Genomic DNA, 55,353 nt, shown 5'->3' with positions numbered 1-55,353 from the left:
TGCAGGCCGTCGATGTGGGGCATCATGATGTCCAGCACCACGATGTCGTAGCCGTTCTCGTCGATGCGCCGCAGCGCCTCCCACGGGTCGAGGACGGACTCCACTTCGTAGGGATCGCCCGCCAGGATGCGGGTGCAACTGCGCAGGACGATGTCCTCGTCGTCGACGATCAGGATGCGTGCTTTCATGCGGTGGTCTCCGGCGTGCCGTGCGGCTCGCGCACGGGCAGGGCGGCCGGCAGGAGGATGCGGAAGGTGCTGCCGGCGCCGACCGCGCTCTCTACCTCGATCTGGCCGCCGTGGGCCTTGACGATGCCGTAGCTCACGGACAGGCCCAGGCCGGTGCCCTTGCCGACTTCCTTGGACGTGTAGAAGGGGTCGAAGATGCGCTGCAGGTCGGCTTTCGCGATGCCGCAGCCGGTGTCCGCGATGGCGATCTCCGCCACCGGCTCCGGCGCGGAGCGCAGCGGCAGGCGGCGCGCGGGGTGCAGGCGGGTGCGCACCGTGATGCGGCCCGGCCCGTCGATGGCCTGCTGCGCGTTCACCAGCATGTTCATCAGCACCTGCTTGATCAGGTCGGCGTCGGCGTGCACGGGCGGCAGCGCGGGGTCGGGCTCCAGCACGATGTCCACCTGCTGCAGCGCCGCCGAGCGCTCGACGAAGCGCACCGTTTCCTGTGCGAGCTCATTGAGGTTCACCACCGTCTTCTCCGGCGGCTTCTCGCGCGCGAAGTCCAGCAGCCGCCGGATGATGCTCGCGCAGCGGCGCGTTTCCCGGATCACGAGGTCCAGGTCCTCGGCGTCCTGGCTGCCCGCGGGCGCGTTCTGGCGCATCAGCGAGGTGAAGGTGAGCACGCCGGTCAGGGGATTGTTCAGTTCGTGCGCGATGCCCGCCGCGAGCTGGCCGATGGAGGCCAGCTTTTCGCCGCGCGCCACCTCGGCTTCGGCCAGGCGCAGTTCCCCGGTGCGTTCCCTGACCTTTTCCTCCAGCGTGTCCACCCAGTCCTGCAGTTCCCGGTGCGACTTGCTCACGGCCGCCATCATCACGTTGGTCGAAGCGGCAAGCCGGCCGAACTCGTCGGCGCCGCGCACCGGGATCGGCTCGTCGAAATGGCCGCTGGCGATGCGCCCGGCGCCGCGTGCGAGGTCGCGCAGCGGCTGGTAGATCAGGCGGCGCAGCAGCCAGCCGGCGCCGATCGCGACCAGCAGCACGAAGCCGACCGAGAACGCGATCATCTTCACCACGTGGTCGGCCATCGTGCGGTTGAATTCCGCGAGCGAGTAGGTGATGTCGACGATGCCCAGCACCGACTGGCTGGCCGGGTGCTGGTGGCAGGAGGCACCCGAGCAGGACGGCTCGTTGCGGATCACCTCCATGTTCCCGAGCAGCTGCTGGCGCTCCGGCGTGTCGAAGATGCGCCACTTGACCGCATGGGGCGCGTCGCCCAGCACCTTCTTCGTGCCCTGGTGGCACTGCGAGCAGTGCTCGGCGTCACGGTCGATGTGCCGGCCGACCTCGCCCGCGACGTTGGAGTGCGCGATGGTGCCGTTCTTGCGCAGCACGCGCACGCTGCGGATGCCCTCCTGCTTGCCGATGTCCTCGATGATCTTGTCGACGATCTCGGGTTCGTCCAGCAGCATCGCATAGCGGGTGCTGCGCTCGATGACCTGCGACAGCTGCGACATGTGGGTGACCATGGTGCGCAGCTGCTCGCTGCGCTCCTGCCGCACCAGCAGCACGATCAGCAGCACCATCGCCGCGCCGAGCACGAGGGTGAGGTACAGGCTGACCTTGAACTGTAGGCTTTTCGGCGACATGCCGCTGGATGGTGGGCCGGCCGGACGCGGAAAGGGCCGGCACGCCGAGTGTGCGCCGCGGGCAGGGGAGGGCTATTGATGGCACGCAAGGAGCCTGCCCGCGTGCCTGCGTGCCCTGTTGCCGGCGGGCGACAGGGCGGAAGGCGGATCAGGCCGCGGCCGCGACCGGCACGATGCGCAGCGTGCGGGCGCGCAGCTGGCCGCAGCCGCCTTCGACGTCCTGCCCGGCCGACTGGCGCAGCTTGGTGAGGATGCCGCGCCGGTGCAGCGTGCGGGCGATCTCCGCCGCGCGCTCCCAGCTCGGACGACGGAAAGCGATGCCGTCGACGCGGTTGAAGGGGATCATGTTCAGCACGCCGTAGCGGCCGGCCAGCAGGCGCACGATGCCATCGAGTTCGTCCTCGCCGTCGTTCACGCCTTCCAGCAGCGTCCACTGGTACTGGATCGGGTAGCCGGTGGCGCGCGCATACGCATCGGCCGCTTCGACCAGCGCCTCGGGCGTCATGCGCGGTGCGCGCGGCAGCAGCGTCTCGCGCAGGTCCGCCTTCGTGGTGTGCAGCGACAGCGCCAGCGCAGGCTTGACGCGTTCGCGCGGCAGCCGCTCGAACACCCGCGGGTCGCCCACGGTGGAGAACACCAGGTTCTTGTGGCCGATGTTGCCGGCCGTCCCGAGCAGGTCGATCGCCTCCAGCACCGCATCGAGGTTGTGCGCCGGCTCGCCCATGCCCATGAAGACCACCTTCTTCACCGGCCGGCGAGCGCGGGCGAGGGCGACCTGCGCCACCATCTCGGCGCTTCCGAGCTGGCGCACCAGGCCGCCGCGGCCCGTCATGCAGAACTGGCAGCCCACGGCGCAGCCGACCTGCGAGGAGATGCAGAGCCCGTCGCGCGGCAGCAGCACGCTTTCGACGGTCTGGCCGTCGGCCAGTTGCACCAGCAGGCGCTCCGAGCCGTCGCTGCCGGGATGGACCGAGACGATGCGGGCCAGCGCCGCGAGTTCGGCCTCGATCGCCGGCAGTTCGGCCCGCAGCGAGGCCGGCAGGAAGTCCTCGATGCGGCGCTTGCCGCTGTCCATCGCCAGCGCGTTGCTCCACAGGCGCAGGATGCGGCGTTCGTGCGTGGGGCCGGCGCCGGCGGCACGCAGGCGCTGCACGAGGGTCTCGATCCGGGTCATGGCGCCGATTGTGCCCAAGCGCGCCGCCAGGGGGCACTCGACACCGTTCGACATTTCGACTAAAGTCGAATCATGGAAGAAAAGGCCGCCGTCGCCGCCCTCGCTGCCCTGGCGCAGCCGCTTCGCCTGCGGGTCTTCCGGGCCCTGGTCGGCGTCGGGCCGCAGGGCCTGAATCCGAGCGAGCTGGCGCAGATGCTGGGCGTTGCGTCGTCCACGCTGTCGTTCCACCTGAAGGAACTCGTGCACGCGGGCATGGTGAGCCAGGAGCGCGACGGGCGCAACCTGGTCTACCGCGCCTCCCTGGAACGCATGTCCGAACTCATGGACTACCTGGCGGCGCATTGCTGCCTGGGCGCGGGCTGCGAGCAACTCACGGTTCCCGGCTGCACCCACTGCTGAAACGAAGGAGTCCCCATGAAGCGCTTCCACGTCCACCTGCACGTCGACGACCTCCAGCAAAGCCTGGCCTTCTACACGAAGCTGTTCGCAGCCGAACCCACGCGCAGCGAGAGCGATTACGCCAAGTGGATGCTGCAGGACCCGCCGGTGAATTTCGCGATCTCCACGCGCGGCCACGCCGCCGGCATCGATCACCTGGGCATCCAGGCCGACAACGCGGAGGAACTGTCGGAACTGAAGGCCCGGGCCCAGGCGGCCGATCTCGCACTGCAGGACGAGGGCGAGACCAGCTGCTGCTATGCCCGCAGCGACAAGCACTGGATCACGGACCCGCAAGGCATCGCGTGGGAGCATTTCCACACGCTCGCCACCATTCCGGTGTTCAACGAACAGGAGCAGGGCGCCGCCGCCTGCTGCACTCCGCGTGCGCCTGCCGGCCAGCCGCCGGGCGTGCCGGAGAAGTCCTCCTGCTGCTAGGGCGGGCACCGGATGCAGTGCGCAACGGCGAGCGCCCCGGCGCCGGCGGCGCCCATGAGCGTCTTCGAGCGCTATCTCACGGTCTGGGTGTTCCTGTGCATCGTGTCGGGCATCGGGCTGGGCCAGGTGGCGCCCGGCGTGTTCCAGGCCGTGGGGCGCATGGAACTGGCGCGGGTGAACCTGCCGGTGGGGCTGCTGATCTGGGTGATGATCGTTCCGATGCTCGTGAAGGTGGACTTCGGCGCGCTGCACCAGGTGCGCACGCACTGGCGCGGCATCGGCGTGACCCTGTTCGTGAACTGGGCGGTCAAGCCGTTCTCGATGGCGCTCCTGGCCTGGATCTTCGTGCGGCACGTGTTCGCGCCCTGGCTGCCGGCCGGCCAGGCGGACAGCTACATCGCGGGGCTGATCCTGCTGGCCGCCGCGCCGTGCACGGCGATGGTCTTCGTCTGGAGCCGCCTGACCAACGGCCATCCGCTCTTCACGCTGTCGCAGGTGGCGCTGAACGACACGATCATGGTCTTCGCCTTCGCGCCCATCGTCGCCTTGCTGCTGGGCCTGTCGGCCATCGTGGTCCCGTGGGACACCTTGATCGCCTCGGTGCTGCTGTACATCCTGATCCCGGTCGCGCTCGCGCAATGGTGGCGACGCGCGCTGCTGCGGCGCGGCCCGCAGGCCTTCGAGGCCGCACTGGCCCGGATGGGGCCGTGGTCGATCGCCGCGCTGCTCGCCACGCTGGTGCTGCTGTTCGCCTTCCAGGGCCGCGCGATCCTGGAGCAACCGCTGGTGATCACCATGCTGGCGGTGCCGATCCTGATCCAGGTGTTCTTCAATGCGGCACTCGCCTACGGGCTGAACCGCGCCGTCGGCGAGTCCCACAGCGTGGCCTGCCCCTCGGCCCTGATCGGGGCCAGCAACTTCTTCGAACTGGCCGTCGCGGCCGCGATCAGCCTGTTCGGATTCGCCTCGGGCGCCGCGCTAGCGACGGTGGTCGGCGTCCTGATCGAAGTCCCGGTGATGCTGCTGGTGGTGCGGGTCGTCAATCGCAGCAAGCCCTGGTACGAGGCGAGGGCAAGGCTGCGCCCGGCGTGACCTGGCGCAGGGCCAGCGCCTCCGCGCGCTGGCATGATCGCGGCCGGAACGAAGTCGTTGGGGAACGGGATTGGTTTTCTGGAACACGCACCGGCAGCGCCGGCTGCTCGCCCTTGCCGTGGCGGCTTTCGCCTGCCTGCCGGCCGCTGCAGGCCCGCGCGTGCTGGCCATCGACGGCACGAGCGCAGGGCTGCAGGCCGCACCCCAGCGGCGCGGCGAAATCGAGCAGATGCTCCAGGCCTGGAAGCTGGCCTGGGAACTGGGCGAAGCCGACACCTACCTGCGTTTCTACGCGCCCGATTTCCGCGGCGATGCGCGCTCGCGCGCCGACTGGGAACGAACGCGCCGTGCGCGCCTGGCCCGGCGCCGGATTTCGGTGGAGCTGGAGTCGCTGCGCATCCGCCTGCTGGGCGACTCCGAAGCGGAGGTTTCCTTCACCCAGCGCTATGCGGCGGGCGGGCACCGGGACACCGGCGCCAAGCGCTTGCGGCTGCAGCGCATCGGTGGAGCGTGGCGCATCACGGGGGAGACTTGGGCCCAGGGGAGCTGAGCCGGGGAGCGGACGCCCGGGAACGGGGGGTGGTGGATACCTTGGCTGACGCTTCTACGTGCCTTTGATTTTACATAATACGCATCGTATCAACTACCACGGCGGTTACAGCGCGCCCCCGGCAGCGCCGATTCCCTGTAAAAAACATCCTGCCGCGGAGTGGCTCCGCGAACGCCATCTGGGAGATTCCATGCATTTGATCACGCGACTTTCGGTCCTTGCGGCCGTCGTACTGGCCGGCTGCGCCTCACAGGACCCCTTGTACAAGGGCGTGGCGGCGGGCACGGGCAAACACCTGGTCTACCGCGACACCTCGGGCAACGTGATCCGCCAGTTCGACTATCCGGACGATGCCATCTGCCGGCGCGTCGAAACCCTCGCCGGCCGCGCCGCCCGTTGCCAGGACGCCCCCGCCAGCGGCTTCCAGGCGCAGGCCACGCTGCGCTACAACCCGCCGGGCATGCTGGTCCAGGGCCACTACGCGGACATGGCGCGCTGCCGGGCCGACACCGGCACGATGTCCGCCGGCGTCGAACTGATCAACGGCTGCACCGCGCAATAGCGCCCGTCAGCACTTGAACTTCCCGCGGCAAGTGGCTGTCACCACTTGCCTTTCGGGTACTTCGCGCGGATCGCCGCAGCGATCATCTCGGCCGAATCGCGCCGGTTGCCCTGCTGCGCGAACTCGATGGCCGACAGGCCCAGCTCGTTGCGCAACCGCGGGTCGGCCCCCGATTCCAGCAGCAGCTTCACGGCCGCCGGCGTGCCGTACTTGGCCGCCATCATCAGCGGGGTCGACTTGTTCGGCGACTCGGCATCGATGTACGCGTGCTCGTCCAGCAGGATCTGGATGATCTCCACGTGGCCGCCCGTGGCGGCATAGTGCAGCGGCGCCCAGCCGGTCTTGTTCACATGCGCGTCGCGGGCGATCAGCTTGCGCACGATCTCCGTCTGGCCCTTGAGCGCCGCCAGCATCAGCGGGCTTTCGTCCTTCGGGCTGCGCCATTCCACCCGGGTCTTCGGCCAGGCGATCAGCGCGTCGGCCGCCTTCAGCGAGCCTTCCTTGACGGCGATGAACAGGCCGTGCGTCCGGGCGGGATCGAGCGCGTTGGCATCGAAACCGCGCTGGAGCAGCTCGGTGATCCGCCGCCCGTCGTCCTGCCGGACGGCCTGGAAGAAGTCTTCGTAGGAGCCGGCGTGCGCCAGGGAAAGCGAAAGCAGAGCAAGGAGATGGAAGACGAACTTCGAGAAGATTCTCATGATTCTGCAGGCCGGAAGAGGGTCTCGAAATTGCGGCTGGTGAGCTCGGCCACCCGCTCCACGGACAGCCCGCGCACCTCGGCCACCTGCTTCGCGACGAAGGGCACGTAGGAGGGGTTGTTGGTCTTGCCGCGGTACGGCACCGGGGCGAGGTAGGGGCTGTCGGTCTCGATCAGCAGCCGGTCTTCGGGCACGAAGCGCGCGACTTCGCGCAGGTCGGCCGCGTTCTTGAAGGTGATGATCCCCGAAAAGGAGATGTGGAAACCCAGGTCCAGCGCCGCCCGGGCCACTTCGGCCGTCTCGGTGAAGCAGTGGAACACGCCGCCCACCGCCGCCGCGGAGCCGTCCTCGCCCTCTTCCTTCAGGATCGCGATCGTGTCGGCCGAGGAGGCGCGGGTGTGGATGATCAGCGGCTTGCCGCACCGGTGCGCGGCGCGGATGTGGGTGCGAAAGCGCTCCCGCTGCCATTCCAGGTCGGCGATGCTGCGGCCGCCCTTGCGCTCTTCCATCTGGTAGTAGTCCAGGCCGGTTTCGCCGATGCCCACCACCCTCGGGCGGGCGGCCAGCTCCAGCAGCTTGTCCACCGTGGGCTCGGCGATGCCTTCGTTGTCCGGATGCACGCCGGCGGAGGCCCAGAAGTTGTCGTAGCGCATCGCCAGCGCGTGCACGTCCTCGAACTCCTCCAGGGTCGTGCAGATGCAAAGGGCGCGGTCGACCTTCGCTTGCGCCATGGCCTGGCGGATCTGGGGCAGCTGGGCGGCGAGCTCCGGGAAGCTCAGGTGGCAGTGGGAATCGACGAACATGGCAAAAGCAGGCGCGCCGCGCGGCCTCGCGACCCGCGGCGCTGAAAAAGTGATTCTAGGCGCCCCGGCGCCGCGCGCTCAGATGGTCTGCGTCGGCCGCTCGGAGGCCAGGTGCCCGCCCAGGATCTCCTCGATCTTGACCTTCAGCAGCTTGGACTTGTCGTCGGAGGGAAAACGCACGCCCACGCCCTGGGTGCGGTTGGCCGCCGCGCGGGCCGGCGTGACCCAGGCGACCTTGCCGGCCACCGGGTAGCGCTGCGGGTCGTCCGGCAGCGAGAGCAGCACGTAGACGTCGTCGCCCAGCTTGTATTCGCGGGTGGTCGGAATGAACACGCCGCCGTCGGAGAACAGCGGGATGTAGGCGGCATACAGGGCCGCCTTTTCCTTGATGGCGAGCTGGATGACGCTCGGGCGGGGCGTGGTGGGGGCGGTACTCATGAGGGGCTCCTCGAGTGTAGGGCCGCCCGTGCCTGGCTCACAAGGTCCTCGAGCATCAGTCCCGCGTTGAAGGGGTGGTCGACCGTGCGAGAAGTCGCAGCCAGGGCGCGCCACCACCCGGTCAGTGCCTGCACCGAAGCCGCGGGCGGCAGGTCCGCGGCCTCGAAGAAGCGCGGCGCCGCCCCCGAGCGCACGGCCAGCAGGTCGTGGCACAGCTTCTGCAAGGCCTCGACCAGGTCGCCCGGGCCCCAGTCGCCGATCACCGGGTTGTCGCCGCGGACCAACGCCTTGGGCCACTGCGACCAGGCCCGGGCGTCCAGGCCGGCCTGGTGCAGGCGCAGCGCGTCTTCCGGGCGGCCGCCGGCGGCGCGCAGCAGCACCGGGGCCGCCGGCGCGGGAACGCCCTGCTCCGCCAGCCACGCGGTCGCCTCGTCCGGGCCCGGCCAGGCCAGGCCGTGGCCCAGGCAGCGGCTGCGGATCGTGGGCAGCAGCAGGTGCGCGGCCTCGGTGGCGAGCACGAAGCGCACGTCGCCGGGCGGCTCCTCCAGCGTCTTGAGCAGCGCGTTGGCGGTGACCGCGTTCATGCGGTCCGCGGGGTACACCATCACCACCTTGCCGCGGCCGCGGCCGCTGGTGCGCTGGGCGAATTCGACCGCGTCGCGCATCGCCTCGACCCGGATCTCGCGGCTCGGCTTGCGCTTCTTGTCGTCGATCTCGGCCTGCGCCTTCTCCGCCAGCGGCCATTCGCGGGCCAGCATCTCGGTTTCCGGCATCAGCACGGCGAGGTCCGTGTGGCTGCGCACCTGCACCTGGTGGCAGCTGTGGCACTGGCCGCAGGCGCCGTCCGGCGTCGGCCGGTCGCACAGCCAGGCGGCAGCGAGTTCCAGCGCCAGCTTGTACTGTCCAAGTCCGGACGGGCCCTGCAGCAGCCAGGCGTGGCCCCGCTGGGCGAGCAAATGGCGCAGCTGCGCGCGGATCCAGGGTGCGGTCATGCCAGCACCCCCCTGGCCTTCAGGCCCTCTTCGACGTCGCGCCACACGGCTTCGCGCGGCTGGTCGGCGTCCACGCGCAGGAAGCGATGGGGATCGGCCGCGGCGCGGGCCGCATAGCCGGCGGCGACGCGGGCGAAGAATTCCTGCGGCTGCGCTTCGAACTTGTCCGGCACCCGCGCGCCGGCGAGGCGCTGCGCCGCGACGGCCGGGGCGAGGTCGAACCAGATCGTGAGGTGCGGCTGCCGCAGCGTCGGCGCCTGCACCGCGGGCACCGACTGCACCCAGCGCTCGAGGCCGGCCAGCACGTCGAGGTCGAAGCCGCGGCCGGCGCCCTGGTAGGCGAAGGTGGCGTCGGTGAAGCGGTCGCACAGCACGGCATCGCCGCGCGCCAGCGCCGGCTCGATCACCTGCAGCAGGTGGTCGCGCCGGGCCGCGAACATCAGCAGCGCCTCGGTCAGCGGATCCATGGGCTCGTTCAGCGCCAGCGCGCGCAGCTTCTCGGCCAGCGGCGTTCCGCCCGGCTCGCGCGTCGTCACCACGGTGCGGCCGCGCGCGCGCAGGGCGGCGGCCAGCGCGTCGATGTGCGTGGACTTGCCGGCGCCGTCGATGCCCTCGAAGCTGATGAAGAGGCCGCCGGTCATCGCCCGCGCTGGTAGGTGTTGACGGCGCGGTTGTGCTCGTCGAGCGAGGCGCTGAAATGGCTGCTGCCGTCGCCCCTGGCCACGAAGTACAGGAAGTTGCCCGGCGCCGGCTGCACGGCGGCCAGCAGCGAGGCCTTGCCGGGCATCGCGATCGGCGTCGGCGGCAGGCCGGGGCGCAGGTAAGTGTTGTAGGGCCCGTCGGTCTGCAGGTCGACCTTGCGCAGGTTGCCGTTGAACTTCTCGCCCAGGCCGTAGATCACGGTCGGGTCGGTCTGCAGCGGCATGCCGATCTTCAGCCGGTTCTGGAACACGGCGGAGATCAGCGTGCGGTCCGCCGCCTTGCCGGTTTCCTTCTCCACGATGCTGGCCAGGATCAGCGCCTCCTCGGGCGTCTTGACGACGGCTTGCGGCGCGCGCTGCGCCCAGGCCTGCGCCAGCCGCTTGTCCATCGCGCGCAGCGCACGCTGGTACACCTTGACGTCGCTGGAACCCTTGGAATACGTGTAGGTGTCGGGGAAGAAGCGGCCCTCCGGATGCACGCCGGGGCGGCCCAGCAGCTTCATCAGGTCGGCGTCGGAGAGCTTCGCCGTGTCGGGCCGGAGCTGGTCGGCCTTGGCCAGTGCGGCGCGCAGCTGGCGCCAGTTCCAGCCTTCGACCACGGTCACGGCGCGCAGCGACTCCTCGCCGCGCGCCAGCTTGTCCAGCAGCCGCTGCGGCGTGATGCCGCGCTCCAGCTCGTAGCTGCCGGCCTTGATCCGCTGGCCCTCGCCCGAGACGCGGAACCAGGCATACAGCAGGCGCGGGTCGACATCGACGCCGGCGTCGCGCACGGCCTGCGCCACGCCGCGCGGCAGGGTGCCCGGCTCGATGGACAGATCGAGGGACGGCGCCGGCAGGCGCAGCGGCCGGTGGATCCACCACCAGCCCGCCCCGGCGGCGGCGGCCCCGGCCAGCAGCGCCAGCACGAACAGCAGTTTGATGAAGCGGCGCATCCTTACCCGGCGTCAGGAATCAGCGGGCCATGATAATTGACCCATGTCCCATCCCCTGAACGGCGTCGCCCCCCTGCCACACCTGGGCGTGATCCGCGCCCATGGCGCCGAGGCGGCGAGCTTCCTGCACAGCCAGCTGACCCAGGATTTCACCCTGCTCGGGCCCACCGAGGCGCGGCTGGCCGCCCTCTGCACGGCCAAGGGCCGGATGCTGGCGAGCTTCATCGCCGTGCGCCGCGCGGCGGACGACATCCTGCTCGTTTGCAGCCGCGACGTGCTGCCCGCGACCCTCAAGCGCCTGTCCATGTTCGTGCTGCGCGCGAAGGTCAAGCTCTCCGACGCGAGCGGCGAGCAGGCGCTCTACGGCCTGCTCGGTGAAGCGGCGGCGGCGGCCGATGCGCCCTGGAGCGTGCGCGAGGCTGAGGGCGGCTGGCGCGTGCAGCTGTATCCCGCCGACGGCCAGCCGCGCGCGCTGTGGGTCGGCCCTGCCGGTGCGCCGCCGCCTGCGGGCCCGGAGCTCGATCCGGCGGTGTGGCAGTGGGCCGAGGTCCGCAGCGGCGTCGCCACGATCACGCAGCCGATCGTCGAAGCCTTCGTGCCGCAGATGCTCAATTACGAATCGGTGGGCGGCGTGAACTTCAAGAAGGGCTGCTACCCCGGCCAGGAAGTGGTGGCGCGCAGCCAGTTCCGCGGCACGCTCAAGCGCCGCGCCTTCGTCGCCCACAGCGAGGCCGAACTCGCGGCCGGCCAGGAGGTGTTCCGCGCCGCCGAGCCCGAGCAGCCCGCGGGCATCGTCGCCGAGGCGGCGCGCTCGCCAGCGGGGGGCTGGGACGCGATCGTGTCGCTGCAACTCGCCGCAGTCGAAGCCGGCGACCTGCATGCGGCCAGCGCCGACGGCCCTGCCCTGCAACTGCTGCCCCTGCCCTACCGCCTGCTCGAAGACGTCTGAGGCCCTGAAGCGGCCAGCTGCGGGCGCAGGGCCGGCGGCACCTCCTGCTCCAGCGCCGCGCGCTCCTGCGGCGTGGCGGCCGCGGCGAGCCCGGCGCGGAAGGACGGCAGCGCGCGCTCCGGCTGCTTCATGTCGAGGGCGATCAGGCCCTGCTGCACCAGGCCGCGCGCGCGGCTGTCGGGCCAGCGCTGCATGCGTTCCTCCAGCAGCCGCTGCGCGAGGGCGAAGTCCTGGCCGCGCCAGGCCAGCAGGAAATACGTGTTGAGCAGGTCGTAGTCGACGATGCCTTCGTCGTAGGCCGCCTTCGCCAGCGCCAGGGCGTGTTGCTCGTCGCCGTGGCGCGCCGCCAGGATCACTTCCAGCGAGCGCACCGCAGGCGCACGCGGCTGCAGCCGCTTGGCGCGCTCCAGCCAGGCCTGCGCCCGGTCGCCGCGGCCCATGCTGGCGTAGCCGCGGGCGACGTTGGTGATGATGGCGACCACGTAGGGTCGCGAGGAGAGCACGCTCTCCCAGATCCAGGTGGCGTCGCGCCAGTCGCCCCAGCGGGCCAGTTCGTCCGCCACCATGGGCGTGATCTTGCGGTAGTGCGGGTTGAGCGCGATGCCCTCGCGCGCCAGTTGCAGCACCTCCTGGCGCTGGCCGGCCAGCGCCGGATCGTTCGGGTTGCCGGTGGCGGTCAGCGACAGCGCCAGCTTCGCGGCGCGCACCAGCTTCTGCTCGCTCTGGGCGGCCTGCTGCGCGATCATGAAGGCCAGCACCAGGCACACGCCGGTCAGTCCCAGCGCGACGTGCGCGATCCGCGGCGACCAGCGCAGCGGCTGCGCGAGCCGGCGGCGCACGGGGCCCATGCGAGCGTCCGAGGCCGCCAGCGCGCCCAGGCAGGTCGCGAACAGCGCACCGGTGGCGGCCAGCCGCCAGGGGAAGCCGATGCTGCTCACCAGCATCAGGGCGAACAGGCTGGCGAGCACGGTGGCACGCCACGGCTGGTCCGCCTCGGCCTCGCGGCCCGCCGGCGCCCAGGTGCGCCAGGCCGCCAGCAGCAGGTAGGCCACCAGCAGCAGCAGGAAGATCCAGCCGACCACGCCGTACTCGGCGACGAGCTGCAGGAATTCGTTGTGGACGTAGTAGTCGGTCTCGAGCTGCGAGCCTTCGGCCTGGTAGCGCGGGATCTCGTTCTCCCACGCGCCGGCGCCCAGCCCCGCGAGCGGGTGTGCGGCGATCGCCGCCGCCGTTGCCTTCCACATCACGAAGCGCAGGTTCAGCGAGCCGTCGCTGGGCCCGATCTGCTGCGCGCGGTGCACGGCCCGCTCGAAGGGTGTCGTGCCGAAGTCTTCCTTGAGGATGCCGGGACTGGACGTCGGCAGCACGCCGAGCAGCAGCACCGTCGCCGCGACGACGGCCAGCGCGCCGGCCTGCAGCCCGCGCGGCCAGCCGGCGCAGGCCAGCCGCCTGCCGCAACGCCACGCCACCAGCGGCAGCACGCCCAGCACCAGCACCGCCAGCGTGATCAGGGCCGAGCGCGTCCCCGTCATCAGGATCCCGGTGACCAGCAGGCCGACGCTCAGCGCCAGCAGCAGCACCGGCGCATTGCGGCGGGCGCGCGCCAGCAGCAGCACCCCGAAAGGCAGCGCGCTCACCGCGTACTCCGCATAGAAGTTGCGGTTGATGAAGGTGGAGGACGGCCGCGGCCCCTGCGGGAACAGCTCCAGCCCGCCCCAGAACTGCGCCATCGCCCAGCCCGTGGCGACCAGCGCGCCGGCGTGGAAGGCCCAGGCGATGATCGGCAGGCGTTCGCGCGAGAAGGTGTTGAGCCCGAGCCAGGCGATCGCCGCGAAGAGGAACCAGCGGATCGCCTCCACCCCGGCCAGGAAGGTATGCGACCACGCCATGCTGCCCAGCGCATACGCCATCAGCAGCAGCGGCAGCCAGAGCAGCGCGTGCCAGCGCAGCGGCTGGCGGCGCTCGTGCTGCGCCAGCAGGAACAGCAGCACCGCCACCAGCGCGCCGAAGGACACGACGATCGACTTGAGCGTGTCCTGCAGCATTTCCTCGTGCGGCACGCCCACCGCCGGGGCAAGGAACAGCGCGATCGCCAGCACGCCGGCGGCCCGGCCGTCGTTCAAGGGCTCGGGCGCGAGGTCCGTCGCCGGTGGCGCCGTGCGCGGGACGCCTTCACGGGGAAGATCCGCCGCCGGCCGGTCGGCGGGCCGCGCCGCCGGCCCGGAACGGCGTTTGCGGGCCACGGGCTCAGCGCGCCAGCGGCAAGGCGCTGGTCATGGTCAGGTGCGGGATGCCGGCTTCCTCGTAGGGCTCGCCCCGCCCTTCGAAGCCGAGGCGGACGTAGAAGTCCTGCGCCGTGCGCTGGGCGTGCAGTTCGATGGCGCGATCTCCGCGCTCGTGGGCTGCGCCGGCCAGCGAGCGCAGCAGCTGTTCGCCCAAGCCGCCGCCGCGCAGCGCCTGGTGCACGGCCATGCGGCCGATCCTGGCCACGCCTTCGGTGGCGGGCAGCAGGCGGCCCGTGGCGACGGCCTGGCCGAGGCGGTTGTAGGCGACGGCATGCAGCGCGCCCGCATCGGCCTCGTCCCATTCCAGTTCGGCGGGGATGCGCTGCTCCCGCACGAACACCTCGGTGCGGATGCGGCCGGCGTCCTCGCCCAGCTCGGCCCAGGTGCCGGTGCGCACCCGGATCATGGGCTCGCCCGCTTCGTAGCCGGTGAGCATCTCGCGCAGCGGCGGCGGCACCGGGCGCGAGGTCTGCGTGGCCGGATCGGCGAACACGTAGACCAGCTCGCAGGTGATCAGCAGTTCCTCGCCGCGGAAGATCGCGCCGGTGAACAGCATGGAGGAAGTGCCGATGCGGCTGCACTTCAGGCCGACATCGAGCCGGTCGTCCATGCGCGCCGACGCGTGGAATTCGACCGTGCCCTTCTTCAGGTAGATATCGCCCTGCAGCAGGTGCATGGCCTCCCCGTAGGGCATCGCCAGCGCACGCCAGTAGTCGGCCACGGCGGTGTCGAAGTACATCAGGTAGTGGGCATTGAAGACGATCTTCTGCATGTCCACTTCGGCCCAGCGCACGCGCAGCCGGTGAAAGAAACGGAAGTCTTCCCTGTTCATGGTGTCAGTGCACGTTGGAGGGCGGCGGCTGCGTCGGCGTGCGCCTGCCGGGCTTCGGGCAGCGCGCGGCCCATCTTGATGAATTCGTGGGTGACGCCGCGGTAGATCTCCAGGTCCACGGCCACCCCGGCTGCCCGCAGTTTATCCGCGTAGGCGATCGCGTCGTCCACCAGCGGATCGCACTCGGCCAGGCCGAACCAGGCCGGCGCGACGCCCTCCACGTCGGGCGTGTTCAGCGGCGCGAAGCGCCAGTCCTCGCGCTCGGCATCGGCGATGTACTGGCCGAAGAAGTATTCGATGTGGGCCTGTTCCAGGATCAGGCCCTGGTGGTAGCGCGCGTGCGACGCCGACGCCTGGCGGGCAGCGCAGCCCGGGTAGAACAGGAGTTGCAGGCGCACGGGGATGCCGGCGTCGCGCGCCAGCGTGGCGCAGACGGTGGCGAGCGTGCCGCCGGCGCTGTCGCCGCCCACTGCGAGCCGGTGCGGGTCGAGTCCCAGCGCCGCACCGTTCGCCGCCAGCCATTGCGTCGCGTCCCAGGCGTCGTCCACGGCCGTGGGGAAGCGGTGTTCGGGCGCGAGCCGGTAGCCCAGCGAGACCACCGCGCAACCGGAGCGCTGCGCGAGGATGCGGCACAGCGTGTCGTGCGAGGCCACGCTGCCGATCGTGAAGCCGCCGCCGTGGAAGTACAGCAGCACCGGCAGCACCTGCACGGACGGGGCGTAGAGCCGCGCCGGCAGTGCCTCGCCGTCGCGGCCCGGGATGCGCAGGTCCTGCACCCTTGGAAGTTGCGGCGTGGCCGGCTCCAGCACGTGGGCCGCCTTCTCGTAGGCGGCGCGCGCCTCCTGCGGTGCAAGGCGGTAGAGCGGCACGTGGCGCGAGCGGGCCATGCCCTGCAGCACGGAGCGCATGGCGGGGCCCAGTTCGGGAAACTGCGGAAGGAAAGTCACTCGGGGGACGGGGGTCGCGGCGTTACAGTCGGTCCTCCCATCGTAAGCGAGCGCAGCGGCCATGGCCTTCATCTACTACGTCACCCAGATCCAGTTCGAGTTCGGCGCGATCCGGCTGCTGAAATCCGAGTGCGAGCGCGTGGGCATCACCCGCCCGCTGGTGGTCACCGATGCCGGGGTGCGCGCCGCGGGCGTGCTGCAGAAGGCGCTGGATGCGCTGGGCGGCCTGCCGCATGCCGTGTTCGACGGCACGCCGTCGAATCCCACCGAAGCGGCGGTGCGCGCAGCGGCGGAAATCTACCGCGCCCAGGGCTGCGACGGCCTGGTCGCCGTCGGCGGCGGCTCGGCGATCGACTGCGCCAAGGGCGTGGCGATCCTGGCCACGCACGACGGCCCGCTGACCCGCTACGCCACCATCGAAGGCGGCTCGCCGCGCATCACCGAGCGGGTCGCGCCGCTGATCGCGGTGCCCACCACCAGCGGCACCGGCAGCGAGGTCGCGCGCGGCGCGATCGTGATCGTCGACGACCACCGCAAGCTCGGCTTCCATTCCTGGCACCTGGTGCCCAAGACGGCCATCTGCGATCCCGAACTCACCCTGGGACTGCCGCCGAAGCTGACCGCGGCCACCGGCATGGACGCGATCGCGCACTGCATGGAGACCTTCATGTCCTCGGCCTTCAATCCGCCGGCCGATGGGATCGCGCTGGACGGCCTGGAGCGCGGCTGGGCCCACATCGAGCGCGCCACGCGCGACGGCAGCGACCGCGAAGCGCGGCTGAACCTCATGAGCGCGTCGATGCAGGGGGCCATGGCCTTCCAGAAGGGGCTGGGTTGCGTGCATTCGCTGAGCCACAGCCTGGGCGGCGTCGATCCGCGGCTGCATCACGGCACGCTCAACGCCATGTTCCTGCCGGCCGTGGTGCGCTTCAACGCGCAGTCGCCGGCGGTGCAGAAGGACCGTCGGCTGGACCGCATGGCGCATGCCATGGGCCTGCGCTCCGGCGCCGACATCCCGGAGGCGATCCGCGCCATGAACGCGCGCCTGGACCTGCCGTCGGGACTGGCCGCCATGGGAGTGCAGCGCGAATCGTTCGACAAGATCATCGACGGCGCGATGGCGGACCACTGCCACAAGACGAACCCGCGCGAGGCAAGCCGGGAGGAGTATCGGGAGATGCTGGAAGCGTCGATGTAGCGCCGGCCATCAAGCGGACACCAGAACGCAAAAGCCGCAAAGGTCCCGCAAAAGCCGCGAAAGAAGAGAAGTTTGAATGGGCTGTTCTTTTGCGGATTCTGCGTAGCTTTTGCGGCTTTTGCGTTCTGGTTGTCCGTCTTCGGCGGCCTACAGCGCCTCCACCCGCCCCGCCTCCGGCTTCTCCAGCCACTGCGCGAATTCCTCGGCCAGTTGCCGGCTCGCCTGCGCCGCCGCCGTCCAGTCGCGGATGCGCGCCTGCAGGTCCGTTCCATAGCGCGCGAAATCCGTGCGGTCCGGCAGCTTCCCATTCGGCAGCGACCGCACCCATTGTTCGTCCGGCGCCAGCACGATCATCCGGTCCAGGAAAGGCGTGACGCGGTGCCGCCACTTCAGACCCTTGTCCAGCCAGCCCGGCACCACCGCCTGCTGGAAATGCGGATAGAGCACCAGCCCCGGCCCGGGGCCGCCCTCGTATTTCAGGTGCAGGTGGTAGTCGGTGATGCCGCCATCCCAGTAGGCGCCGCGCGGCGCACCGGGGATGTCGTGCACGGCCTGCAGCAGGAACGGGATCGAACAGCTCGCCTGCAACGCGGGCTGGAAGTTGGCCTCGGTCAGCGCCACCTGCCGGGTCGGGAAATCGCCGGTGCCGAAGGGCAGCGGCGACGCCGCACCGTGCTCCGGCGCCGAAAACACCACGCGCTCCAGCCAGGCGCCCATGGCGCGGCGGTGCACCGCGTTGGCGAGGAAGGCGCCGAGGTAGCCGAGCGGCGTCGCGATGCGGTGCTCGCGCCGCAGCACGTGGCGACCGCGCGCCGTCACGATGTGCAGCCGGAAACGCGGATGCTCCAGCACCTCGCGGATGCGCCCGCCGTAGAACGCCTCCAGCCCCTCGCCGAAGCGCTGCGACACGTGGGCGGCGCTCGGCGTGCGCCGCCCCGGCGGCAGGTCGTAGTCCTGGGCGATGTAGTCGCGCTCCAGCCGCTCGAAGGCGCGCACCGGTTCGTGCAGGCAGGCGGTGGCCATGCGCCAGGCGCCGATCGAGGCGCCGACGAGATGGATGGTGTGATCGGTCGCCGGCAGCCACTGGCCGAAGAGGAAGCGGTCCAGCGGCCCGAGGATCAATCCCTTCGGTCCGCCGGCGGCAGCGGGCACGACGCCGACGTCGCGGGCGGCCAGCCCGTGCTGCGCGATGTGGCGGCGCGCGGCCGGCCCCGCGTAGATGCGCAAGGCTTGCATCGCGGCGATTCTAGGAGCCGAACGCGACCAGCAGCGCCACGCCCGCGGCCAGCAGGTAGCCGCAGGTCCACGCCGTGACGCCCCAGGAGGGGCCCTGGCGCGCCGGCGTGCCGTGGCCTTGCGCGAGCAGGCGCAGGCCCTCGCTCGAATCGAAGCCGGGCGCCAGCGGCCAGCCGCCCTGCCCGTCCGGCACCGTGACGTCGACGTCGACTTCCCGGGACCCGGCGGGTGCAGCGTCCGCCGCCGGTGCCACCCCCGAAGGGTGCGCCCGGTTCCATGCGGCCCGGCACTGCGCCAGGTCGCCGGCCATCTCGCCCGCGTCCTGGTAGCGCGAGCGCGGGTTCTTCTGCATGGCCCGCGTGATCACCAGCTCGATCGAGGCCGGCAGGTCCGGCCGCAGCTGCGAAGGCGGCACGGCCGCGCCATGCATGATCGCCGCCAGCAGCTGCCCGAAATTGCTGCCCTGGAACGCGGGCTGGCCGGTCACCATCTCGTACAGCAGCGAACCGAGCGAGAAGATGTCGCTGCGCTGGTCCACCATGTGGCCGGCCACCTGCTCGGGCGACATGTACTTGGGCGAGCCGATCATGGTGCCCGTGGCGGTGCGCAGTTCGGAGCTCTTCATGCGCGCGATGCCGAAGTCCATGATCTTGGCGCGTCCGCCCGGCAGCACCATGATGTTGCCCGGCTTCACGTCGCGGTGGACCACGCCGCGCTCGTGCGCCGCGGCCAGGCCGAGCGCCACCTGGCCGGCGATGTCCAGCGCGCCATCCAGGGGCAGCGGCCCGCCCTCCATCAGCTCGCGCAGTTCCACGCCCTGCAGCCGCTCCATGGCGATGTAGAGCCAGTTGCCTTCGCGGCCGAAGTCGTAGAGGGTGATCGTGTTGGGATGGCTCACCCCGCCGGCGGCCTTGGCCTCCTGGCGGAAGCGCGCTTCGAGCTCGCGGCTTTCCTTCGCGTCGTCCGGCAGCAGCAGCGTCTTGATCGCGACCTGGCGCTGCAGCGCCTCGTCGTCGGCCAGGTACACCACGCCCATGGCACCGCGCCCCAGCTCGCGCAGGATGCGATAGCGGCCCAGGTGGGTGAACGGCAGCGAAGGGGTCACGGCATTCACCAGAACTTGAAGCGCTCGAAGGGGCCCGGCTCCTGCTTGGGCCTCGCCTTCGGCGGTGCCTGGCGGCGCGGCGCCGGCGGCGGCGGGAAGGTGTGCCGCACCGGCAGTTCCTGCCCCGGCTCCAGCTGCACCTGCAGGTGCAGCGGCTTCGCGCGCGCGTTGCGCACCTCGATCGTGTGCGGCCCCGGCGGCACGGACACGCGCGCGAGCGGCGGGCTGGTGCCCTGCGACACGCCGTCGACGAAGACCTCGCCCGAGGGGCGGATCGCCAGCAGGATGAGCGCCGGCCGGTGCGCGGCTTCGTAGCGCTGCCGGCCCTCGCGGCCGACCCAGCCCGCTCCCAGCAGCGCCGCCATGCCGCTGGCGGCCAGGAGCGTGCGGCGCTGGCCGCGGCTGCGGGCGCGCGCCGGATCGTCCCGGAACAGCGGAGCGCCGCCCGGCCCGGCCACATCGGTCACCGTTGCCAGGTCTTCGGCCAGGTGCGAGGCTTCTTGCGCCAGCGCCGCGCGGAAGGCGCCGGAGACCAGCGTGCGCGGACCCGCGAGCCCGGCCGCCACGGCTGCGGCCGTGAGGCCTTCGCCGCCGACGCGCGCCTCATCGCCGAGCACGCGCAGGGGGCCATGGTGCAAGGCGATCGCCACGTCCTTGGCCTGCGGGTGGGCGGCGGCGCGCCGTGCGGCCGCGAGGGCGGCGGACGGCAGCACCGGCCCGACGATGGCGAAACCCTCGGCCGCCTGCAGCACCACGCGGCGCTTCCCGTCCCAGGACTGCGCTGCGGCCTGGAGCACGGCGCGCAGCGCGGCGTCGTTCGCAGGCAGCGTGGTTCCCGCAGCGGCGCGCGGCCGCAGGAACAGGATGCAGCCCGCGACCGGTTGCGCGTCCTGCCTCATGGCACCGCCCTCGCCGAGCGCATGCGCGCCATTCTGCGCGCCCGCCGTGGCGCGGCCGGGCGCCAGCGCGAGGCGGGGAGCGGTTGTCGTCACGCGCCTACTTGCGCAGCCCCTGCAGCTTGGCGAAGGCGCCCTGCATGGCCGAGCCGATGGCCGGATTGTTGGGTGCCCGCTGCCCGCGCGCCGCCCCCTCGAAGCGGTTGTCGCGCGGCCGGTCGCGGCCGCCCACCGGCGCGCCGAGCTTCATGGTGAGGCTGATGCGCTTGCGCGCGGCGTCCACTTCCAGCACCTTGACCTTGACGATGTCGCCGGTCTTGACCACCTCGCGCGCGTCCTGCACGAACTTGTGCGACAGCTGGCTGACGTGGACCAGGCCGTCCTGGTGCACGCCGAGGTCGACGAAGGCGCCGAAGGCCGCCACGTTGCTCACGGTGCCTTCCAGCTCCATGCCGGGCTGCAGGTCGGCGATGTCGTCCACGCCGTCGTTGAAGCGGGCGACCTTGAAGTCCGGACGCGGATCGCGGCCCGGCTTCTCCAGCTCGCCGAGGATGTCCTTGACGGTGATCACGCCGAACTTCTCGTTGGCGAACAGTTCCGGCTTGAGGGTCTTGAGCATCTCGGCGCGGCCCATCAGCTCCTGCACCGGCTTGTTCACGGTGGCCAGGATCTTCTCGACCACCGGGTACGTTTCCGGGTGCACGCCGGTCATGTCGAGCGGGTTGTCGCCGCCGCGGATGCGCAGGAAGCCCGCGCTCTGCTCGAAGGTCTTGGGCCCCAGGCCGCTGACCTGCAGGAGCTGCTGGCGGCTCCTGAAGGCACCGTTCGATTCGCGCCATTGCACCACCGCGCGCGCCACCGAGGGCGACAGGCCGGAGACGCGCGACAGCAGCGGCGCGCTGGCGGTGTTGAGGTCCACGCCGACCTTGTTCACGCAGTCTTCCACCACCGCTTCCAGGGTGCGGGCCAGCTCGCTCTGGTTCACGTCGTGCTGGTACTGGCCGACGCCGATCGACTTCGGGTCGATCTTCACCAGTTCCGCCAGCGGGTCCTGCAGTCGGCGCGCGATGCTGGCGGCGCCGCGCAGGCTCACGTCGACGTCGGGCATCTCCTTCGAGGCGTATTCGCTCGCCGAATACACCGAGGCGCCGGCTTCGCTCACCACGATGCGCTGCATCTCGCCTTCGACGCGCTTCATCAGGTCGGCGGCGAGCTTGTCGGTCTCGCGGCTGGCGGTGCCGTTGCCGATGGCGATCAGGTTGACGCCGTGCTTGCGGCACAACTGGGTGAGGGTGTGCAGCGCGCCTTCCCAGTCGCGGCGCGGTTCGTGCGGGTAGACGGTGGCGGTGTCCACCAGCTTGCCGGTGGCATCGACCACGGCCACCTTCACGCCGGTGCGGATGCCGGGGTCCAGGCCCATCACCACGCGCGGGCCCGCCGGCGCGGCCAGCAGCAGGTCGCGCAGGTTCTCGGCGAACACCTTGATGGCGACCTTCTCGGCCTCCTCGCGCAGGCGCGCGAACAGGTCGCGCTCGGTGGACAGCGACAGCTTGACGCGCCACGTCCAGGTCACGCACTTGCGCAGCAGGTCGTCGGCCGCGCGCTTCGCGTGGCTCCATCCCAGGTGCAGCGCGATCTTGCCTTCCGCGATGGAGGGCTGGCCGGGCTCGGGCTCCACTGGCAGCACCAGCTTGACGTCGAGGATCTCCTGCGCGCGGCCGCGGAACACGGCCAGCGCGCGGTGCGAGGGCACCCGGCCGATCGGCTCGTCGTAGTCGAAGTAGTCGCGGAACTTGGCGACGTCGGGGTGGTTCTCGTCCTTGCCGGCCGCAAGCTTCGATTTCAGCAGGCCCTCGGTCCACAGCCACTGCCGTAGCGATTGCACCAGCACCGCGTCCTCGGCCCAGCGCTCCGAGAGGATGTCGCGCACGCCGTCGAGCACGGCGGGAACGGTCGTGAAATCCTCCCCGCCTTCGCCTTTTTCCTTCTTCACGAAACCGGCGGCTTCGGTCGCGGGGTCGCGCGCCGGATCGGCCCACAGCAGGTCCGCCAGCGGCTCCAGGCCGGCTTCGCGGGCGATCTGGCCCTTGGTGCGGCGCCGCGGCTTGTAGGGCAGGTACAGGTCCTCCAGCTCCTGCTTGGTCGGCGCGGCCTCGAGGGCGGCGCGCAGCTCGGGGGTGAGCTTGCCCTGCTCCTCGATGCTCTTGAGCACCGCTTCGCGCCGGTCCTCCAGCTCCCGCAGGTAGGACAGGCGGGCTTCGAGTTCGCGCAGGTGGGTGTCGTCCAGGCCGCCCGTCGCTTCCTTGCGGTAGCGGGCGATGAACGGGACGCTGGCCCCGCCATCCAGCAGGTCGACGGCCGCGCGGACCTGGCTTTCCTGGACACGGAGTTCGGCAGCGATCTGCCGGAGGATTTTTTGCATCGTGTTACTACTGCGGAGCACCGGAGAGCGCGCGAGTTTGCCACACGGGCCGTACATCGAAATAGGTGTCTGGCTGACACGTGTGGCGTGGTACTGCAGAGAGACTTGACAGGAACCCCCAAGGAGAATCCATGCGCTCGCGCCTGATCCTGCTCGTCGTGGCGATCCTGCTGGTCGCCGCCTTCGCCGCCCTCAACTGGTCCGAGGTGATGCGCGTCTCGCCGCTGCTGTTCGGCCCCGTGGTCGCCGATGCGCCGCTGGGCGCCATCCTGCTGGGCCTGCTGGCCCTGGCGGTCGTCGCTTTCGTCCTGTCCGCCGGCGCCATCCGCACCAGCGCGCTGCTCGAATCGCGCCATCACTACAAGGAACTGGAAGCGCAGCGCGCGCTGGCCGACAAGGCCGAGGCCTCGCGCTTCACGGAGCTGCGGGCCTACCTGGAGGAAAACCTGCGCGAGCTGCGGGAGCGCGAGACGATGCGCACGAGCGAACTGCAGCGCGAACTGCGCACGCATTCGGAAACGACGAACCGCATGCTGGCGGCGCGCCTCAACGAGCTGGAGCACCGCTTCGACTCCCGCTTCGAGCGCGCCGGCTGGGGCAACGGCCCCGCCACCGTCGTGCCGCCGGTCACGCGCAGCGAAGCGGCGCAGGCGGTGCGTGAAGGCGAGCACGCGAGCGCCGAGGAAGCGCGACTGGCGCAGATGCGCGAGGAAGAGCGCATGCGCGAGGAGAGGATGCGCGAGCAGCGGGAGCTGCGGAACGAGGAACGGCGGGAAGAGCGGCGCGAGGAGCGGCAGGCGCTGGACCGGCCGAACGAGCCGTCGGGGTGGCGGCGCTGGTTCTGAGCGACACGGAACACGAGAAACGTCATCCCCGCGGAGGCGGGGATCCAGGGGGAGCGGCCGCGGCCGCTCTTTCGCCTTTCCAACGCCCTGGATTCCCGCCTGCGCGGGAATGACGGGGAGCCCTGGATTCCCGCCTTCGCGGGAATGACGGAAGGGCCGCTTGATTCCCGCCTTCGCGGGCATGACGGGGAGCCTGCGCGGGAATGGCGGGATGTTCAGTCGAACAGCCCCGGCTCGCCGCCGAAGCGCGTGCCTTCGATCTCCAGCATCCGCAGCTTCGTGTTCGCGCCGCCTTCGGCCGAAAAGCCACCCGACTTGCCGCCTGCGGCCAGAACGCGGTGGCAGGGGATCACCGGTGCGAACGGGTTCTTGCCCAGCGCCTGGCCCACGGCGCGGGCGGCTCCGGGCTCGCCCAGGCGGCGCGCCACTTCGCCATAGGTGAGCACCTCGCCGGGTGGGATCGCGCGGGTGATCTCGTACACGCGACGATGGAACTCCGGCACGTCCTCCAGGTCCAGCGGCAGGTCCGCCAGGTCGTCCTTCGCGCCCGCGAGCAGCGCCTGCACGCGCACGATCGCCGCCTGCACGAAGCCCGGCGGATCGCCTTGCCGCACCTCCTGGCCGACGTAGCGCAGCAGCCGCCGGAGCGTGCCGGCAGGCGTCGCTTCCGGCAACTGCACTGCCGCCAGCGCGGACTCCGTCCAGGCGATGCCGCAGGGCCCGATGGCGGTGTCGAACAGGCAGCAGCCCTGCGCGCGCGCCATGGAAGTCCTCAGGTCGGCGCCACTGCCCGCAGCACGTAGCCCAGGCGCGGGAAGTGCACGTGCACGAGGCCGGCCCGCGCGTCCTCGCGGCGCAGGCTGTAGTGCGTGCGAGTGGCGGCAATGAGCTCACCCTCGGTCGACTCGCTGCCGAAGGACTCCGGCGTGATCGTGACGCGGCTTCCCAGGGCGACGCCGTGATCGTCCTGGAAGGCGCTGTCGATCAGCAGGTTGGATCCGGGCGGCTGCGGCTCCACGCCGGCGGCGATGGTGAGGGCGGCCTCCGGGCTGAGCTGCGTCATCGGACCGTGCCCGATCGCCTCCACCCGGTTCGCCCACTCGCCCACCGAGGGCGTCGCGTTCAGGACGTCGGCCAGCAACGGCACCTGGGTGCGCGTGTACCAGATGCCGTGGTAGGCGGCGAAGTCGGCGACGCAGGGCTCCATCCCGAACAGGAAGTCGTGCTCGTCGGCCATGTTCGCGATGCGGCGCAGGTAGGAGCGGTAGGCGCAGGTGGCGTCGCCGGGGCGCAGCCGCACCATGTTCACGGCCATCGCCCTGCGGTCGTCCGAGAAGGCCTTGGCAGCCTCGGGGGGCGCCTTGGCGAACACGTGCGCGGCGCCCCTGGGCTGCAGGTTGTAGCCCATGGCGGCCCAGAACAGCGTCGAGTCCGCCCACTGCGCGAAGATGCGGCAGACGCCTTTCAGGTGCGGCGGGTACAGCGTGGGCTCGGGCCGCACGTGTTCCAGCACGTCGCAGATCAGCGCCGTGTCGCAATAGATGTCGGCCCCGACCTGCAGCACCGGCGTGCGCCGGTAGCCGCCGGTCAGCGCGACCACCTCCGGCTTGGGCATCACCGCCGGGATGTGCACCGACTTCCACGGCAGCTTCTTGTAGCCCAGGACGAGCCGGATCTTCTCGGAGAACGGCGAGCTGGGATAGTGGTGCAGGATCAGGTCGTTCATGCGGTTCGTGGTTCGTCGTTGTTCATTGCGGCAGCGCGCGCTGCAGGATGACGTCGAAGCCCGTCCGCGCGGGCAGCGTGCCGAAGGCGTGGCCCCAGTCGCCGCCCAGGCGCGAGGCGCAGAAGGCGTCCACCACCGCCGCCGGGGCCGTCTGCGCGAGCAGCACCGCCTGCACGGCCAGCGCCACCTCCTGCGCCAGCCGGCGCGCCTCCACCTCGGTGGCCAGCAGCTCGATGCGCATGGGCAGGGTCGCGATCACATGGTCCAGCGCAGGGTGGACGCCCCGGGCCGGCGCCAGTTCGTGCGCCAGCGCCGCGGCCGCATCGCCGCCGCGCAGGGCGCGCAGCAGGTCCAGCGCCATGATGTTGCCGGCGCCCTCCCAGATCGAGTTGACCGGCATCTCGCGGTAGATGCGTGCCAGCACGCCTTCGCCGCCCTCCTCGACGTAGCCGTTGCCGCCCAGGCACTCCATGGCTTCCTGGGCGAAGGCGCTGCCGCGCTTGCAGATCCAGAACTTGGCGATCGGCGTGAGCAGGCGCGCGACGGCGGCTTCGTGCGTGTCGTCGCGGCGGTCGTAGCCGCGCGCCAGGCGCAGCGCCAGCGCGGTGGCCGCTTCGCTTTCCAGCGCCAGGTCGGCCAGCACGTTGCGCATCAGCGGCTGCTCGATCAGGCGCTTGCCGAAGGCCATGCGCTGCGCGGTGTGGTTCAGGGCCAGCGCCAGCGCCTGCCGCATCAGGCCGCTGGTGCCGAGGGCGCAGTCCAGGCGCGTCATGGTTCCCATCTGCAGGATCATGGGCACGCCGCGGCCCTCTTCGCCGACCAGCCACGCGCTCGCTTCCTGGAACTCGACTTCCGAACTGGCGTTCGCCTTGTTGCCCAGCTTGTCCTTCAGGCGCTGGATGCGCAGGCCGTTGCGGCTGCCGTCCGGCAGCACGCGCGGCAGGAACAGGCAGCTCAGGCCCGCCTCGGTGTTGGCCAGGACCAGGAAGGCATCGCACATCGGCGCCGAGAAGAACCACTTGTGGCCGGTGACGCGGAAGCGCGGGCCCCAGGCGTCGCTGCCGTCGGCCACGGCACGGGTGGTGTTGGAGCGCACGTCGGAGCCGCCCTGCTTCTCCGTCATGCCCATGCCCATGGTCACGCCGGCCTTCTGCGAGAACGGGACGAGCCGCGGGTCGTAGCTGCGGCTGGTGAGGCGGGGCGCCCAGTCCTTCGAGACCGCGGGGTTGCCGCGCAGGGCGGGCGTGACGGCGTAGGTCATCGAGATCGGGCACAGGATCGAAGGCTCGAGCTCGGTGAACAGCATGAAGCCCGCGGCGCGCAGCACGTGCGGGTTGGGGCCGGATGCGCCCCACGGTGCGCCGTGCAGCCCCGCCTGCACGGCCGCGGCCATCAGGGCGTGGTAGCTCGGATGGAATTCGACCTCGTCGATGCGGCGGCCGAAGCGGTCGTGCGTGTGCAGTTCGGGGGTGTGCACGTTGGCCAGCCGCGCGTGCGCCTGCATGGCGGCCGAACCGGCGAGCGCCCCGAGCTCGCGCAGCGGTGCGGGATCGAGGCCGGGCGCGTTGAAGCGCAGCGCATCCTGCAGCGGCCGGTTGGTCTCGAACAGGTTGGTGTCGACCAGCGGCTCGGGCTGGTTGAACACTTCATGCGTTGCAAAGTCTGGCATGGCCCCCCCCGTCGCGAGCGTGATCGCCGGAGTATCGCGCAAAGACGGGCGCGGACAGCCGGACGCAGAGGACGCAGAGGACGCAAAGGGTACGCAGAAGACGCAAAAAGGCAGACTGAATGGGATCTGGCCCCCCATTTCCGATGGATGTCCTTTTGCGTCCTTTGCGTACCCTTTGCGTCCTCTGCGTCCGGAAGTCCGTCTTCCTCACACCAGCTTCACCACCTGCTTGCCGAAGTTGCGCCCCTTCAGCATGCCCAGGAAAGCTTCGGGCGCGGACTCCAGCCCCTGCGCCACGCTCTCGCGCGGGCGGAACTTGCCCGAGCCGACCAGCGTGCCCAGCTCCTGCAGTGCCTGCGGCCACAGCTCCATGTGCTCGCTGACGATGAAGCCCTGCACCAGCAGACGGTTGGTCAGGATCAGTTGCGGGTAGGCCATCGGGATCGGCTTGCCGTCGTAGCCGGCGATCATGCCGCACAGGGCGACGCGGCCGAAGGCATTCATGCGCAGCATCACGGCATCCATCACCAGGCCGCCGACGTTCTCGAAGTAGCCGTCGATGCCGTCCGGACAGGCTTCCTTGAGCGCCCGCGCGAGCGAGGGCGCATCGGCGTGCTGCTTGTAGTCGACGCAGGCGTCGAAGCCCAGTTCCTTCTCGACGTAGCCGCACTTGTCCGGCCCGCCGGCGATGCCCACGGCGCGGCAACCGCGTTGCTTGGCCAGCACGCCCACCGCGCTGCCCACCGCGCCGCTGGCCGCACTGACGACCACCGTCTGGCCTTGCCTGGCCTGGATGATCTGCGTCAGCCCATACCAGGCCGTGACGCCGGGCATGCCGACCGCGCCGAGGTAATGCGACAACGGAACCTGCGCAGTATCCACCTTGCGCAGCCCGCCCTGCTCCGCGGAGACGACGGCATATTCCTGCCAGCCGCCCATGCCGACCACCTTGTCGCCCGGCTTGAATTTCGCGCTGCGGCTTTCCACCACCTCGCCCACGGTGCCGCCCTGCATCACCTGCCCGAGGGGCTGCGGCGCGGCATAGCTCTTGGCGTCGTTCATGCGCCCGCGCATGTACGGATCGAGGCTCAGGTAGTGGTGCCGCACCAGCACCTCGCCGTCCTTCAGCGGCGGCGTCTCGCTCGTCACGAGCTTGAAGTTGTCCGCGCGCGCCTCGCCTTGCGGGCGGCTCTCCAGGAAGATCTGCCGGTTCTGGGGCATGGGGGGTCTCCTCAGTCGGTGGAAATGGTGTTGCCCGGGGCAGTCGGCGCGGCGCGCTTGACGTACTTGAAGGTCCCGGTGGCGTGGGCGCAGGCCCGGCCTGCGGCATCGTAGACCGTTCCTTCGGTGAAGGCCATCGACTTGGTCCGGTGCATCAGCCGGCCCTTGGCCGTCAGCAGCCCCTGGCAGGGCTGCATGAAGGAGGTCTTCATCTCGATGGTGACGACGCCGGTCTCGAGGTCGACGCTGCGCGCGGCCGTCGCCAGCGTCACGTCCAGCAGCGTCATGATCGCGCCGCCGTGCGCCACCCGGAAGGAGTTCATGTGTTCGTGCTTCGGCTCGAACTGCAGGATGGATTCGCCGCCCTCCATCTTCAGCAGCTCGAAGCCGAGGTGCTCGACGAAGGGGATCTCGACGCCAAACAGCTTGGGACTCGGCACTTCGTTCAACCTCCCGCGATGCACGAGACACCGCCGTCGACGGCGAGCCACTGGCCGGTGATGTGCTTGCCGGCCGCGGAGGCGAACAGCAGGCACGCGCCCTTCAGGTCCTCGTCGTCGCCGAAGCGGTGCAGCGGCGCGTTCTTCAGCAGTTCGTCACCCATGGTGTCGAGCGTGTGCCTGGTCATCTTGCTCGGGAAGAAGCCGGGGCAGATCGCATTCACGTTGATGCCATAGCGGCCCCACTCGGCGGCCAGCGCCTGCGTGAAGGTGATCACGGCCCCCTTCGACGTGTTGTACGCGATCGTGTTGTGGCCCTCGGGATTGCCGCCCAGCCCCGCGATGGAAGCCACGTTGAGGATGCGGCCCTGTTGGCGCGGGATCATGCTGCGCTTGCCGATCTGCTGCGCCAGCAGGAAGTAGCCGCGGATGTTGAGGTTCATCACCTTGTCCCAGGCCTCCACCGGATGGTCCTCCGCCGGCGCGCCCCAGGCGGCACCGGCGTTGTTCACGAGGATGTCGACGTCGCCCATGCGCTCCAGCGTCTGGTCCGCGACGCGGCGGATGTCCTCCTCGCGGGCGCAGTCCGCGGCGATCCAGCGCGCGTCGATGTTGGCGGCCTGCAGGTGCGCGATCGCCTCCTCCAGTTCGCCTTCCTTGCGGGCGGTGAGCATGATGCGGGCCCCGGCCTCGCCCAGCGCCTGGGCCAGTTGCAGGCCCAGGCCGCGCGAGCCGCCGGTCACGAGGGCAGTCTTGCCCTGCAGGTCGAACAGCTGGAAAACGCTGCGTGTCATGGTGGTCCTCGGGTCTCTCGTAGAGGACGCATCATGCCCAAACTGGCGGGCGCCCGCCTGCCGCGCGAGGGACAGGACGCTGGCTGCAAGCCCGGCGGCCTGCCGCCCGCGGTGCTTACCGCCGCGGCCCCAGCAGCACCACGCCGCGCTCCTCGAACAGCCGCATGCGGCTGTCGTCGTAGGGCGGCAGGCGGTCGGCGCGCGTGAGGACCATGTCGCCGGGCAGCGGCTCGCGCTTGGGCGACACGCGCTGCAGGTAGACCGCGAAGCTGGGAAGGTGCAACTGCCACTGCGCCACGGTGCCCGGCCGCGAAGCAGCCACGGCGGCAGCGCGCCGCACGGGCCCCTGCAGGGCCTCGCCGAACCAGGGCAGCACCACGCCGGCGATGAACAGGGCCAGCGCCCCGCCGGCGCCGGCGAGCCGCAGCGGCGAGGGCGACTGCACCGGACGCCAGGCCAGCAGCAGGCCCAGCGCCAGCACGAACAGCGCGGCCGGCATCCAGCCCGGGGCCGGTGCCCCCGACAGCAGCGCGCGGTAGAAGGGATCGCGCACCGTCGGCGCGAAATGCAGCACCAGGAACGGCAGTGCCGTCACCAGCAAGGCGGTGGCGAACAGGCCCCCCGCGACGACCCGGCGCAGGCGCGGCGAGGCATCGGCCAGCGCGCGCGCCATCAGCAGCACCATCGGCGCGTGCCCGTACAGCACGTAATGCGGCAGCTTGGTCGACGCGAAGGAAAAGAACAGCACCACGAAGGCGCTCCACCCCAGCAGGTAGCGCCCGAGCGGATCGGCCCAGGTGGCGCGCCAGCGGGCCAGCACCGTGACCATCAGCGGCGTCCAGGGCAGCGCGAGGAGCGGCAGCACGACGAGGAAGTACAGCGGCGAGCCCGCATGGCCGCCGATGGTGCCGGTGAAGCGTTCGACGTTGTGCTTCAGCAGGAACCCTTCGACGAACAGCATGCCGTGCCGGTGCAGCGCATAGGCGTACCAGGGCACGGCGATCGCGAGCAGCAGCGCCCAGCCGGGCAGGTCCAGCAGCGCGCGCCGCAGCGGCGCCCAGCGCCGGCTGCCGGTGCACCACACGAGCACCGCGGCGCCCGGCACCAGGATGGCGATCGGGCCCTTCACCAGCAGGCCGAGCCCCACCCACGCGAAGGTGCGGCGCAGCGGCGCCTTGCGCTCCGATTCGATGAAGCGCCAGGCATCCAGCGTGGCCAGCACCAGCAGCAGGTTCAGCAGGCCGTCGGCCGTGCTGGCGCGGCCTATCATCTGGAAGCCGAGCGTCGTGACCGTCAGCATGCCGGCCAGCAGCCCCGTGCGCTCGCCCCAGCGCCGCGCCGCGAAGCCGGCCAGCGCCAGCGCCATCACCCAGCACGCGAGCGCCGAGGGCAGCCGCACCGAGAATTCGTTGAAGCCGAACAGCGTGGCCGCCGTGGCCTGCAGCCAATAGATCCCGATCGGCTTGTCGAAGCGGTTGTCGCCGTTGAGCGTGGTGTGGCCCCAGTCGCCGCTGGCGAGCATCTCGCGGGTGGCTTCGGAGAACGCGCCTTCGTCGACGTCGAACAGCGGCGTGCCTCCCAGCTGCCACAGCAGCGGCAGGGCCAGCACCAGCGCCCAGAGGATGCGACGCCAGGCCGGCACCGCTGACGCGCGTTCCCAGCCGGCGGCGATCGGCGCGGGATCAGCCATGCCAGCCGGCCTCGGCAGGGGCCTCGCCAGGGGTCTCGCTGCCCTCGCCCGCCCGCACGCGGTAGGGGCGCGCGCGGCCGACGTCGAAGTAGACGCGCATCAGCAGTTCGGCCAGCACGCCGGTGGTGAGCAGCTGCACGCCGCCCAGCACCAGGAAGAAGCCGAGCGACAGCATGGGCCGCGTGCCGATCTCGTGGCCGGTCAGCTTGAGCACGCCCATGTAGGCCAGCATGAGGGAGCCGACGAACAGCACCCCCAGGCCGATGCCGCCGAAGAAGTGGCCGGGTCGGGTACCGAAGCGCAGGAAGAAGTGGATCGCCAGCAGGTCGATCAGCACGCGGAAGGTGCGCGAGATGCCGTACTTGGAGCTGCCCGCGCGGCGCGCGTGGTGCCGCACCGGCTCCTCCGCCATGCGCGAGGGGCTGGTCACGGTGGCGAGCCAGGCGGGAATGAAGCGGTGCATCTCGCCATACAGGCGCACCTGCCGCAGCACGCTGCCGCGGAAGATCTTCAGGCTGCAACCCAGGTCCTGGAACTTCAGGCCGCTGACGCGCCGGATCAGGCGGTTGGCCAGCATCGAGGGGATCTTGCGCAGGAACATGCCGTCCTGGCGCTGGCGGCGCCAGCCAGCGACCATGTCCAGGTCCTCGGCGAGCAGGCGCGCCACCATGCGGGGGATGTCGGCGGGGTCGTTCTGCAGGTCGCCGTCGAGGGTGGCGACCACGTCGCCGCGCGAGGCGTCGATGCCGGCCTGCATGGCGGCGGTCTGGCGGAAGTTGCGCGCCAGGTGCAGCACGCGGATGTGGGTGCCGGTCTCGCGCGCGCGCCGGTCCAGCGTGCGGCCGGTGCCGTCGGTGCTGCCGTCGTCGACCACGATCAGCTCCCAGGGCCAGGGGTAGGCAGCGAGTGCGGCCTGCACGGCGTCGATCAGCGCGGTGGCGTTCTCCACCTCGTTGTACATGGGGACGACGACCGACAGGCTGTGCGCGGGCAGCGCGGCGAGCTCGCCGACGGCGGGCTCTTCCACGGTCGTTTCGGCCAGCACGGCCTCGGGGAGGGAAGCGTAGTTCATGAGGGCGACTCCTCGCGCAGTTTGGAGCCGGGCAGGCGCAACTGGGCGACGGCCGCGGCGCCCAGCGCCACGGCCAGGCTGAAAGCATGCACCGCCAGGGCGGCGGATACGACGAGGCCGACCGCGTCGGGCGCGGCACCGGCGGCGAGCCACACGCCACCTTCGTAGGTGCCGAGGCCGGCGGGTGGCTGCAGGGGTTGCACGCCGGCCAGCTCGCCGCCGAGCGCGGCGCGCCAGGCGTCGAGCAGCGGCAGGCCGGCCAGCGCGGCCAGCAGGCAGCCATTGGCCAGCACCTTGAGCGACCAGTTGCCGGCGCTCACGGCGAGACCCTTCCACGGATCGGCGACCTCGCCGACGGCACCGCTGCCGCCGCCGGCGCGCCGGGCCAGCCAGCGCCACACGGGAGGCAACAGGAAATGCAGCGCCCCGGCGGCCAGCACGGCGCCGGCCAGGCGCTGCCACAGGGGCAGCGGCAGCAGCAGCAGCACCGCCAGCATCCCGAGCACCGCCATGTCCTGCAGCCGCCAGCGCAGCAGGGCGATGCCCGCCGCGCCCCAGCCGACGCCCCACTGCCGCCGCACGGCCATCAGGTACGCGGCCTCGCCGGCGCGCAGCGGCAGCATCAGGACCATCGCGTTGTGGGTGAGCACGAGGCGCAGGCACTCCCACCAGCGGACGTGCGCGAGGTGGCGCCAGTCGCGCTGCAGGCGCACGGCCCGCAGGCTGTGGCCGGCCAGGAGCGCGGCGCCGGCGGCGAGCCAGCCCCAGGCCGGCACCTGCGCCGCCTGCGCGCCCAGCGCATCGAATTGCGCATGCCGCAGCAGCCAGGCCCAGGCGAGCAGGCACACCAGGACCGTGAAGGACACACGCACCCAGTACAGCGGGCGCGCCGCGGCCGGCGCGGGCGCGGCAACTTCCAGCGGCTTCATGTGCGCTCCGCGGGCGCGTCCGGCAGCGCGGGGAAGGGCCGAGCCGCGCGGGTCGCGCGCCAGCGCCAGGCCGCACTGGCGCAGGCCAGGACGGCGACGGCGATCACCATCATCCGGGCGGCCGGATAGCCGGTGCGCTCGGCCAGCAGGCCGACGGCGCCCAGCACTTCCACCACGGCCACGCAGCGCTGGCCCGCGCGCGTACGGATGCGCCGCGCCAGCCCCTGGTGCAGGCGCTGGCCGGGGCCGGATTGAACGGCGGCCAGGCACAGCGCAACGGACAGCAGGCCCAGCCCGAAGCCGACCAGCGTATCGGAGGGCCAGTGCGCGCCGACCACCACGCGCGAGGCCGCCATGAGGGCCGCGCCTGCGAGCAGCAGCGCCCGCCAGGCCGGCCGGCGCCCCGGCACCACGAGGCACAGCAGCGCCGCCATGGCAGCGGCCGTGACGGAATGGCCCGACGGCATGGACACGGAGCCGCGGAAGGTCTCCCCGATGACGTGCATCTGCGGCAGCAGCCCGCTGGCGGCCGGCCGCGGCACGGCCAGCAGCCACTTGGTGACGTGGGTGAGCAGGCCGCCGACGATGAACACGGGCAGCAGCAGGGCGGCCAGCCACCCTGCTCCGCGGTCCGCGGCCAGCACCACGATCAGGGCGCACCAGCCGAGGGCCAGCACCGTGAGGCAGGACCACAGCACGGTGTCGAAGGCCGTGGGTGCGCTGGCATGCGCGCGCAGCAGCAGGGCCGGATCGGCGCCGGCGAAGTGCACGGCGATGCCGGCGAGCACGAGAACGAGGCCGGCGCCGCCGAGCCAGGCCAGCGCGCGGCGGGGTGAAACCTGCAGCGTGCTCATGCCCGCGCTGCCCCCTGGTAGGAGGTCAGGTACCAGTCGGCGAAGCGACGCAGGCCGACGCGCAGCGGCGTGGCGGGACAGGGCCCGATCCAGTCGTGCAGGCGCTGCGTGTTGGCGCCGGTGGCCAGCACGTCGCCCGGCTGCAGGGGCATGAGGCGACGTTGCGCCTTGCGGCCCAGCGTGTCCTCCAGCGCGGAGATCAGTTCCAGCAGGTGCACCGGGTGGCCGCCGCCGACGTTGAAGACGCGGAACGGCGCGTCGCTGCTCACCGGATCGGGTCGGGCCGGATCGAAGGCCGGGTCCGGCGTGGCGGGCTTGTCCAGCAGGCGCAGCACCGGGTCGGCGACGTCGTCGACATAGGTGAAGTCGCGCACCATGTTGCCGTCGTTGTACAGGTCCAGCGGCTGGCCTTCCAGGATCGCCTTCGTGAAGCGGAACATGGCCATGTCGGGCCGGCCCCAGGGACCGTACACCGTGAAGAAGCGCACGCCGGTGGTCGGGATGCGGAACAGGTGGCTGTACGCATGCGCCATCAGCTCGTTGGCGCGCTTGGTGGCGGCGTACAGGCTCATCGGGTGGTCGACGCCCTGCTCCTCCACGTAAGGCAGTTGCGCATTGGCGCCGTAGACGCTGGAACTGCTGGCGTACACCAGGTGCTCCACCCGCATGGCGCGGCAGCCTTCCAGCACGTTGACGAAACCCTGCAGGTTCGAGCCGGCGCTGGCGTGCGGTGCGACCACCGAATGGCGCACGCCCACCTGCGCAGCCAGGTGCACCACGCGCTGCGGCGTGGCGCGGTGGAAGGCCTCGGACAGGGCCATGCCGTCCTCGAGCGAGACCTGCTCGAAGCGGAAGTCCGGATGCGCGCGCAGCCGCGCCAGCCGCGCCAGCTTGAGCGCCGGGTCGTAGTAATCGTTGAGGTTGTCGATGCCGACGACCTCGTCGCCGCGCGCCAGCAGGCGCAGCGCGACGTGCATGCCGATGAAACCGGCCGCACCGGTGAGCAGGATCTTCATGCGCCGGGGGGAGGAACGAACAAGGAGAGTGGCCCGCGGCCGCGAAACCAGGCTGCGAGCCTGCCGTCGGCCGGTATGGTGGACCTTATCGCGCCAAAGTATGCAACAGAATCATTGCTGCCGGCTTAACGCAGGTCAGGTCACCCCCGGCCGCGCGGGGGCTCCTCGCGGCTCAGGCGGGCCCGCACCACGATCAGCACGACGCCGGCGACCGTGGCCAGCCCCCCCAGCACGCCGAGGCTCCAGCCGCCGATCGCCGTCCGGCCGTGCGACGCGATGCCCAGCGCCAGCACGAACAGGCCGCCGTAGATCAGCGACCAGGCGATGGTGTCCATGCGGGCGAGCGTGCGCTGCGCGGCCATCAGAACGCGTCCTCCGGCATGGAGGCGCAGGTGGCGTCGCGCGTCTCCACCACCCGCAGCCATGCCGGGATCTTCGGCAGCTCGTAGTGGAAAAAATACCGGGCTGCGCGCAGGCGGCCTTCGTCGGCGGCGTGCGTGGGCTGCGCCGGCAGCGCGAGCAGCACGTCCAGCCAGGTCCAGGCGATGACCAGGTGGCCGAAGGCCTGCATGTACGGCACCGCGTTGGCCAGGGCATCGGCGGGGTTGCCGGTGGCCCACGCGGCCTTGGTGGCGGAGCCGACCTTCTGCAGCGCCTGGCCGAGCGCGTTGGCGTGTTCGGCCAGGTGGGGCTGCTGGATGGCGCGCTCGATCGTGGCATTGATGCGGCCGGCCAGCAGCAGCAGGCCCTTGCCGCCTTCCATCACCACCTTGCGACCGAGCAGGTCCGCGGCCTGGATGCCGTGGGTGCCCTCGTGGATCATGTTCAGGCGGTTGTCGCGCCAGTACTGCTCCACCGGGAAGTCGCGCGTGTAGCCGTAGCCGCCGTGGACCTGGATGGCCAGCGAGTTCGCCTCCAGGCAGAACTCGCTGGGCCAGCTCTTGGCCACCGGCGTCAGCACCTCCAGCAGCAGGCGGGCCTCGTCGGCGGCCTGCGGCTCCCCGGTGTGCTGTTCGTCCACCAGGCGCGCGCACTGCAGCAGCAGCGCCAGCGCGCCTTCGCAGGTCGACTTCTGCGCCAGCAGCATGCGCTTGATGTCGGCGTGCTCGATGATGCGGACCTGCGGCTGCGCGGGATCCTTCCCCGCCGGCGCCACGGGGCGGCCCTGCGGCCGCTGCCTGGCGTATTCGAGCGAGGCGTAGTAGCCGGCGAGGCCGAGAGAGGTGGCCGCCATGCCGATGCCGATGCGCGCCTCGTTCATCATGTGGAACATGCAGCGCAGGCCTTCGCCGGGACGGCCGACGAGATAGCCGATGGCGCCGGCGCCGCCGCGCACCGGGTAGCGGCCTTCGCCGAAATTCAGCAGCGTGTTGGTCGTGCCGCGCCAGCCCAGCTTGTGGTTCAGGCCCGCGAGCGCGATGTCGTTGCGCTCGCCGGTGAGCTGTCCTTTGGTGTCCACCAGCTTCTTGGGCACGATGAACAGCGAGATGCCGCGCGTGCCGGGGACCAGCTTGCCGTCGGCGCCGGGGATCTTGGCCAGCACGAGGTGCACGATGTTCTCCGCCAGCTCGTGCTCGCCGGCGGAGATCCACATCTTGTTCCCCTTGAGGCGGTAGCGCGGCCCGAGCGGATCGGCCTCGAAGTCCGCGCCGTCGGGGGTGGCGCGGGTGGCGACGTCCGACAGCGACGAGCCGGCCTGCGGCTCCGACAGGCACATCGTGCCGGAGAAACGGCCGCTGAATTCGTTGCGCGCGAAGACCTCCTGCTGCAGCGGCGTGCCGTGCGCCATCAGCAGGTTGGCGTTGCCTGTCGTGAGCAGGCCGCCGCCGATGCTGACCGACGCGGTGGCGAAGAAGGTCCCGGCCGCGGCCTCGATGGTGTAGGGCAGCTGCATGCCGCCGATGGCGTAGTCCTGCGCGGCACCGAGCATGCCGGAGGCGACGTAGGCGTCATGCGCCTCGTGCGTGGCGCGCGGCAGGATCACCCGCTCGCCGTCGAAGCGCGGCTCCTCGGTGTCGACCAGCCGGTTGAACGGCGCGTACTTCTCGCGCGCGATCCGCTCGCAGGTATCGAACACCGCCCCGAAGGTCTCGCGCGAATGCTCCGCGAACCGCGGCCGCTGCACCAGCGCATCGGCGTGCAGCCAGTCGTAGAGGAGGAAGTCGAGCGTGGAACGAAGCGTGGACATGGCAGCGTGGCGGCTGATCAGGCAATCTCAACGCAAAAGCCGCGAAAGCACGCAAAAGCCACGAAAAAAACCTTGGGATTCTTTTGCGGCTTTTGCGAAACCTTTGCGGCTTCTGCGTTCCTCTTTCTCTCTCGATCTGCCTCAGAGCACTTCGAACACCCCCGCCGCCCCCATCCCGCCACCGATGCACATCGTCACCACGACGCGCTTGGCGCCGCGGCGCTTGCCTTCGATGAGGGCGTGGCCGGTCAGGCGCTGGCCGGAGACGCCGTAGGGGTGGCCGACGGCGATGGCGCCGCCGTTGACGTTCAGGCGGTCGGCGGGGATGCCCAGCTTGTCGCGGCAATAGAGCACCTGCACCGCGAAGGCCTCGTTCAGCTCCCACAGGTCGATGTCCTGCACCGTCAGGCCCAGGCGCTTGAGCACCTTCGGCACCGCGAATACCGGGCCGATGCCCATCTCGTCGGGCTCGCAGCCCGCCACCGCGAAGCCCAGGAAGCGGCCGATCGGCTTGAGGTTGTTGCGGCCCGCGTACTCCTCGCTCACCACCACGCAGGCGCCGGCGCCGTCGGAGAACTGGCTCGCATTGCCGGCGGAGATCACGCCGCCGGGCAGCGCCGGCTTGATGCCGGCAATGCCTTTCTTGGTCGTGCCCGGACGCAGGCCCTCGTCCTGCGACACCGTCACTTCCTTCGTCATGAGGCCCATCACCGGGTCGGCCACGCCGGCCTTCACGGTGATCGGCGCGATCTCGTCCTTGAACAGGCCGGCTTCCTGCGCGGCGCAGGCCTTCTGCTGGCTGGCCGCGCCGTATTCGTCCATCCGCTCGCGCGAGATGTCGTAGCGCTTGGCCACCTGTTCCGCCGTCTGCAGCATCGACCAGTAGATCTCCGGCTTCTTCGCATTCAGCGCCGGGTCGCGCAGCATGTGCTGGTTCATCTCCTGCTGCACGCAGGAAATGCTTTCGACGCCGCCGGCGACGTAGACCTCGGCCTCACCCGCGATGATCCGCTGCGCGGCCATCGCGATGGTCTGCAGGCCGGAGGAGCAGAAGCGGTTGACCGTCGCGCCCGAGACGGTGATGGGCAGGTCGGCCATCAGCGCGATCTGGCGCGCGATGTTGGCGCCGGTGGCGCCTTCGGGGTTGGCGCAGCCCATGAGGACGTCCTCCACCGCATCGGGCGCGACGCCCGCGCGCTCGAGCGCGGCCTTCACGGCGTGGCCGCCGAGCGTGGCGCCGTGCGTCATGTTGAACGCTCCCTTCCAGCTCTTGCAGAGGGGGGTGCGGGCGGTGGAGACGATGACGGCGTTGGTCATGGTGATGGCCTTTCGTGCGGGTTCAGGCGGTGGGCGCGTTCAGGTTGCGCAACAGTTGATGATAGAAGCGCACCAGCTCCGCCAGGTTGGCGACGGCGATGCGTTCGTTGGTGCCGTGCAGGCGCGGCAGGTCGGCGGCCTGCACGCGCACGGGCGAAAACCGGTAGACGTTCTCGGTCAGGCCGACGAAGTGGTGGGCATCCGCGGCAGCCACGAACAGCGCGGGCGTGACCACGAGCTGCGGGTCGAGCGAACGCAGCGTGCGGTTCAGCAGCTGGAACGAGGGGGCGCCGGTCGGTGCGATCGGCGACGGCTCCACGGCGCCGGGCAGCTCGCTCACTTCGACACCCGGGCCGACCTTGCCGCGCACGGCCGCGAGCACGCTGGCGCGCGTCTCGCCGGGCAGGATGCGGAAGTTCACGACGGCCTCGGCCTGCGCCGGGATCACGTTCTCCTTGGTGCCGGCCCGCACGATCGTCACCGCGGTCGTGGTGCGCAGGACGGTGTTGCTGCTGGCCGCGCGTTCCAGCTGGCGCGTGACCAGGGGCCCGAACAGCCACAGGTTGGACAGCGCGACGCGCTGGAAGCCCTGCATCTCGGGCGCGACCGTCTCGAACATCTCGCGCGCCACGCCCTGCAGCCCGGCGGGGAAGGGATCCTCCTCGAGCCGGCGCAGGGCGGCGTTCAGCAGGCCCACCGCCGTCTGCGCGGCCGCCGGCGGCGCCGAGGAGTGCCCCGCCACGCCGCGGGTCTTCAGCGTCACCGACAGGTAGCCCTTCTCGGCGACGCCGATCAATGCCACGGGCCGGGCCACGCCGGGCACCAGGCCTTCGCCGATGAACATGCCTTCGTCGAGGACGAACTCCAGCCTGGCCTGGCGCTCCTGCAGCAGGCGGGCGATCTGCTGCGCGCCGCGCAGGCCGCCCACTTCCTCGTCGGCGCCGAAGGCGAGATACACCGTCTGGCGCGGCTGGAACCCGGCCGCCAGCAACATCTCCACGGCTTCGAGCTGGGCGACGATGTTGGCCTTGTCGTCCCAGGTCCCGCGGCCCCAGACGAAGCCCTCGCCGACCGTGCCGGAGAACGGCGGGTGCTTCCACTGCGATTCGGTGGCGGGCTCCACCGGGACCACGTCCTGGTGGGCGAGCAGCGCGACGCTGCGAGCCTCCGGGTCCGTGCCGGGCCAGGTGTAGAGCAGCGACAGGCCGATGACCTCGCGCTGGAGGCTGGCGTGCACGCGGGGGAAGCGCTCCTGCAGCCAGGCATGCAGGGCGCGGAACTGATCGGCGTTGGCCTGCGGATCCGCCTGGCTGGCGACGGTCTGGAAGCGGACGGCGCCGGCCAGCTTGTCCGCGACCGCATTCGCGTCGACCGCCAGCGGCGGCGCCGGCGGCACGGCGAGCTGGCGCGAGCCCTGGCGCAGCGTGTTGGCCGCCAGGATGGCGGCCAGCAGCAGCACGAGGACGGCGAGGACGACAAGGACGCGCTTGAGGCTACGCATGACGAAACGACGTTGCGCCTGCGGCGCTCCATGACGGAATGATCCGGTCATTCCGTCATCGAGCACAGCGAGGTCATTCCGCCATCAGTTGAAGGTCTTGCCTTCGGAGGCCAGCTTGAGCAAGAGCGGCGCGGGCTCCCAGAACTTCGCGTCGTCGCGCGGGTTCTTCTGGAAGCGCTTCATGGCCTGGGCCACGTTGAACAGCCCCACCTGGTCCGCATAGAGCATCGGGCCGCCGCGGTGCACCGGGAAGCCGTAGCCCGTGATGTAGACCATGTCGATGTCGCTGGCGCGGGCGGCGATGCCCTCCTCCAGGATGCGCGCGCCCTCGTTGACCAGGGCGAACACCAGGCGCTGCACGATCTCCTCGTCGGAGATCCTGCGCGGCTCCACGCCCAGCGACTTGCGGTGTTCGACGATCATGTCTTCCACCAGCTTCGACGGGATCGCGTCGCGCTTGCCGGGCTGGTAGTCGTACCAGCCGGCGCCGGTCTTCTGGCCGAAGCGGCCCAGCTCGCACAGCTTGTCGGCGCTGCGGCTGTACAGCATGTTCGGACGCTCCTGCGCGCGCCGCTTGCGGATCGCCCAGCCGATGTCGTTGCCGGCCAGGTCGCCCATGCGGAACGGTCCCATGGCGAAGCCGAACTTTTCGATCGCCTTGTCCACCTGCTGCGGCGTGGCGCCCTCGTCCAGCAGGAAGCCGGCCTGGCGGCTGTACTGCTCGATCATGCGGTTGCCGATGAAACCATCGGTCACCCCGGAGACGACCGCCGTCTTGCGGATCTTCCGGGCCAGCGCCATCACGGTGGCCAGCACGTCCTTGCCCGTCTTCGCGCCGCGCACCACCTCCAGCAGCTTCATCACGTTGGCCGGGCTGAAGAAGTGCAGGCCGACGACGTCCTCGGGCCGGCGGGTGAAGCCGGCGATCTTGTCCACGTCGAGCGTGGAGGTGTTGGAGGCCAGGATCGCGCCCTTCTTCATCACCGCGTCCAGCATCTCGAACACCTTCTGCTTGACGGCCATGTCCTCGAACACGGCCTCGATCACCAGGTCGGCATCCCTGATGTCGTCGTAGGAGAGCGTGGTCTTGAGCAGGCCCATGCGCTCGTCGTACTTGTCCTGCTTCAGCTTGCCCTTCTTGACCTGCGACTCGTAGTTCTTGCGCATGGTGGCGATGCCGCGGTCCAGGGCCTCCTGCTTCATCTCGAGGATGGTGACCGGAATGCCGGCGTTCAGGAAGTTCATGGAGATGCCGCCGCCCATGGTGCCCGCACCGAGCACGGCGACGCGCTCGATCGTGCGCTTGGGCGTGTCTTCCGGCACGTCGGCGATCTTGGAGGCCGCGCGTTCGGCGACGAACAGGTGGCGCAGCGCCCGGCTCTCCGGCGTGAACATCAGCGCCGTGAAGATCTCGCGCTCGTAGGCCATGCCTTCGTCGAACTTCTTCTTCGTGGCCGCTTCGATGGCGTCCACGCACTTGCCGGGGGCCGGGAAGTTCTTCGCCATGCCCTTGACCATGTTGCGCGCGAAGCCGAAGTAGGCGTCGCCCATCGGATGCTTGCACGGCATGTTGCGCACCAGCGGCAGCGGGCGCGTGTCGGCGACCGCGCGGGCGAAGGCGATCGCCTCCTCCTGCAGGCTTTCGGGAGAGGCCGCCATGCGGTCGAACAGCTTCTGGCCCGGGAGCTTCGCCAGCATGTCGCTCTTGACCGGCTCGCCGCTGACGATCATGTTCAGCGCGGGCTCCACCCCCAGCACGCGCGGCAGCCGCTGCGTGCCGCCGGCGCCGGGGATCAGGCCCAGCTTCACCTCGGGCAGCGCGATGTTGGCGCCCGGCGCCGCGATGCGGTAGTGGCAGCCCAGGGCCAGTTCGAGCCCGCCGCCCATCGCCACGGAATGCAGGGCGGCCACGATCGGCTTGGACGAGTTCTCGCAGGCAAGGATCACGGAGAGCAGGTTCGGGTCCTGCGTGGCCCGGGCCGTCCCGAATTCCTTGATGTCCGCGCCGCCGGAGAAGGCCTTGCCCGCGCCGGTGATCACGATGGCCTTGACCGCGGGATCGGCGTTGGCCTGGTCGATGCCGGACGCGATCGCGCTGCGGGTGGCGTAGCCCAGCCCGTTGACGGGCGGGTTGTTCATGGTGATCACGGCCACGTCGCCGTGGACCTGGTATTCAGCCGTCATGCCTGCTTCCTTCGGGTGAGAATAGAACGGTCGTTCGCTTTTGCGATTCTAAAGTTCGATGCGCCAGGGACTCCTGCGCGGATGTCGCAACCGGGACAAGAGTGGCCGGGTCTATCACAACGAAGGCAGCAATGCCAGCGCGAGGCGGGGCTGCAGGCGCGGACGGCGGCGTTTCCGGCGCGGGATCTTTCCGGCGCGAGGGATGTCATACGAAGGTCGTCGTGCTGCTGCGCCCGCCCGGGTCAGACGTCTTTTCGCATCAAATTGACGCTCTGATCCCTAGTCGATTTCCCTAAACAGGCCTGAGCCTCGTGGCCATCTCGGCCCTTTCTTGGCATGCTGCATGCTGTGCGCTCGCCCGTGTGACGCGCATCACAGAAACACAAGGCAATACAGGGAGGAATAGAACAATGAGCACGATGAGCAACTTCCCCTCGGTGGGTCACGCCGACTGGCGTGACGAAGCGTTGCTGCTGCCGCTGGCAGGGCTCGATCCCGAGAGGGCGGGTTGCATCCCCGGACTGCGGCTGCGCGTGCTGCGTACCGCCCAGGAGCGGGAGGCCATTGCCGGGCTGCGCCGCCATGCCGCTTTCCGCGTCGAGCAGGATCTCGGCCTGGGGCTCCAGCCCTTCGAGCAGATCCGCGACGAAATGGGCCTGGTGACCGCCGTCTACCGCGACGAGCGCCCGCTCGCCACGCTGCGTTTCGTGCCCACCGGCCAGGGACTCACCGGGGCCGAGCGCCTGCTCGAGAAGATGCCCTTCGACGCGTCCATCCTCGGCGCGGGCAGCTGGGAGGTCGGCCGCGTGATCATGGAACCGGAAGACCGCGCCCCCGACCTGCTGCTGGAATGCCTGACGGTCACGCTCAAGGATCTGATGCAGATGGAGGACGTGCGCCACTTCCATGCGACGACCACGCTGGCCATGGCGCGCCTGTGGCGCCGCGTGGGCCTGCACACGGTGGTCACCGCCACCGGCGAAAGCGGTGGCCGCTACGCGCTCGTGCATGGCCGGGTCGAGGACGTCGCCGCCGCCCTGCACCTGCGCGTGCCCGGCGTCCGGCCGCAGGCCGCCTGCGCGCACCGCGAAACGGGCGTCGCGGCGGTGGCCTCTGTCTGAAGCGGTGCCGGGCCAGGGACAACGCATGAACGCCATCAAGCGCTTCACCCGGGGGCTGGCGCGTTCCTACCGCTTCCACCACGAGACCAACTCGACCCTGCTGGACTGGATCGGCGTGGTCGGCGTCGTCGCGTTTTCCGCGCTCTACCTCGTGCGCCTGACCGGCAAGCTGCCGCCGCGCTGGGACGACGTCTGGTTCCGCATCCCCGCGATCGTGAGCTGCCTGCTGCTGGCGCTGCGCCGCTGGTGGCCGGCGCCGGTGGCGCGCTTCTACCTGCCCTACTCGTACGCCACGGTCTTCTACTGCCTCGCGTTCTTCATGCCGCTGTCGCTGCTGGAGAACCATGGCGCGCCCAACACCGTGGTCAACATGATGATCGGCGCGGTGCTGGTGGTGCTGCTGACCGACTGGCGCAACACGCTGCTGATGATCGTCGGCGGCTATGCCGGCAGCACGGCCTTCTTCCTGGCGACCCGTCCGGCGTGGGAGTTCCCGCTGGAGTTCCTCTACTGGTGGGTGCCGCTGTGCCTGGTGCTCGTGGCGGCCGGCAGCATTTCCAAGTACGTGGAACGCCGCGCCGAACTGGAGCGCCTGCGTCGCCTCTACTCCGGCCTGGCGGGCTCGATCGCGCACGAGGTGCGCAACCCGCTGGCGCAGATCCAGCACTCCATGCGCACGGCGCAAGCGATGCTGCCGCGCGGCACCGGCGAGGTCGTGGCGGTGCCGCGGCACCAGCTCGACGCGATGGCGCGCGAGCTCGCCCAGGGCACCAACGCGGCGCACCGCGGGCTGCAGGCGATCACCCTGACGCTGCAGCAGGTCAACGGCAAGTCCCTGGACAGCAGCAGCTTCACGCCGCTGTCGGCCGCCACCTGCGTGCACAAGGCGGTGCAGGAGTACGCCTATGAAAGCCTGGAGCAGCGCTCGCGCGTCGAGGTGCAGGTCGTCGGCGACTTCGTGTTCCAGGGCGAGGAGACGGCCTGCGTGCTGATCCTCTTCAACCTGCTGAAGAACGCGCTCTACTACCTGCCGCTGCACCCCGAGGCCAGCATCACGGTGTCGGTCGAAGCGCAGCCGGTGCACCGCATCGTGGTGCGCGACACGGGCCCCGGCATCGCACCGGATCGCCTGTCGGAGCTGTTCGAGGAATTCCACTCCTTCGGCAAGAGCGAGGGCACGGGCCTGGGGCTGGCGTTCTGCCGCCGCGCGATGCAGGCCTTCGGCGGCGACATCCGCTGCGACTCGCAGCTGGGGCGCTACACCGAGTTCACCCTGACCTTCCCGCCCGCTCCCGAAGGTGCGATGCCGGCGGCGTCGGTGCTGCAGGAAGTGCCGGAGGCGCCGGCCGTGAGTTTCGGCGGCCGCACCATCTTGGTGGTGGACGACAGCGCGTTCAACCGCGCCATCGTGAAGGCACGCCTGCGCGAGCTGGACCTGCGCGTGGTGGAAGCCCGCCACGGGCAGGAGGCGCTGCGCATCATCGACGAGGGCGCCCGTCCCGCGGCGATCCTGATGGACATGGAGATGCCCGGCATCAGCGGCATCGAGGCGACGCGGGCGCTGCGCGAGCGGCCGCCGCCGGCCAACACCATCCCGGTGCTGGCGCTGAGCGCCAACGACCTGCCGGCCTGGCGCGAGGGCGCGCTGGCCGTCGGCATGAACGGCTACCTCACCAAGCCGATCCAGCCCGAGATCCTGAGCGCGGAACTGGCGCGCGTGCTGAACCTCGACACGCACAGGTCCATGCACGAAGACCAGCCGGAGCCGGCCGCGTCGCACTGAGCGCAGGCGCGGCGGCCTGCCACGTCACCCAGGGGGGCGCGCGGCGCGGCCCCGCCCTCACACCTCCAGCCACTCCTTGCGCACGTAGGCGTCGCCGCGCAGCGTCTCGGGGGTGCCCTGGAAGACGATGCTGCCGTGGCCCATGACCAGCGCCCGGTCCGAGATCGACAGCGCAATGGTCAGCTTCTGTTCGATCAGCAGCACCGAGACGCCGCGGTCCTTGAGCGTCTTGAGGTACTCGGCCACCAGTTCGACGATCTTGGGCGCCAGCCCCTCGGTCGGCTCGTCGATGATGATCAGCTCGGGGTCCCCCATCAGCGTGCGGCACAGCGTGAGCATCTGCTGTTCGCCGCCGGAGAGCACGCCCGCCTCGGTGTGCTGGCGCTCCTTCAGGCGCGGGAACATGCCGTACATGTCGTCGAAGCCCCAGCGGCTGCGGGCGCCGGCGCCGGCCTCCTTCTTCGCCCGCGCGCTCTTCTGCCCCAGCATCAGGTTCTGGTGCACCGTGAGCTTGGGGAAGATGTCGCGGTTCTCCGGCACGTAGCCGATGCCGAGATGGGCGATCTCGTAGGGCTTGCGGCCGACGATGGGCTGGCCCTTCCAGGTCACTTCGCCGGTGCATTCCACCATGCCCATGATCGCCTTGGCGGTGGTGGAGCGGCCCGAGCCGTTGCGACCGAGCAGCGCGACGATCTCGCCCTCGCCCACTTCGAAGCGCACGCCGTGCAGCACGTGGCTCTTGCCATAGAAGGCGTGCAGGTTGTCGATCGCCAGCATCAGCGGCCTTCCTGCTGGGTGGCGATGATGGAGCCGAGGTAGGCCTCCTGCACGCGCTGGTTGGCCCGCACCTGCTCGGGCGTGTCGTAGGCGATGATCTCGCCGTACACCACCACCGCGATCTTGTCGGCCAGGCCGAACACCACGCCCATGTCGTGTTCCACGGTCAGCAGCGTCTTGCCGGTCGTGACCTCCTTGATCAGGTCGATGAAGCGCCGCGTCTCGGCGCGGCTCATGCCCGCGGTGGGCTCGTCCAGCAGGATCACGCTGGCGCCGCCGGCGATCGTGATGCCCACTTCGAGCGCCCGCTGCTCCGCGTAGGTGAGGTTGATCGCCAGCACGTCGCGCTTGCGGTGCAGGTGGATCATGTGCAGCAGCTGCTCGGCGCGCTCGTTGGCGTCGTCGAGGTCGGCGAGGAACTTCAGGAAGGTGTACTTGTAGCCGAGGCTCCAGAGCACGCCGCAGCGCAGGTTCTCGAACACCGACAGCTTGGGGAAGATGTTGGTGATCTGGAAGCTGCGCGAAAGCCCCAGCCGGTTGATCTCGAACGGCTTGCGGCCGTCGATGCGATGGCCATGCAGCAGCACCTGCCCGCTGGTGGGCGCGAAGCGGCCCGAGATCAGGTTGAACAGCGTGGACTTGCCGGCGCCGTTGGGGCCGATCACCGCGACGCGCTCGCCCTGGTTCACCTGCAGGCTGCAGCCGCGGATGATCTCTGTGCGGCCGAAGCTCTTGCGCACGTCCTTGAGTTCGAGGGCGACGGAGCTCATTCGGTAACCTCCCCCAGGGTGCGTTCGGGCGACCGTGCGGCGCTCACAGGCCTTCCCTTCTCTTCATCTCTCTCGCAATGAATTCCTGGATCTCGCCCCATTGGCGCGCGTAGTGCCGGCGTGCCAGCTCGAACATCGCCACGCCGGTGAGCATCACGAACAGCGCGCCGAACCAGCTGTCGGCGCCATGGGCATCCAGCGTGGCGCCCATGAACTGCAGCTTCGGCCCCAGTGCCGCATTGAGCTGCAGGTGGTAGACCATCTCGATCATCGCCGCGGCGCCGCACAGCGCCACCAGCGCCGTGAAGGCCAGTGCGAGGTAGCTGACCCACAGCTCCTTCAAGCGCCCGAAGGAAGCCACCCGCACGTTCATCATGATCAGGCTGGCGATGCCGCCCGGCGCGTACATCACCATGAACAGGAACACCAACCCCAGGTACAGCAGCCAGGCCTTGGTGAGCTCGGACAGCAGCACGCCGGCCAGCACCAGCAGCACGCCGCCGATGATCGGACCGAAGAAGAAGGTCGCGCCGCCGAGGAACGTGAACAGCAGGTAGGCCCCCGAGCGCGGCGCGCTCACCACTTCCGAGGTGACGATCTCGAAGTTCAGCGCCGCCAGGCCGCCCGAGATGCCGGCGAAGAAGGCGGACAGGATGAAGGCGATGTAGCGCACCTTCTGCGTGTCGTAGCCGACGAATTCCACCCGCTCCGGGTTGTCGCGCACCGCATTGAGCATGCGCCCGAGCGGCGTGCGCGTGAAGGCGTACATGGCCGCCGTGCAGACGAAGGTATAGAGCGCGATCAGGTAGTACAGCTGGATCTGCGGGCCGAAGGTGATGCCCAAGGGCTTGGGCCCGGCGACGCGGTTGCTGGAGATGCCGCCCTCGCCGCCGAAGAATTCGGGGAACATCAGCGCCGAGGCCCACACCAGTTCGCCGATGCCCAGCGTGATCATCGCGAAGGGCGTGGCGGCCTTCTTGGTCGTGACGTAGCCGAAGGCCACCGCGAACAGCATGGAAGCGATGCCGCCCGCCACCGGGACCAGGCTCACGGGGATCTGCCAGCCGCCCTTGGCCACGAGGTTGAGCGTGTGGATGGCGAGGAAGGCGCCCATGCCCGAATACACGGCATGGCCGAAACTGAGCATGCCGCCCTGCCCCAGCAGCATGTTGTACGACAGGCAGACGATGATCGCGATGCCCATCTGCGACAGCATGGTGTGCGACAGGCTGCTGGTGAACACCAGCGGCGCCAGCAGCAGGATCAGCGCATAGCCGCCCCAGATCGCCCAGCGCGCGACGTTGTACGGCTTGAACTCGAAGTAGTCCTTGTGGCGTGCCATGGTCATCCCTCCCGCGTACCGAGGAGGCCCTTCGGCCGGAAGACCAGCATCAGCACCAGGAACACATAGGGCAGGATGGGCGCGACCTGCGAGATCTTGAGCTTCCACAGCGCGTAGCCGAAGGTCTGGGGCGTGACGCCCACGCCCACCGTCTGCAGCGCGCCCATGAGCGATGCGTCGACGCCGACGGCGAAGGTCTGGATCACGCCGATCAGCAGCGAGGCGATGAAGGCGCCGGCCAGCGAGCCCATGCCGCCCACCACCACCACGACGAAGATCACGGAGCCCACGGTGGCGGCCATGCCCGGTTCGGTGACGAAGGCGTTGCCGCCGATGACGCCCGCGAGGCCCGCGAGCGCCGCGCCGCCGCCGAACACCAGCATGAACACGCGCGGCACGTTGTGGCCGAGCGCCTCCACCGTCTCCGCGTGGGTGAGCGCGGCCTGGATCACCAGCCCGATGCGCGTGCGCGTCAGCAGCAGCCAGATGGCCACCAGCATCAGCACCGCCACCAGCATCATGAAGCCGCGGTACATCGGGAACTGGGTGCCATAGAGGGTGAACAGCGGCCCCGACAGCAAGGGCGGCACGCGGTAGTCCACCGAGCTCGTGCCCCACACGAGCTGCACCATCTCCAGGATGATGAAGGACAGGCCGAAGGTGATCAGCAGTTCGGCCACGTGGCCGTACTGGTGCACCCGGCGCAGCGCGTACTTCTCGAACAGCGCGCCGAGCACGCCCACCAGGAGGGGCGCGACGAGCAGCGCCGGGAAATAGCCCAGGAGCTGCGTGCTGCTGTACGCGAAGTAGGCCCCCAGCATGTAGAAGCTGGCGTGGGCGAAATTGAGGACGCCCATCATGCTGAAGATCAGCGTGAGCCCGGAGCTGAGCATGAACAGCAGCAGCCCGTAGCTGATGCCGTTCAGCAGCGATATGGTGAAGAACTCCATCGTTGTTGTTCTATGACGGAATGACCTCGCGCTGCGCGCTCGATGACGCGGCGTCGCCGCATGACTTGCGTCATTGTGTCATCAAGCGCGCAGCGCGAGGTCATGCCGCGCAGCGGCGTCATGCGCCGCGCGCGGGACTCAGCCCGCGGAAGGCCGCTTCATCTGGCAGCTGGTGGGCGTGGACGACACGTACGGGTCCATCTGCTTGATGGGCACGAAGGTGTAGCCCGTGTTCTCCACGCTGTACTCGCCCTTCTTGGCCTTCTGCCACTTGGTGATGTACATCGTCTGCTGCAGCTGGTGGTCGGCCGGGCGCATCGTCACGTCGCCGGCGAAGCTCTTGACCGAGAGACCTTCCATGGCCTTGGCCACCTTCACCGGGTTGGTGGACTGCGCCTTGGCGATCGCCGCCGACAGCAGGTTGATGCCGTTGTAGGTGGCGTAGGTGTAGTAGTCGTCCTTGAACTTCTTGTTGAACTCGGCGGCGATCTGCCCGAGCTCGCCGGTGTGGTTGGCGTGGCCGTACGCCACCACGTAGACCTCGCCGTCGCCGCCGGCGGCCAGCGCGGTGGGCGTGCCCGTCACGGTGGCGTAGTAGGTGTACATCGGGATCTTCAGGCCGGCGTCGTTGAGGGCCTTGACCAGCAGCGTCAGGTCCTGGCCCCAGTTGCCGGTGACGATGGTGTCGGCGCCCGACTGCTTGATCTTGGCGACGTAGGGCGCGAAGTCCTTGACCTGGCCGATCGGATGCAGGTCCTCGCCGACGATCTGCACGTCGGGACGCTTGCGCGCGATGCCTTCCTTGAAATACTTGGCGACCTGCTGCCCGTGCGAGTAGTTCTGGTTCAGCAGGAAGACCTTCTTGACCTTCGGCTGGTCCTTCATGAAGGCGGTCAGCGCCTCCATCTTCATGGACGTGTCGGCGTCGAGGCGGAAGTGCCAGTAGTCGCACTTCTCGTTGGTCATCGCCGGGTCGACCGCGGCGTAATTCAGGTAGACGACTTCCTTGCCGGGGTTGCGCTCGTTGTGCTTGGAGACGGCATCGAGGATCGCCAGGCCGGCGCCCGAGCCGTTGCCCTGCACGACGTAGTGGAAGCCCTGGTCGATGGCAGCCTTGAGCGTGTTGAGGCTTTCCTGCGGGGAGCCCTTGTTGTCGAAGCCGACGACCTCGAACTTGACGCCGGCGGGGTTGCGGGCGGTGAGCTTTTCGGCCGCGAACTGCCAGCTCTTGAGCTGGTTCTGGCCGACGTTGGCGAACGGGCCCGACAGGGGATCCATGAACGCGATGCGCACGGTCTCGCCCTTCTGCGCGAACGCGGTGCCGGCGGCCAGCGCCATCGCGGTGACGGCGATGGCCTTCAGCGTGAACTTCATTGCCTGCTCCTTGGTATGCAATAACCCCGGCAGGGTACCGTTCGCGCATACCCGACCGGCACAGGGATTGCCCGTAAAGGGGCAGGCGCAATATCGCCTGGGTGACAGTGGGTGGTGGGGGGAGTCGCGACGGTGACTCCGGTTCCCGTCACCCCCGGAGGGGGAGGGAGCAAGCCCCCTCAAGCCGTCGGCAGCTTGTAGTCCTTCAGCTGCTCGCGCAGCCGCGTCTTGAGCATCTTGCCCGTCGCACCCAGCGGAATCGTCTCCACGAACACGACGTCGTCGGGGATCTGCCACTTGGCGATCTTGCCTTCGTAGAACTTCAGCAGCTCCTCGCGCGTGACTTCCATGCCCGGGCGCTTGACCACGGCGACGACGGGCCGCTCGTCCCACTTCGGGTGCCGCATGCCGACGCAGGCGGCCATCTGCACCGCCGGGTGCGCCATCGCGATGTTCTCGATGTCGATCGAGCTGATCCACTCGCCGCCGGACTTGATCACGTCCTTGCTGCGGTCGGTGATCTGCATGTAGCCGTCGGGATCGATGGTGGCGACGTCGCCGGTGGGGAACCAGCCGTTCACCAGCGGGTCGCCGCCCTCGCCCTTGAAGTACTCGCGCACCACCCACGGGCCCTTCACGTAAAGGTCGCCGAAGGTCTTGCCGTCCCAGGGCAGTTCCTCGCCGGCGTCGCCCACGATCTTCAGGTCGACGCCATAGATCGCCCGGCCCTGCTTGAGCCGGATCTTCATCTGGTCCTCGGGCGACATCGTCAGGTGCTTGTTCTTCAGCGTGCACAGCGTCCCGAGCGGGCTCATCTCCGTCATGCCCCAGGCATGCAGCACCTCCACGCCGTAGTCCTCGCGGAAGGCGTCGATCATGGCCGGCGGGCAGGCGGAGCCGCCGATCACCGTGCGCTTGAGCGAGGAGAAGCGCAGGCCATTCGGCTTCAGGTGGCCCAGGAGCATCTGCCACACGGTGGGCACGCCGGCCGCATAGGTCACCTGTTCGGCCTCGACCAGCTCGTAGACCGACTTGCCGTCCAGCGCCGGGCCGGGGAACACCAGCTTGCAGCCGGTGAGCGCCGCGGAATACGGGATGCCCCAGGCGTTGACGTGGAACATGGGGACGACCGGCAGCACGGCGTCGCGCGCCGACAGGCCCATGACGTCGGGCAAGGCCGCCGCATACGCGTGCAGGATCGTCGAGCGGTGGCTGTAGAGGGCGGCCTTGGGATTGCCGGTGGTGCCGCTCGTGTAGCACATGCTGGAGGCGGAGTTCTCGTCGAACGCGGGCCACTCGTACTCCGGCGACTGGCCGCCGATCCAGCTCTCGTAGCTCACGAGGTTGGGGATGCCGCTGTCCTGCGGCAGCTTGTCGGCTTCGCACAGCGCGACGTACTGCTTGATGGTGGAGCACTTCGCATGGACGGCCTGCACCAGCGGCAGGAAGGTCATGTCGAAGCACAGGACCTGGTCCTCGGCGTGGTTCGCGATCCAGGCGATCTGCTCCGGGTGCAGGCGCGGGTTGATCGTGTGCAGCACGCGGCCCGAGCCGCTGACGCCGAAGTACAGCTCGAGGTGGCGGTAGCCGTTCCAGGCGAGCGTCGCCACGCGGTCGGAGAACAGCAGGTTCATCGCGTCGAGCGCGTTGGCCACCTGGCGGGAGCGCCGCGCGACATCGCGCCACTGGTAGCGGTGGATGTCGCCCTCGACCCGGCGCGACACGATCTCGCCGTCGCCGTGGTGGCGCTCGGCATGCGCGATCAGCCCCGAAATCAGCAGGGGTCGGTTCTGCATCAGTCCCAGCATGCGTGTTCTCCTCGGTGGTTTCTTCCGAGGGCGAATGCTAACCGCAGCGCGACAGGCAGCGTGCGGGCGCAGGGGAAACGCTAATTGGGCGTGTGCGGCTGGAAGAACAGCGTGACGGCCGCGCCCTCGCCGAGCGTGGACTGCACGTCGATGGAGCCGTTGATGGTCTGCATGACGCGCTGGCAGAACATCAGGCCCATGCCGCTGCCGCCGGTGGCGCTGCGCGTGGTCACCGGCTCGCGCGTGAGCTTGGCGAGCACGTCGGGCGGGATGCCGGGGCCGTTGTCGCGCACCCGGATCCAGCAGCGCCGGCCGACCGGCGCCGTGGGATCGCAATCCACCTCGAGCCACAGGTGCCGCTCGGGGCGGCCGCGCAGCGCGATCAGGGCGTTCTTCGTCAGCGTGCACAGCACGAGGTACAGCAGGTCGCGCCGCCCGGGCAGGCGGAAGTCGTGCCGCACGTCGATGGTGATGGTGCCGCGCTCGTTCTCCTCGAAGGGGAACTCGTCGAGCAGCGCCTCCACCAGGCTGCTGGCGCTGATGGACTGCGGGGCCGCGTCCGGGTAGGCGTCGCGGGCCGACTGCACGAAGGTGGAGACGAGCGACTGGCAATACAGCGCCCGGCGTTCCGCCCGCTCCAGCGCGCGCACGAGTTCGCCCGGCTGGTCTTCCGTGAAGCGGGCGACGCCCGTCTCGATGCCGTCTTCGGCCGGGATGTGCCGCGCCACCACCGAGGCGACGTAGCCGCGCACGGTGGCCAGCGGCGTGTTCAGTTCGTGCGCCAGGAAGCCGAGCGCCTCGCGCAGCGCCGCCACCCGGCCTTCGTTGACCACGCGCTCCAGGGCCTGGGTGCGATAGAGCTGCAGCGCCTCGCGCAGGGCCTCGCGCGTGGCTTCGCCATCGAGCGGCTTTTCCAGGATGCGCAGCACCTTGCCCTGGTTCACCGCGGCGATCGCGACGTCCTTTTCGGCGTAGGCGGTGGCCAGCAGGCGGATCACGTGGCGGTAGTCGCGCTGCACGGCGCGCAGCAGCTTCATGCCATCGCGTTCGGGCATGCGGTAGTCGGTGACCAGCACGCCGAATTCCTGGCTGCGTTCCCGCAGGATGCTCAGGGCCTCGTCGGCGCCGCCGGCGGTCTGCACGCGGAATTCGTCGCCGAACTCGCGGACGAACCACTTGCGCGACATCGGTTCGTCGTCGACGAACAGCACCGCCGGCGCCTCGGCGGCGAAATCGGGAACCTGCATACGATCCTCGGCGGCGCTGGACGCGCCCTTCACGCGGCGCTGGGTCGCGCCTGCTGGGCGCAGTATGCCTTCAGGGCGTCCTCGGTACGCGAGGCGAGTTGCTCCAGCTGCGGCAACCAGTCGGCGCCGGGCCACTGGCCGTGTTCGAGCAGGGGCACGTACAGCTTGCGCACGTGCTGGTAGAGGCCCTGGGCCCCGGCCTCGCCGCTCATGCCCAGCAGCGAATGCAGGGCCGCCAGGCTGGCGGGCGCGTCGGCCTTGCCGGCGGCGGCGCGCAAGGCGACGAGCAGGCGGGCCATCTCCGGCAGGTAGTCGTTGACGAGCTCCTCGAGCATGCCGAGGCGTTGGTAGCTTTCCAGGCGCTGCAGGTTCAGCAGCGTTTCGGGGACGACGGAGGTGGCGGTGGCCGGGGCGGGCGCGGCCTGCGTGCGCGGTCGCGCAGCACCGGCCGTGATGAAGCGGGTCAGGGTCTCGTACAGCAGGGTCGTCTCCACAGGCTTGCCCAGCAAGCCATCGATGCCGGCGGCCGCGGCCGCTTCGGCGAATGCATCCGGACGGGCTGCCAGCCCCAGCAGGGGTGTGGCGGCCCAGGGCTCGCGGGCGGCGCGGATCGCGCGCGCCGCAGCCAGCGCGTCGAATCCCGGCGCGTCCAGCGCGAGGATGATGGCGTCTGCGCCCTGGAAGGCATGCAGCTGCTGCGGCAGGCTGGCTTCGGTGCGCGCCTGGAGCACGGACGCACCGGCATCGCGCAGCGCATCGGCCAGCGGCACGCTGTCGCAGGCGAGCAGGATGCGGCGGCCGGCCAGGGGTGCGGCCGTGTTGCCGGGGGGCTGTTTCATGAAGTGGCGGACGGCGGCGCGCAGTGCAGGGCGCGTCCGGCGCGTTCCGAGGAAGTGTTCCAGCCCCAACTTTAGCGCCAGTGCGCTCATTGGCCGTCCCCGAGGGCCACGAACCGCAGCGGCACGACGGGACCGGGGGCCGGCCTTCGGGGCCACCCCGAACAATGTCTCATTCTTCTTCCTCCCTCTCTGTGGCTCCTGAGGAGCTCGTGCGAAACATTGTCCCCGAGCCACGGGGCACCTGCGGTAAGCCTTTCCCCTAGAGTTCATGGGCGATGGCCCGAGGCGCAGAATGCTGGATGCTTCACGGCGGCACAGGGAGCCTGCATGAACGACGAATTTCCGATCCGAAAGACCGAGGCCGAATGGAAGGCGCTGCTGGCGCAGAAGCGCGCCGAGCCGGGCGCCTTCGACGTCACGCGCCGTGCCGCCACCGAACGCCCCTACAGTGGAAAGTACGAACGCGTCTGGGCCGACGGCAGCTATCACTGCATCTGCTGCGGCGCCAAGCTGTTCGACTCCGGCACCAAGTTCGATGCCGGCTGCGGCTGGCCCAGTTTTTCCCAGGCGGTGCCGGGGGCGATCAAGGAAATCCGCGATGCCAGCCTTGGCATGGTGCGGACCGAAACGGTGTGTGCACAATGTGGCGCCCACCTCGGTCACGTGTTCCCGGACGGGCCCGCCCCCACCGGGCTGCGCTACTGCATGAACTCCGCCTCGCTGGACTTCCAGCCGGAAGGCAAGAAAGCCTGATGAAACTGTTCCTCGACTTCTTCCCGATCGTCCTCTTCTTCGTCGCCTTCAAGCTGGGCGGGATCTACGTGGCCACCGGCGTGGCCATCGCCGCCACCGTCGCCCAGATCGCCTGGCTCAAGTACTCCCACGGGAAGATCGAGCCGATGCAGTGGCTCAGCCTGGGCATCATCGTGGTGTTCGGCGGCGCGACCATCCTGGCCCACGACGAGACCTTCATCAAATGGAAGCCCACCGTCCTGTACTGGATGATGGGCGGCACGCTTGCCATCGGCATGCTGTTCTTCCGCAAGAACTTCCTCAAGACGCTCATGGGCGCCCAGCTCGAACTGCCGGACGCCGCCTGGCGCGCCATGAACTGGAGCTGGATCGTCTTCTTCGCGCTGATGGGCGTCCTGAACCTGTGGGTCGCCTACCACTACGACACCAATGCCTGGGTCAATTTCAAGCTCTTCGGCGGGCTCGGGCTGATGGCGCTGTTCGTGATCGGGCAGGCCGTGTACCTGAGCCGCCACATGAAGGACGGCAAGCAGGCGGAAGCCGGAGCCGGGGATTCGTGAAATCCGTTGGAACCGGGATCACCTCGGAGGCGCTGGCGGCGCGCCTCACGGAACGACTGGCGCCCAGCCATGTCGAAGT

53 protein-coding genes (2 of these 53 running past the window's edge) are annotated in these 55,353 nt (G+C 70.1%); 13 read left to right on the top strand and 40 right to left on the bottom strand.

Annotation, left to right across the window (positions count from 1 at the left end):
* The 3 genes from JI746_RS21020 to JI746_RS21010 all read right to left on the bottom strand — a co-directional run.
* A protein-coding gene (locus tag JI746_RS21020) for a sigma-54-dependent transcriptional regulator (protein ID WP_201692240.1) crosses the window boundary here: on the bottom strand, positions 1–188 show its 5' end (the start). 1,237 nt of this gene lie to the left of the window's left edge; only the first 188 of its 1,425 coding nucleotides appear in the window; the start codon lies at positions 186–188; its stop codon lies beyond the left edge, outside the window.
* A complete protein-coding gene (locus JI746_RS21015) occupies positions 185–1,816 on the bottom strand; it encodes a sensor histidine kinase (RefSeq protein ID WP_201692239.1) in 1,632 nt (543 codons plus the stop codon). The genes JI746_RS21020 and JI746_RS21015 overlap by 4 nt, the downstream gene beginning before the upstream one ends.
* A gap of 148 nt (positions 1,817–1,964) precedes the next feature.
* Positions 1,965–2,990 carry an RNA methyltransferase gene (locus JI746_RS21010; protein WP_201692238.1) on the bottom strand — a complete coding sequence of 342 codons (1,026 nt, stop codon included), beginning with the start codon at positions 2,988–2,990 and terminating at the stop codon, positions 1,965–1,967.
* A gap of 72 nt (positions 2,991–3,062) precedes the next feature.
* Between JI746_RS21010 and JI746_RS21005 the strand changes: the two genes are divergently transcribed.
* The 5 genes from JI746_RS21005 (at position 3,063) to JI746_RS20985 (ending at position 6,070) form a co-directional block, all read left to right on the top strand.
* A complete protein-coding gene (locus JI746_RS21005; RefSeq protein ID WP_201692237.1) occupies positions 3,063–3,389 on the top strand; it encodes an ArsR/SmtB family transcription factor in 327 nt (108 codons plus the stop codon).
* Between the two features lie 15 nt (positions 3,390–3,404).
* The gene (locus JI746_RS21000; protein WP_201692236.1) at positions 3,405–3,866 is read left to right on the top strand and encodes an ArsI/CadI family heavy metal resistance metalloenzyme; all 462 of its coding nucleotides are present in this window, start codon (positions 3,405–3,407) and stop codon (positions 3,864–3,866) included.
* Between the two features lie 12 nt (positions 3,867–3,878).
* Complete coding sequence (arsB, locus tag JI746_RS20995; protein ID WP_201692235.1) at positions 3,879–4,958, top strand: ACR3 family arsenite efflux transporter; 1,080 nt, start codon at positions 3,879–3,881, stop codon at positions 4,956–4,958.
* A gap of 70 nt (positions 4,959–5,028) precedes the next feature.
* A complete protein-coding gene (locus JI746_RS20990) occupies positions 5,029–5,508 on the top strand; it encodes a nuclear transport factor 2 family protein (protein ID WP_201692234.1) in 480 nt (159 codons plus the stop codon).
* A 190-nt stretch (positions 5,509–5,698) separates the two neighbouring features.
* Positions 5,699–6,070: a hypothetical protein gene (locus JI746_RS20985; RefSeq protein WP_201692233.1), complete on the top strand. Its 372-nt coding sequence runs from the start codon at positions 5,699–5,701 to the stop codon at positions 6,068–6,070.
* 38 nt (positions 6,071–6,108) lie between these two features.
* On the opposite strand, the gene JI746_RS20980 is transcribed toward JI746_RS20985, so the two are convergent.
* The 6 genes from JI746_RS20980 to mltG all read right to left on the bottom strand — a co-directional run bounded on the left by JI746_RS20980 (position 6,109) and on the right by mltG (position 10,634).
* Positions 6,109–6,768 (bottom strand): ankyrin repeat domain-containing protein, encoded by a 660-nt coding sequence (locus JI746_RS20980; RefSeq protein WP_201692232.1) that lies wholly within the window; start codon positions 6,766–6,768, stop codon positions 6,109–6,111.
* Positions 6,765–7,571 (bottom strand): TatD family hydrolase, encoded by an 807-nt coding sequence (locus JI746_RS20975; RefSeq protein ID WP_201692231.1) that lies wholly within the window; start codon positions 7,569–7,571, stop codon positions 6,765–6,767. The genes JI746_RS20980 and JI746_RS20975 overlap by 4 nt, the downstream gene beginning before the upstream one ends.
* A 78-nt stretch (positions 7,572–7,649) precedes the next feature.
* The gene (locus JI746_RS20970) at positions 7,650–8,009 is read right to left on the bottom strand and encodes a PilZ domain-containing protein (RefSeq protein WP_201692230.1); all 360 of its coding nucleotides are present in this window, start codon (positions 8,007–8,009) and stop codon (positions 7,650–7,652) included.
* Positions 8,006–9,001, bottom strand: a complete 996-nt coding sequence (locus JI746_RS20965) for a DNA polymerase III subunit delta' (RefSeq protein ID WP_201692229.1) — start codon at positions 8,999–9,001, stop codon at positions 8,006–8,008. The genes JI746_RS20970 and JI746_RS20965 overlap by 4 nt, the downstream gene beginning before the upstream one ends.
* Positions 8,998–9,642: a dTMP kinase gene (gene tmk / locus JI746_RS20960; RefSeq protein ID WP_201692228.1), complete on the bottom strand. Its 645-nt coding sequence runs from the start codon at positions 9,640–9,642 to the stop codon at positions 8,998–9,000. The genes JI746_RS20965 and tmk overlap by 4 nt, the downstream gene beginning before the upstream one ends.
* Positions 9,639–10,634, bottom strand: a complete 996-nt coding sequence (gene mltG / locus JI746_RS20955; RefSeq protein ID WP_201692227.1) for an endolytic transglycosylase MltG — start codon at positions 10,632–10,634, stop codon at positions 9,639–9,641. Before mltG ends, tmk begins: the two co-directional genes overlap by 4 nt.
* Positions 10,635–10,677: 43 nt before the next feature.
* Between mltG and ygfZ the strand changes: the two genes are divergently transcribed.
* On the top strand, positions 10,678–11,583 hold the full coding sequence (gene ygfZ / locus JI746_RS20950; RefSeq protein ID WP_201692226.1) for a CAF17-like 4Fe-4S cluster assembly/insertion protein YgfZ: 906 nt from the start codon (positions 10,678–10,680) through the stop codon (positions 11,581–11,583).
* On the opposite strand, the gene JI746_RS20945 is transcribed toward ygfZ, so the two are convergent.
* Genes JI746_RS20945 through JI746_RS20935 form a run of 3 tightly spaced genes read right to left on the bottom strand, consistent with a single transcriptional unit; the run spans position 11,559 to position 15,608 of the window.
* Positions 11,559–13,826, bottom strand: coding sequence for an O-antigen ligase family protein (locus JI746_RS20945; RefSeq protein WP_201692225.1), 2,268 nt, complete (start codon positions 13,824–13,826; stop codon positions 11,559–11,561). The two genes, ygfZ and JI746_RS20945, sit on opposite strands and share 25 nt — an antisense overlap.
* 4 nt (positions 13,827–13,830) lie before the next feature.
* Positions 13,831–14,700: a YbgC/FadM family acyl-CoA thioesterase gene (locus JI746_RS20940; RefSeq protein ID WP_201692224.1), complete on the bottom strand. Its 870-nt coding sequence runs from the start codon at positions 14,698–14,700 to the stop codon at positions 13,831–13,833.
* Positions 14,697–15,608: an alpha/beta hydrolase gene (locus JI746_RS20935; protein WP_201692284.1), complete on the bottom strand. Its 912-nt coding sequence runs from the start codon at positions 15,606–15,608 to the stop codon at positions 14,697–14,699. The genes JI746_RS20940 and JI746_RS20935 overlap by 4 nt, the downstream gene beginning before the upstream one ends.
* Positions 15,609–15,708: 100 nt before the next feature.
* Here JI746_RS20935 and JI746_RS20930 point away from each other — a divergent pair, with 100 nt between their 5' ends.
* Positions 15,709–16,845: an iron-containing alcohol dehydrogenase gene (locus JI746_RS20930; protein WP_201692223.1), complete on the top strand. Its 1,137-nt coding sequence runs from the start codon at positions 15,709–15,711 to the stop codon at positions 16,843–16,845.
* A gap of 147 nt (positions 16,846–16,992) precedes the next feature.
* On the opposite strand, the gene JI746_RS20925 is transcribed toward JI746_RS20930, so the two are convergent.
* The 4 genes from JI746_RS20925 to JI746_RS20910 are packed head-to-tail and all read right to left on the bottom strand — an operon-like array spanning position 16,993 to position 22,504.
* Positions 16,993–18,081 (bottom strand): patatin-like phospholipase family protein, encoded by a 1,089-nt coding sequence (locus JI746_RS20925; protein WP_201692222.1) that lies wholly within the window; start codon positions 18,079–18,081, stop codon positions 16,993–16,995.
* A 10-nt stretch (positions 18,082–18,091) separates the two neighbouring features.
* Complete coding sequence (locus tag JI746_RS20920; RefSeq protein ID WP_201692221.1) at positions 18,092–19,186, bottom strand: serine/threonine-protein kinase; 1,095 nt, start codon at positions 19,184–19,186, stop codon at positions 18,092–18,094.
* Between the two features lie 5 nt (positions 19,187–19,191).
* Positions 19,192–20,178, bottom strand: coding sequence for a hypothetical protein (locus tag JI746_RS20915; RefSeq protein WP_201692220.1), 987 nt, complete (start codon positions 20,176–20,178; stop codon positions 19,192–19,194).
* Between the two features lie 4 nt (positions 20,179–20,182).
* A complete protein-coding gene (locus JI746_RS20910; RefSeq protein ID WP_201692219.1) occupies positions 20,183–22,504 on the bottom strand; it encodes a Tex family protein in 2,322 nt (773 codons plus the stop codon).
* A 131-nt stretch (positions 22,505–22,635) separates the two neighbouring features.
* Here JI746_RS20910 and JI746_RS20905 point away from each other — a divergent pair, with 131 nt between their 5' ends.
* Positions 22,636–23,349, top strand: coding sequence for a hypothetical protein (locus JI746_RS20905; RefSeq protein WP_201692218.1), 714 nt, complete (start codon positions 22,636–22,638; stop codon positions 23,347–23,349).
* Between the two features lie 215 nt (positions 23,350–23,564).
* On the opposite strand, the gene JI746_RS20900 is transcribed toward JI746_RS20905, so the two are convergent.
* The 16 genes from JI746_RS20900 to JI746_RS20825 form a co-directional block, all read right to left on the bottom strand.
* Complete coding sequence (locus JI746_RS20900; RefSeq protein ID WP_201692217.1) at positions 23,565–24,113, bottom strand: methylated-DNA--[protein]-cysteine S-methyltransferase; 549 nt, start codon at positions 24,111–24,113, stop codon at positions 23,565–23,567.
* A gap of 8 nt (positions 24,114–24,121) precedes the next feature.
* Positions 24,122–25,075 carry a glutathione S-transferase family protein gene (locus tag JI746_RS20895; protein ID WP_201692216.1) on the bottom strand — a complete coding sequence of 318 codons (954 nt, stop codon included), beginning with the start codon at positions 25,073–25,075 and terminating at the stop codon, positions 24,122–24,124.
* 22 nt (positions 25,076–25,097) lie between these two features.
* Positions 25,098–26,744, bottom strand: a complete 1,647-nt coding sequence (locus tag JI746_RS20890) for an isovaleryl-CoA dehydrogenase (protein WP_201692215.1) — start codon at positions 26,742–26,744, stop codon at positions 25,098–25,100.
* Between the two features lie 207 nt (positions 26,745–26,951).
* Positions 26,952–27,965, bottom strand: coding sequence for an NADP-dependent oxidoreductase (locus tag JI746_RS20885; protein ID WP_201692214.1), 1,014 nt, complete (start codon positions 27,963–27,965; stop codon positions 26,952–26,954).
* 11 nt (positions 27,966–27,976) lie between these two features.
* The gene (locus JI746_RS20880; RefSeq protein WP_201692213.1) at positions 27,977–28,405 is read right to left on the bottom strand and encodes a PaaI family thioesterase; all 429 of its coding nucleotides are present in this window, start codon (positions 28,403–28,405) and stop codon (positions 27,977–27,979) included.
* A gap of 5 nt (positions 28,406–28,410) precedes the next feature.
* Positions 28,411–29,199: an SDR family oxidoreductase gene (locus tag JI746_RS20875; RefSeq protein WP_201692212.1), complete on the bottom strand. Its 789-nt coding sequence runs from the start codon at positions 29,197–29,199 to the stop codon at positions 28,411–28,413.
* A gap of 115 nt (positions 29,200–29,314) precedes the next feature.
* Entirely contained in the window at positions 29,315–30,889 is a 1,575-nt protein-coding gene (locus JI746_RS20870; RefSeq protein ID WP_201692211.1) for an ArnT family glycosyltransferase, read from the bottom strand.
* Complete coding sequence (locus tag JI746_RS20865) at positions 30,882–31,961, bottom strand: glycosyltransferase family 2 protein (RefSeq protein ID WP_201692210.1); 1,080 nt, start codon at positions 31,959–31,961, stop codon at positions 30,882–30,884. The genes JI746_RS20870 and JI746_RS20865 overlap by 8 nt, the downstream gene beginning before the upstream one ends.
* Positions 31,958–32,890: a lysylphosphatidylglycerol synthase domain-containing protein gene (locus JI746_RS20860; protein WP_201692209.1), complete on the bottom strand. Its 933-nt coding sequence runs from the start codon at positions 32,888–32,890 to the stop codon at positions 31,958–31,960. The genes JI746_RS20865 and JI746_RS20860 overlap by 4 nt, the downstream gene beginning before the upstream one ends.
* Positions 32,887–33,744, bottom strand: coding sequence for a phosphatase PAP2 family protein (locus JI746_RS20855; protein ID WP_201692208.1), 858 nt, complete (start codon positions 33,742–33,744; stop codon positions 32,887–32,889). The genes JI746_RS20860 and JI746_RS20855 overlap by 4 nt, the downstream gene beginning before the upstream one ends.
* Complete coding sequence (locus tag JI746_RS20850) at positions 33,741–34,760, bottom strand: NAD-dependent epimerase/dehydratase family protein (protein ID WP_201692207.1); 1,020 nt, start codon at positions 34,758–34,760, stop codon at positions 33,741–33,743. The genes JI746_RS20855 and JI746_RS20850 overlap by 4 nt, the downstream gene beginning before the upstream one ends.
* 140 nt (positions 34,761–34,900) lie before the next feature.
* A complete protein-coding gene (locus JI746_RS20845; RefSeq protein WP_201692206.1) occupies positions 34,901–35,122 on the bottom strand; it encodes a hypothetical protein in 222 nt (73 codons plus the stop codon).
* Positions 35,122–36,948 (bottom strand): acyl-CoA dehydrogenase, encoded by a 1,827-nt coding sequence (locus JI746_RS20840; protein WP_201692205.1) that lies wholly within the window; start codon positions 36,946–36,948, stop codon positions 35,122–35,124. The genes JI746_RS20845 and JI746_RS20840 overlap by 1 nt, the downstream gene beginning before the upstream one ends.
* A gap of 141 nt (positions 36,949–37,089) precedes the next feature.
* Complete coding sequence (locus tag JI746_RS20835) at positions 37,090–38,265, bottom strand: acetyl-CoA C-acyltransferase (RefSeq protein WP_201692204.1); 1,176 nt, start codon at positions 38,263–38,265, stop codon at positions 37,090–37,092.
* A 22-nt stretch (positions 38,266–38,287) separates the two neighbouring features.
* Entirely contained in the window at positions 38,288–39,766 is a 1,479-nt protein-coding gene (locus JI746_RS20830; RefSeq protein ID WP_201692203.1) for a M20 family peptidase, read from the bottom strand.
* Positions 39,767–39,850: 84 nt separating this feature from the next.
* Positions 39,851–41,950 carry a 3-hydroxyacyl-CoA dehydrogenase NAD-binding domain-containing protein gene (locus tag JI746_RS20825; RefSeq protein WP_201692202.1) on the bottom strand — a complete coding sequence of 700 codons (2,100 nt, stop codon included), beginning with the start codon at positions 41,948–41,950 and terminating at the stop codon, positions 39,851–39,853.
* 419 nt (positions 41,951–42,369) lie between these two features.
* Here JI746_RS20825 and JI746_RS20820 point away from each other — a divergent pair, with 419 nt between their 5' ends.
* Both JI746_RS20820 and JI746_RS20815 read left to right on the top strand, forming a co-directional pair.
* Positions 42,370–43,071, top strand: a complete 702-nt coding sequence (locus tag JI746_RS20820; protein WP_236600011.1) for a hypothetical protein — start codon at positions 42,370–42,372, stop codon at positions 43,069–43,071.
* Between the two features lie 25 nt (positions 43,072–43,096).
* Complete coding sequence (locus JI746_RS20815; RefSeq protein WP_201692200.1) at positions 43,097–44,854, top strand: hybrid sensor histidine kinase/response regulator; 1,758 nt, start codon at positions 43,097–43,099, stop codon at positions 44,852–44,854.
* A 57-nt stretch (positions 44,855–44,911) separates the two neighbouring features.
* Here the strand turns inward: JI746_RS20815 and JI746_RS20810 are convergent, their stop codons facing one another.
* The 8 genes from JI746_RS20810 to JI746_RS20775 form a co-directional block, all read right to left on the bottom strand.
* Entirely contained in the window at positions 44,912–45,631 is a 720-nt protein-coding gene (locus tag JI746_RS20810; RefSeq protein ID WP_201692199.1) for an ABC transporter ATP-binding protein, read from the bottom strand.
* Positions 45,631–46,401: an ABC transporter ATP-binding protein gene (locus JI746_RS20805; RefSeq protein WP_201692198.1), complete on the bottom strand. Its 771-nt coding sequence runs from the start codon at positions 46,399–46,401 to the stop codon at positions 45,631–45,633. The genes JI746_RS20810 and JI746_RS20805 overlap by 1 nt, the downstream gene beginning before the upstream one ends.
* Positions 46,402–46,444: 43 nt before the next feature.
* The gene (locus JI746_RS20800) at positions 46,445–47,743 is read right to left on the bottom strand and encodes a branched-chain amino acid ABC transporter permease (RefSeq protein WP_201692197.1); all 1,299 of its coding nucleotides are present in this window, start codon (positions 47,741–47,743) and stop codon (positions 46,445–46,447) included.
* A 2-nt stretch (positions 47,744–47,745) separates the two neighbouring features.
* Positions 47,746–48,693, bottom strand: coding sequence for a branched-chain amino acid ABC transporter permease (locus tag JI746_RS20795; RefSeq protein ID WP_201692196.1), 948 nt, complete (start codon positions 48,691–48,693; stop codon positions 47,746–47,748).
* 138 nt (positions 48,694–48,831) lie between these two features.
* Positions 48,832–50,067, bottom strand: a complete 1,236-nt coding sequence (locus tag JI746_RS20790) for a branched-chain amino acid ABC transporter substrate-binding protein (RefSeq protein ID WP_201692195.1) — start codon at positions 50,065–50,067, stop codon at positions 48,832–48,834.
* A 179-nt stretch (positions 50,068–50,246) separates the two neighbouring features.
* Positions 50,247–51,875, bottom strand: a complete 1,629-nt coding sequence (locus tag JI746_RS20785; protein ID WP_201692194.1) for a 3-(methylthio)propionyl-CoA ligase — start codon at positions 51,873–51,875, stop codon at positions 50,247–50,249.
* Between the two features lie 80 nt (positions 51,876–51,955).
* Positions 51,956–53,122 carry a hybrid sensor histidine kinase/response regulator gene (locus JI746_RS20780; protein ID WP_201692193.1) on the bottom strand — a complete coding sequence of 389 codons (1,167 nt, stop codon included), beginning with the start codon at positions 53,120–53,122 and terminating at the stop codon, positions 51,956–51,958.
* A 29-nt stretch (positions 53,123–53,151) separates the two neighbouring features.
* The gene (locus JI746_RS20775; protein ID WP_201692192.1) at positions 53,152–53,961 is read right to left on the bottom strand and encodes a hypothetical protein; all 810 of its coding nucleotides are present in this window, start codon (positions 53,959–53,961) and stop codon (positions 53,152–53,154) included.
* Positions 53,962–54,288: 327 nt separating this feature from the next.
* Between JI746_RS20775 and msrB the strand changes: the two genes are divergently transcribed.
* The 3 genes in view from msrB to JI746_RS20760 are tightly spaced (each overlapping or abutting the next) and all read left to right on the top strand, a layout consistent with a single transcriptional unit that may run on beyond the window.
* Positions 54,289–54,714, top strand: coding sequence for a peptide-methionine (R)-S-oxide reductase MsrB (msrB, locus tag JI746_RS20770; RefSeq protein ID WP_201692191.1), 426 nt, complete (start codon positions 54,289–54,291; stop codon positions 54,712–54,714).
* Positions 54,714–55,274 (top strand): septation protein A, encoded by a 561-nt coding sequence (locus tag JI746_RS20765; protein WP_201692190.1) that lies wholly within the window; start codon positions 54,714–54,716, stop codon positions 55,272–55,274. The genes msrB and JI746_RS20765 overlap by 1 nt, the downstream gene beginning before the upstream one ends.
* Positions 55,271–55,353, top strand: the beginning of a protein-coding gene (locus JI746_RS20760; RefSeq protein ID WP_201692189.1) for a BolA family protein. The gene runs 199 nt beyond the window's last position; the window shows 83 of its 282 coding nt (coding positions 1–83); it begins with the start codon at positions 55,271–55,273; the stop codon falls past the right edge of the window. Before JI746_RS20765 ends, JI746_RS20760 begins: the two co-directional genes overlap by 4 nt.

The organism is Ramlibacter alkalitolerans (genome assembly GCF_016722765.1).
GTDB classification, from domain to species: Bacteria; Pseudomonadota; Gammaproteobacteria; order Burkholderiales; family Burkholderiaceae_C; genus Ramlibacter; species Ramlibacter alkalitolerans.
The sequence above is the reverse complement of the archived record's forward strand: the minus strand, read 5'-3'. Positions and strand labels throughout refer to the sequence as shown.

Bases quoted from the DNA above. Each gene is read 5' to 3' on its own strand.
- JI746_RS21015 (WP_201692239.1), bottom strand. From the start codon at position 1,816: ATGTCGCCGAAAAGCCTACAGTTCAAGGTCAGCCTGTACCTCACCCTC.
- JI746_RS21010 (WP_201692238.1), bottom strand. From the start codon at position 2,990: ATGACCCGGATCGAGACCCTCGTGCAGCGCCTGCGTGCCGCCGGCGCC.
- JI746_RS21005 (WP_201692237.1), top strand. From the start codon at position 3,063: ATGGAAGAAAAGGCCGCCGTCGCCGCCCTCGCTGCCCTGGCGCAGCCG.
- JI746_RS21000 (WP_201692236.1), top strand. From the start codon at position 3,405: ATGAAGCGCTTCCACGTCCACCTGCACGTCGACGACCTCCAGCAAAGC.
- arsB (WP_201692235.1), top strand. From the start codon at position 3,879: ATGCAGTGCGCAACGGCGAGCGCCCCGGCGCCGGCGGCGCCCATGAGC.
- JI746_RS20985 (WP_201692233.1), top strand. From the start codon at position 5,699: ATGCATTTGATCACGCGACTTTCGGTCCTTGCGGCCGTCGTACTGGCC.
- JI746_RS20980 (WP_201692232.1), bottom strand. From the start codon at position 6,768: ATGAGAATCTTCTCGAAGTTCGTCTTCCATCTCCTTGCTCTGCTTTCG.
- JI746_RS20975 (WP_201692231.1), bottom strand. From the start codon at position 7,571: ATGTTCGTCGATTCCCACTGCCACCTGAGCTTCCCGGAGCTCGCCGCC.
- JI746_RS20970 (WP_201692230.1), bottom strand. From the start codon at position 8,009: ATGAGTACCGCCCCCACCACGCCCCGCCCGAGCGTCATCCAGCTCGCC.
- JI746_RS20965 (WP_201692229.1), bottom strand. From the start codon at position 9,001: ATGACCGCACCCTGGATCCGCGCGCAGCTGCGCCATTTGCTCGCCCAG.
- tmk (WP_201692228.1), bottom strand. From the start codon at position 9,642: ATGACCGGCGGCCTCTTCATCAGCTTCGAGGGCATCGACGGCGCCGGC.
- mltG (WP_201692227.1), bottom strand. From the start codon at position 10,634: ATGCGCCGCTTCATCAAACTGCTGTTCGTGCTGGCGCTGCTGGCCGGG.
- ygfZ (WP_201692226.1), top strand. From the start codon at position 10,678: ATGTCCCATCCCCTGAACGGCGTCGCCCCCCTGCCACACCTGGGCGTG.
- JI746_RS20940 (WP_201692224.1), bottom strand. From the start codon at position 14,700: ATGAACAGGGAAGACTTCCGTTTCTTTCACCGGCTGCGCGTGCGCTGG.
- JI746_RS20935 (WP_201692284.1), bottom strand. From the start codon at position 15,608: ATGCGCTCCGTGCTGCAGGGCATGGCCCGCTCGCGCCACGTGCCGCTC.
- JI746_RS20930 (WP_201692223.1), top strand. From the start codon at position 15,709: ATGGCCTTCATCTACTACGTCACCCAGATCCAGTTCGAGTTCGGCGCG.
- JI746_RS20925 (WP_201692222.1), bottom strand. From the start codon at position 18,081: ATGCAAGCCTTGCGCATCTACGCGGGGCCGGCCGCGCGCCGCCACATC.
- JI746_RS20910 (WP_201692219.1), bottom strand. From the start codon at position 22,504: ATGCAAAAAATCCTCCGGCAGATCGCTGCCGAACTCCGTGTCCAGGAA.
- JI746_RS20905 (WP_201692218.1), top strand. From the start codon at position 22,636: ATGCGCTCGCGCCTGATCCTGCTCGTCGTGGCGATCCTGCTGGTCGCC.
- JI746_RS20900 (WP_201692217.1), bottom strand. From the start codon at position 24,113: ATGGCGCGCGCGCAGGGCTGCTGCCTGTTCGACACCGCCATCGGGCCC.
- JI746_RS20895 (WP_201692216.1), bottom strand. From the start codon at position 25,075: ATGAACGACCTGATCCTGCACCACTATCCCAGCTCGCCGTTCTCCGAG.
- JI746_RS20890 (WP_201692215.1), bottom strand. From the start codon at position 26,744: ATGCCAGACTTTGCAACGCATGAAGTGTTCAACCAGCCCGAGCCGCTG.
- JI746_RS20885 (WP_201692214.1), bottom strand. From the start codon at position 27,965: ATGCCCCAGAACCGGCAGATCTTCCTGGAGAGCCGCCCGCAAGGCGAG.
- JI746_RS20875 (WP_201692212.1), bottom strand. From the start codon at position 29,199: ATGACACGCAGCGTTTTCCAGCTGTTCGACCTGCAGGGCAAGACTGCC.
- JI746_RS20870 (WP_201692211.1), bottom strand. From the start codon at position 30,889: ATGGCTGATCCCGCGCCGATCGCCGCCGGCTGGGAACGCGCGTCAGCG.
- JI746_RS20865 (WP_201692210.1), bottom strand. From the start codon at position 31,961: ATGAACTACGCTTCCCTCCCCGAGGCCGTGCTGGCCGAAACGACCGTG.
- JI746_RS20860 (WP_201692209.1), bottom strand. From the start codon at position 32,890: ATGAAGCCGCTGGAAGTTGCCGCGCCCGCGCCGGCCGCGGCGCGCCCG.
- JI746_RS20855 (WP_201692208.1), bottom strand. From the start codon at position 33,744: ATGAGCACGCTGCAGGTTTCACCCCGCCGCGCGCTGGCCTGGCTCGGC.
- JI746_RS20850 (WP_201692207.1), bottom strand. From the start codon at position 34,760: ATGAAGATCCTGCTCACCGGTGCGGCCGGTTTCATCGGCATGCACGTC.
- JI746_RS20845 (WP_201692206.1), bottom strand. From the start codon at position 35,122: ATGGCCGCGCAGCGCACGCTCGCCCGCATGGACACCATCGCCTGGTCG.
- JI746_RS20840 (WP_201692205.1), bottom strand. From the start codon at position 36,948: ATGTCCACGCTTCGTTCCACGCTCGACTTCCTCCTCTACGACTGGCTG.
- JI746_RS20835 (WP_201692204.1), bottom strand. From the start codon at position 38,265: ATGACCAACGCCGTCATCGTCTCCACCGCCCGCACCCCCCTCTGCAAG.
- JI746_RS20830 (WP_201692203.1), bottom strand. From the start codon at position 39,766: ATGCGTAGCCTCAAGCGCGTCCTTGTCGTCCTCGCCGTCCTCGTGCTG.
- JI746_RS20825 (WP_201692202.1), bottom strand. From the start codon at position 41,950: ATGACGGCTGAATACCAGGTCCACGGCGACGTGGCCGTGATCACCATG.
- JI746_RS20820 (WP_236600011.1), top strand. From the start codon at position 42,370: ATGAGCAACTTCCCCTCGGTGGGTCACGCCGACTGGCGTGACGAAGCG.
- JI746_RS20815 (WP_201692200.1), top strand. From the start codon at position 43,097: ATGAACGCCATCAAGCGCTTCACCCGGGGGCTGGCGCGTTCCTACCGC.
- JI746_RS20810 (WP_201692199.1), bottom strand. From the start codon at position 45,631: ATGCTGGCGATCGACAACCTGCACGCCTTCTATGGCAAGAGCCACGTG.
- JI746_RS20805 (WP_201692198.1), bottom strand. From the start codon at position 46,401: ATGAGCTCCGTCGCCCTCGAACTCAAGGACGTGCGCAAGAGCTTCGGC.
- JI746_RS20800 (WP_201692197.1), bottom strand. From the start codon at position 47,743: ATGGCACGCCACAAGGACTACTTCGAGTTCAAGCCGTACAACGTCGCG.
- JI746_RS20795 (WP_201692196.1), bottom strand. From the start codon at position 48,693: ATGGAGTTCTTCACCATATCGCTGCTGAACGGCATCAGCTACGGGCTG.
- JI746_RS20790 (WP_201692195.1), bottom strand. From the start codon at position 50,067: ATGAAGTTCACGCTGAAGGCCATCGCCGTCACCGCGATGGCGCTGGCC.
- JI746_RS20785 (WP_201692194.1), bottom strand. From the start codon at position 51,875: ATGCTGGGACTGATGCAGAACCGACCCCTGCTGATTTCGGGGCTGATC.
- JI746_RS20780 (WP_201692193.1), bottom strand. From the start codon at position 53,122: ATGCAGGTTCCCGATTTCGCCGCCGAGGCGCCGGCGGTGCTGTTCGTC.
- JI746_RS20775 (WP_201692192.1), bottom strand. From the start codon at position 53,961: ATGAAACAGCCCCCCGGCAACACGGCCGCACCCCTGGCCGGCCGCCGC.
- msrB (WP_201692191.1), top strand. From the start codon at position 54,289: ATGAACGACGAATTTCCGATCCGAAAGACCGAGGCCGAATGGAAGGCG.
- JI746_RS20765 (WP_201692190.1), top strand. From the start codon at position 54,714: ATGAAACTGTTCCTCGACTTCTTCCCGATCGTCCTCTTCTTCGTCGCC.